Raw genomic sequence first — 56,195 nt, 5'->3', positions numbered from 1 at the left:
GGACGTGCGCGCCATCATCGCCGGCCATCTGCACTACTCGACGTTCGCCACGTTCGCGGGCGTCCCGGTGTCGGTGGCGTCCTCGACCTGTTATGCGCAGGACCTGACCGTCCCGGTCGGCGGCACCCGGCCGCAGGATGGCGCGCAGTCCTACAATCTGGTGCACGTCTACGACGAGACGGTCGTGCACGCGGTGGTCCCGGTGGACGCGCCGCAGGTTCTGGAGTACATCGACCCGGAGGAGTCGCGACGCCGGCTTGACGACGCGGGGGTCCGCCCTTTCAGCTCGCCGTCGCGCGGGTCGGCTCCGGCGCGCGGTGATGCCCTGACCCGGCGGTGACTTCACGTCGCTCCCACGGCGCCGGGATGGGGAACATCCCCTCCAGCGTCGCGCGGACCGTCTCGGCCCGGACCTCTTCCGGAACCTCGACTTCGCCGCCGTCATTCAGACAGAACATGTCCACTTCGTCGTGGCCGGCGAGGCGCTCCATGCGCCGCAGCCCGCTGAGCATGGTCGTCTGCACATAGCGTGTGCGTGGTCGGGTGGTCGGCACCGCGCGCCCCGTCATGAGGGCGTAGTAATGGTAGAGGCTGTTGGTCACCGAGATGTCCGTGGCCGACCGGAACCTCGAACCGGCCGTCCGGGCGAACTCCTCGGGGAAGGTCGCCTCGAGTTCGGCCATCACGCTGCGCCGCAACGGGGTCGCGCAGTGCTCGAGGTCGCGTGTGATCGTGCGGCCGAATCGCGCGCGCAGGAGTGCGCGGTTCACGCGCAGGCCGTTGTCGTGGCCGCTGCGGTCGGCGTTCGGCCCACCCGCCCCGATCCGCACTCCGCACTCCACGAACTTCGTCACGCCGGCCGGAGTGAAGAACATCTCCGGGTGCACCCGACGTCCGAAGAACATGTCGTCGTTCGAATAGAGGAAGTGCTCGGCCAGCCCGGGGATGCGGTGCAGCTGCGCCTCGACCGCGTGAGAGTTGTGCGTGGGCAATGTCGAGGGGTCGGCGAAGAACTCCTCGCTGCGCACGATGGTGACCTTCGGGTGCTCCCGCAGCCAGGAGGGCGCGGGGGAGTCCGTCGCGATGAAGATGCGGCGCACCCACGGGGCGTACATGTGGACGCTGCGCAACGCGTACCGGAGTTCGTCGACGTGCCGATACCGCGCCGGACCGTCGTCGCCGGCGCCGACGACGTAGCCGGCCATGCGCGCGGCGCGTTGCCGTTGGAAGTCGGTCGATGAGCCGTCGACCCACGAGAAGACGATGTCGACGTCGCCGGTGAACTCGTCGGGCTGCGGGTCGAACATCCCCTCCCACGTGCGCCAGGTTCGGCCCTCCCGCTCGACGGTGGACTCCACGAGGTCACCGGCCGGGGTGTGGCATCGGGAGAAGACATTGTCCGACGGCGCCTCGACGAGGTCGTCACCGAAGCGCCAGAACTGCACCCGCACACCCGTCGCGGCTCCGTAGCGCAACCCGCCGGTGCGGGTGATGCGCGGGCGGTGCACCCGGACGGTGGTCGGGGTGTCGGGCACGACGGGCGCGTCGACGGCGAGCACCGCTCGGCCGCGCTTGGGTTTGATGTGGACCGGCTCGTCGGCGCACGCATCGACGAGGGCGCGGTGGGCGGCCTCGCGATCGTCGAGGTCGACGACCAGCGCGGGCGTATGGCGATCGTGGCGGATGAGACGGACGCCGATACCCGCCGCTTCGAACAGGCCGGCCACGTAGATCAGGTCGCTCGTGCGCGCCTGGTCGGGGGTGAGCGAATCGTGCAGCAGGTGGAGGAGCCCTCGGTCGACGACGACGTCGTCGCGTCGCAGCAGCGCCGACCAGGGGTGCCGCTCGAGCGGCAGGGATGATACGACGTTCATGGTGCTTCCTTCTGACGGGGGCAGGGGCGCTCTCGCCGCCGGTGGCGCAACCCTACGAGGAAACTATTACAGCACTGTTTCCCGCGTGTTTGCGGGGATCTCGCGGATTGCCCGATCCGCGAGACAAATCACTTCGTCGCGACAAGCGGCCCACGTCGCCGCGGGCGCGCTAGCCTCGTTCCATGAGCGACCAGCCACGCTTTCGAGACGACGTCCCCGACCTGCACCGACCGTTCGCGGCGGCCTCCGAAAGGTACGACGGCGGACACTTCCGGCAGGTGGGCGGGTCCGGACTCCACCTCCCCGCGATCTCCCTCGGCCTGTGGTGGAACTTCGGCGACAACATCCCGCTCGACCGTCAGCGGGAGCTGCTGCGTCACGCCTTCGACCGGGGCATCACCCACTTCGACCTCGCCAACAACTACGGTCCGCCGTACGGGTCGGCCGAGAAGAACTTCGGACGGATCTTCGCCGAGGACTTCCGGCCGTACCGGGACGAACTGATCATCTCGTCGAAGGCCGGCTGGGACATGTGGCCGGGGCCCTACGGCGACTTCGGCTCGCGCAAGTACATCCTTGCCAGCGCCGAACAGTCGCTGCGGCGCATGGGGCTGGAATACGTCGACATCTTCTACTCCCACCGTGCCGACCCGCTGACCCCGGTCGCCGAGACCGTGGCCGCGCTGGACACCCTCGTCCGCCAGGGCAAGGCGCTGTACGTGGGCATCTCGTCGTACAGCGCCGAGCGCACCGCGGAGGCCGCAGCCGTGGCGCGTTCCCTGGGTACCCCGCTGGTGATCCATCAGCCGTCGTACTCGATGCTCAACCGTTGGGTCGAGGACGGGCTGACCCGCACCCTGACCGAAGAGGGCATGGGCGCGATCGCCTTCACCCCCCTCGCGCAGGGTCTGTTGACGGACAAGTACCTCGGCGACGGGCGGGCCGAGCGTGCACAGCAGCGTTCGTCGCTGCCGGCGCGGGGATTGTCGGAGTCCGGAGTCGTCACGCTGCGAGGTCTCGATGTCGTGGCCAAGGAACGAGGACAGACCCTGGCTCAGATGGCCCTGCAGTGGGTCCTGCGCGACCGGGTCGTCGCCTCCGCCCTGATCGGGGCATCACGGACCTCACAACTCGACGAGAACCTCGCGGCGCTCGACGGGCCGGCCTTCACGATGGAGGAGCTCGAGCGCATCGACTCCCTCGCGGGCGGCATCGAGGTCGACCTCTGGGCGGACTCGGCGAAGCTGTGACCGTCATGGCCGTCTCCGATCGCGTGCACGTGCGCGCACCGGGAAAGCTGAACCTCTTCTTCGAGGTCGGCCGCGCCCAGGACGACGGCTACCACGACGTCGCATCGGCGTATCAGGCGGTCTCGCTGTGGGAGGACGTCTATGCCCGACCGGCCGACGGCTTCTCCGTCGGGGTCAGCGGTTCGGTGGACCTGTCCGGAGTGCCCTCCGACGATCGCAACCTCGCGCTGCGGGCCGCCCGAATGGTCGCCCAGCGGTTGGGCCACGACGGCGGAGTGCATCTCGAGATCGTCAAGCAGGTCCCCGTCGCCGGCGGCATGGGTGGCGGCTCGGCCGACGCCGCCGCCGCGCTCGTCGCGTGCGACATGCTGTGGGGCGGCGAGCTCGGATCGTCGGAGCTGCAGCGCCTCGCCGGCCGGCTGGGGGCGGATGTGCCCTTCGCGTTGATGGGGGGCACGGCGGTGGGCACCGGGCGCGGCGACCAGTTGAGTCCGGCGTTGGCGAAGGGTCGCTTCGACTGGGTGGTCGTGACCGCGGAGGAGGGGCTGTCGACCCCGGACGTCTACGGGCGCCTCGACGAGCTTCGGCGTCGCCCCGACATCCGGCCGGCGGCCGCGTCGCCCGACGTGGATCCGGCGGTGCTCCACGCCCTGCGGGCCGGCAACGCCGTCGCGCTCGCGCAGCACGCACGAAACGACCTCCAGGTCGCCGCCCTCAGCCTCCGCCCGGACCTGCGTGACCTCCTCGAATCGGGCGAACAGGCCGGTGCGCTGGCCGGATTGGTCTCCGGCTCCGGACCGACCGTGGCCTTCCTCGCGGAGGGGCCGGAGGCGGCGCTGGATCTGCAGGTGACCCTCTCGGCGTCCGGGCATGCCGCCCTCCACGTCCACGGCCCGGTCCACGGCGCCCGCGTCGTGTGACGGTCCTTACCGTACGCGGACGTGTCGCGCAATCTTGTCGGCATCCCGCCCCGACGTCGCCGCCAGCCGCTACGGTGGGGGACACGCCCCTCCGGGAGGAATCATGAAGGCACGACTGAACGGCGTGGTGATCGCCGAAGCCGAGGAGAGCGACCTCGTCCGCATCGAGGGCAATTGGTACTGGCCGCCTGTGAGCGTGGCCGACGGAGTGCTCTCACCCAGCCCGACCGCCTACACGTGTCCGTGGAAGGGGCCCGCGCGCTATCACCATGTGACCGCCGCGGGGGAGACCCTCCACGACGGGGCGTGGGCCTACCCCGACCTGCGCCCCGGCGCCGTCGAGCGCGTCGGCACCGACTTCGCCGGATACATCGCCTTCGACCGGAGCATCGAGATCTCCTGACGCCGACGTCGGCCGCGTTCGCGGTCGTACCCCGGCTCACCGGCACGCACGACGCGCGCGACGCGACCGACGACAGAGAGCGACGATGGCCGAGACCACTCCCGCCGCATCCGGCGACGTACCCGGCGGAATCCACTTCCGCGACGTCACCAAGGTCTTCCCCGACGGCACACGCGCCGTGGGGGAGTTCACCTTGCACATCCCCCCACACCGGACGACCGTCCTGGTGGGGTCGTCGGGCTCGGGCAAGACCACGCTGTTGCGCATGATCAACCGCATGGTCGAGCCGTCCTCCGGCGCGATCACGATCGACGGCGAAGACATCGCCGAACGCGACCCGGTAGCCCTCCGGCGCAGCATCGGCTATGTCATGCAGAACTCGGGCCTGCTGCCGCATTTCACCGTCCTGGACAACATCACCACCGTCCCGGTCCTGCGCGGGACATCCCGCCGTGACGCCCGGTCCCGCGCACTCGAGCTCATGGACACCGTCGGGCTGGACCGGGCGATGGCCAAGCGGTACCCCAGTCAGCTCTCGGGCGGGCAGCAGCAGCGTGTCGGCGTCGCCCGAGGCCTGGCCGCCGATCCGAACATCCTGCTCATGGACGAGCCCTTCGGCGCGGTCGATCCGATCGTCCGCGCCGAGCTGCAGGAGGAGCTGCTGCGACTGCAGCGTGAGATCGGCAAGACCATCGTGTTCGTCACCCACGACATCGACGAGGCCTTCCTCCTCGGCGACCAGGTCGTCATCCTCGAAAAGGGTGCCGAGGTCGCGCAGATCGGCACGCCGAACGAGATCACCGAGAATCCCGCCGCCGCGTTCGTGGAGAGTTTCATCGGCGCCGACAAGGGCAAGCGCGCCCTCCACCTCAAGCACACCGACCACGGCACCGTCGTCGTCGACGGCGACGGTCGCGCCCAGGGCTCGCTCGTCGAGGGGGGCGGATGACGTGACCTGGGTCCTCGACAACCTCGACCTCATCGCCGAACTGACCCTCATCCACCTGCGGCAGAGCATCATTCCGATCCTGCTGGGGTTCGTGTTGTCCGTCCCACTCGGGTGGGTCGCGTGGCGCTACAAGCTCGTGCGTAGCAGCATCATCACCATCACCGGTCTGCTCTACACGATCCCGTCGCTCGCCCTGCTCATCCTGCTCCCCTCGCTGTTCGGCTACAACCTCTTCAGCGACACGAACCTCATCGTCGCCCTGACCATCTATGCGATCGCGTTGCTCGTGCGATCGGTCGCCGACGGACTCGACTCGGTGGACCCCGGGGTTCGGCAGGCCTCGACCGCGGTCGGGTACGGGGCGTTCCGGCGTTTCTTCGCCGTCGAGCTCCCGCTGGCCGGACCTGTCATCCTCTCGGGACTCCGGGTCGCCGCGGTCAGCACGATCTCGCTCGCGACGGTGGGGATCCTGGTGGGGGTGACCAACCTCGGCTACCTCTTCACGAACGGCTATCAGCGCGAGATCATCGCGGAGATCTTCGCCGGCGTGGTCGCGGTGATGATCATCGCCCTCGTCGTCGACGGACTCCTGGTGCTCGCCGGCCGCGCGCTGATGCCCTGGGTGCGGACCGGGTCGGGTGAGCGCGCGGTGCGGGTGGGCGTGCAGGAGGCGGCCGCATGAACCTCTTCGTCGATGCCATCGCATGGATCTTCTCCGGTGAGCCCGGGGCGGGCCTGGCGCCGATCGGCGTCGCGATCCTGGAGCACCTCTGGTTCACGTTCTTCTCGGTCGCCGTCGCGGCCGCCGTGGCGATCCCCATCGGATGGCTGATCGGCCACACCGGCAAGGGGCGCGAGGTCGCGGTGACCGTTTCGGGGGCGGCGCGCGCGATCCCGTCGTTCGGACTCATCCTGCTGCTCGTCCTCGTGTTCGGTGTGCTGCACAAGGCGGAGGCGGCGATCGCCTCGTTCGTGATCCTCGCCATCCCCTCGGTACTGGCGGGCGCCTACGCCGGCCTCGAAGCGGTCGACCGGAGGGTGATCGACGCCGGTCGCGCGACGGGCATGACCGGGTGGCAGATCCTCGGCAAGATCGAAGCGCCGCTGGGACTGCCGCTTCTGGTCGCGGGTCTGCGTGCCGGAACCCTCCAGGTGGTGGCGACCGTCACCATCGCGGCGTACATCGGCCTCGGCGGACTCGGGCAGTACATCATCACGGGCATCGCGTTGCGGCGCATCGAGATGGTGCTCGGGGGTGCCCTGCTGGTCGCGGCGCTCGCACTCATCCTCGACGGGATGTTCGCCCTGGTGCAGCACGCCGTCGTCCCGCGCGGCATCAAAGTCGCCTCCGGCGCTCGCGCAGCACGCCGGAAGCGCGCGGCCCCGGCCGCGTGAGGCACCCGCGCCGCTCCGCAACCCGACATCCGTTCCCACCACCGCAGGCACATCTTCACCACAGCAGAAGGAGACAGCAATGTTCACAGCACGCAGGTCCACTCTCGCGGCAGGGGCCGCTCTGACGGCGTCGGCCGCCCTGGTTCTGGCGGGTTGCTCGTCGAGCGACCCGCTCGACGACAGCGCAGACGCGGGCGGCGACACCACCGAATCCAGCACGATCGTCGTCGGCTCGCAGGCCTACTACTCGAACGAGATCATCGCGGAGATCTACGCGCAGGCACTCGAGGACGCCGGCTTCGACGTGGAGCGACAGTTCAGCATCGGCCAGCGCGACGCCTACATCCCCGCCCTGGAGGACGGCTCGGTCGACCTGTTCCCGGAGTACTCGGGGAACCTGCTGCAGTTCTTCGACCCCGAGACCGAGGCGCGCACGGCCGAGGACGTCTACGCCGCGTTGCCGGATGCCCTCCCGGAGACGCTGACCGTGCTCGACCAGTCCAGTGCGAGCGATCAGGACTCCTACACGGTCACGGCCGCCTTCGCCGAGGCGAACGGGCTGACGACCATCGCCGACCTCGCGGGTGTCGACGAGACGCTCACCCTGGGCGGCCCGCCCGAGCTCGCCGAGCGTCCCTACGGTCCCGAAGGCCTCGAGGAGACGTACGGCGTCACGGTGGAGTTCTCCGCCACCGGTGACACGACCGTGCAGGACCTCGTCGCCGGCACCGTGAACGTCGCGAACGTCTACACCGCCGACCCGCGTATCCAGACCCAGGATCTCGTCGTTCTGGAGGATCCCGAGGGCCTGTTCCTGGCGTCGAACGTTGTCCCGGTGGTCAACGTCGAGATCGCCGACGAGATCGCCGAGACGATCGACGCCGTCAGCGCCGCCCTCACCCCCCAGGCGCTCGTGGCCATGAACGTGCAGAGCACCGAGGATCAGATGTCCGCGTCCGACATCGCCGCCCAGTGGCTCTCGGAGAACGGCCTCAGCTGACCCGCACGACATCAAGGGGCCCCACCGTCACGGACGGCGGGGCCCCTTCGTCGTCTGCTCCTGCGCCGAGCCGCCCCGATCTTGCCTCGGTGTGAAAGGGGTGGCTCGGTGGGGCAGATCAGCGGAGGAAGGCGCTCCAGAAGCCCTTCTTCGCGGGCGTCTCGTGACCGGCGCACCGCTGGGCGCGGGGGACGCCGGCGAGCGCTTGCTCGACGTGCTGGCCGCAGCCGGCCCAGGTTGCTTTGCCGCAGGTCTTGCAGGTGACTTGTCTACACATGTCGTGCTCCTTTCCGGAGGTTCGGGGTCAGGCGAGCGTGAGGAAGAGTTTCTCGAGCTCGTCGACGGTCAGGCCCTCGGTGGCTTCGGCGCCGTCGGGGTCGACGACGCAGTCGCGCATCGCGGTGGACACGATCGCGAAGCCCGCCCGGTCCAGCGCGCTCGTGACGGCGGCCAGCTGGGTGACGACGTCGCGGCAACTGGCGTCGGATTCGACCGCGGTGATGACCGCGTTGAGCTGACCCTGTGCGCGCCGCAGACGGTTCACGATCTTCTTGCGGGCCGCGGCCTGCTCTTCGGCGGTACCGGTGATCATCATGCGAGGACTCCTTCGGTGACAAGGACGCGGTCGACGTCGGCGCCGAACCACTGTCGGAGGGTGCGGGTCCCGCCCGACAACGACGTGGAGTCGAAGCCGTGGGCGACGAGTACGCGGTGGGCGATGTTGGAGCGCACACCCGCCGCGCACAGCACGCGCACGGGCCGTCCGGCGGCCGCCTCGCGGACCTCGTCGATGCGCTCGCGCAACTCGGTGTGAGGGATGTTGAGGGCGCCGGGCAGATGACCGGTGGCGAACTCCGCGGGCGAGCGCACGTCGAGCACCAGCGCGTCGGCGCCGTCGGTGGCGTCCGCGGCGTGCCACAGACGGAGGCGGCCGTTGACGAGATTCTCGGCGACCATGCCCAGCATGTTCACGGCGTCCTTGGCCGAGCCGTAGGGCGGCGAGTAGCTCAGATCCAGGTCGATGAGATCCGGCGCGTGGAGTCCGCCGCGCATCGCGGTCGCGATGACGTCGATCCTCTTGTCGACGCCCTCGACGCCCGCAGCCTGGGCTCCGAGGATCCGCCCGTCGGTCGGGTCGATGTGGGCGAGCAGGTGTACCGGCGCTGCGCCGGGGAAGTAACCCGCGTGCTGGTTCGGGTGGAGATGGACCGTTTCGTACACGATCCCCGCATCGTCCAGGCTCCGTCGGTTCGCGCCGGTCATGGCGACGGTGAGGGCCCCGACGCGCACGATCGCGGTGCCGAGGGCCGGCGGGACCCGGCGGGCGGTGATGTCGCCGCCGAGGATGTCGTCGGCGATGAGTCGCCCGGCACGGTTGGCCGGGCCCGCCAGAGCGACCGGACGCGCGGCGCCGGTGACCGCGTCGACGCTGACGGTGGCGTCGCCGGCGGCCCACACATCGGGGAGGGAGGTCCGTCCGCGGTCGTCCACGATCATGGCCCCTCGCAGCGTTTCCACACCGGCCTCCGCGGCGAAGGCGGTGTCGGGGTGCACGCCCACGGAGAGCACGACGAGGTCTGCGGCGATGACCGTCCCGTCGGCGAGGTGGACGTGGTCGACCTCGCTCCCGGAGTCGATCGACTCCGCCGCGACGCCGGCGTGCATCGTGACGCCGAGCGCGGTGAGTTCGTCGTGGACGAGGGAGGCCAGCTCGCGTTCGAGCGGGGGGAGGGCGTGTGGGGCGAGTTCGACGACATCCACCGACAGGCCCGCTTCGCGCAGCGCCTCGGCGGCTTCGACGCCGATGAAGCCGGCGCCGAGCACCACCGCGCGGCGCGCCCCCGACGTGACCTGCTCGCGCAACGCGACGGCATCGCCGACGGTGCGGAGGGTGCGTACTCGCGCAGAGTCGAGGCCGGGTAGCGGCGGGCGCAGCGCGGCCGCGCCGGGCGTGAGGACGAGTGCGTCGTAGGTCATCTCGACCATGCCGTCCGGGGCGGCGGCGGTGATCGTCTTCGTCTCGGGGTCGATCCCGGTGACGTCGTGGTGGAGGCGCACGTCGAGATCGAGTGCGGCGCGGAGCGAGTCCGGCGTGTGCAGGAGCAGGTCGTCGGCCTCGGCGATCTCACCGCTCAGGTGGTAGGGCAGGCCGCAATTGGCGAAGGACACCTCCGAGCCGCGCTCGAGGACGATGATCTCGGCCGACTCGTCCAGGCGGCGGGCCCGCGCGGCCGCGCTCATGCCCGCGGCGACGCCTCCGACGACGATGATGCGCATGGTGCTCCTTTCGATACCCTGTGGGGTATGTGACACAGGCAACGCTAGCATACCCCAGGGGGTATCACGCGGATCGGTAGGAAGGGGTATGCCGAGGACCGCGTAGCCTGGAAGGTCTATGGCGCATCTGCTCGGGGCCGAGGCCCTCCACCTGGAATTCCCCACCCGCGTGGTCTTCGACTCCGTCTCGCTCGGGGTCGACGAGGGCGATCGCATCGGCATCGTCGGGCGCAACGGCGATGGGAAATCCAGTCTGATGGCGATGCTCGCCGGTCGACTCGAGCCCGATTCGGGCCGGGTCACCGTGCGCGGCGGGGTGCGGGTGGGCGTGCTCGACCAGGCGGACACGCTCGATGACGCCCTCACGATCGCCGAGGCCGTGGTCGGAGATCGTCCGGAGCACGAGTGGGCGGGTGACGCGCGTGTGCGCGACGTGATCGCCGGGCTGTTGGGCGCTCTGCCCTGGGAGGCTCCGGTGCGCGATCTGTCCGGCGGGCAGCGTCGCCGTGTCGCGCTGGCACGGCTCCTGTGCGAAGACCGCGACGTCCTGTTCCTGGATGAGCCGACCAACCATCTGGACGTCGAGGCGATCGCGTGGCTGGCCGACCACGTCAAGCGACGGTGGGCGCCCGGATCCGGCGCGCTCCTGGTGGTCACCCACGATCGGTGGTTCCTCGACGAGGTGTGCACCAAGACATGGGAGGTGCACGACCGCGTCGTCGAACCGTTCGAGGGTGGCTACGCCGCCTACATCCTCCAGCGCGTCGAACGCGACCGTCAGGCGGCGGCCATCGAGCAACGCCGACGTAACCTCGCCCGCAAGGAGCTCGCCTGGTTGCGGCGCGGAGCGCCGGCGCGCACCTCCAAGCCGAAATTCCGCATCGACGCGGCGAACGCGCTGATCGAGGATGTGCCCGAGATCCGGGACGGGGTGTCGCTGAGATCACTGGCCGTCTCCCGCCTCGGCAAGGACGTGGTGGATCTGCTGGATGCGTCGGTGACCTACCCCGACGCGCTCACGGGCCGGGAGCGCACGGTGCTGCATCCGGTGGAGTGGCGCATCGCACCGGGGGAGCGTACCGGGATCCTCGGTGTCAACGGCGCGGGGAAGTCCACGCTCCTCGGTTTGGTCTCCGGAGAGGTCGAGGCCACCTCGGGGCGGGTCAAGCGCGGGAAGACGGTGCAGGTGGCCACTCTCACCCAACGCCTGGACGAACTTGAGGAACACCTCGACGAACCGGTCCGGGTCGTCGTGGGCGGGCTCCGTACCACCTACACCTTCGGGTCGGGCTCCAAGGCCCAGGAACTCACGCCGGGGCAGCTACTCGAACGCATGGGGTTCGCAAGCGCCCAACTCTCCACACCGGTGAAGGATCTCTCGGGCGGGCAGAAGCGGCGGTTGCAGCTGCTGCTGATCCTCCTCGAGCAGCCCAACGTGTTGATCCTCGATGAGCCGACCAACGATCTCGACACCGACATGCTCGCGGCGATGGAAGACCTCCTGGACACGTGGCCGGGGACCCTCCTGGTCGTCTCGCATGATCGTTACTTCCTCGAGCGCGTGACCGACCAGCAGTACGCCATCCTCGGCGGACACCTGCGGCACCTTCCGGGAGGGGTCGACGAGTACCTCCGCCTGCGCGCACTCGAGGAGCGCGAGGGGGCCGGACCGGGGACGACCTCGTCGGAACCGGCCGCGACAGGTCTGTCGGGTGCAGAACGTCGATCCGCCCAGAAGGAGATGGCCTCGCTGGAGAGGCGCCTCGAGAAACTGGAACGTTCGATCGACTCCGCTCGTGCCGCGCTGGCCGACCACGACCAGTCGGACTACGTCGGACTCGGTGAGGAGATGGCCAAGATCACGGCCATGGAAGCCGAGCGGGACGAGATCGAGCAGCAGTGGTTCGCGCTCACGGAGCGTGTGGGCTGACGGGGGCGACGTCGAAGCCCAGGCTCAGCTTGCGCAACAGCGCGGCGAGGCGGTCGCGGTCGGTGCGGGAGAGCGCCTCCAGCAGGAGCGCCTCCGCATCGACGAGGCGGGTGATGGCGGCGTCGACCCGGGTCCTGCCGTCGTCGGTGAGGGTCACCAGCACGCTGCGGCCGTCGGCAGGGTCGGCTTCGCGCCGCACCAGACGGCGTCCGACGAGGCGGTCGATGCGGTTGGTCATCGTGCCGCTGGAGACCAGGGTCTGCGTGAGCAGCTGCTTGGGGCTGAGTTGGAACGGTTCGCCCGCGCGCCGCAGTGCGGACAGCACATCCCATTCCCACGGCTCCAGTTCGCTGCGCTGGAACGCCTCGCGTCGTGCGCGGTCGAGGTGCCGCGAGAGTCGATCGACACGGGAGAGCACCTCGAGGGGGGAGAAATCGAGGTCGGGTCGCTGCACGCCCCACGCGCCGACGATGCGGTCCACTTCGTCGGAGGGGATGCTCATCCCTTCATTATCGCGCGTTCCCCGTGTGGCCCCGGTGCCGTGTCATCCGTCGTCGCGCATGGTGGAGGGACGCGCGGTGCTCCCCCGCACGATCAGCTCGTACGGCGAGTCCTCTCGGCGCTGGATGAGGGGACGGTCGGTGTCGAGCTGGTCGAGGATGGCGGCGGCGGCGTGTTCACCCTGGCGGGCGGGGAACTGGTCCACTGTGGTCAGTTGGAAGAAGCCCCCGAGTTCGTGGCCGTCGATTCCGACGACCGACATGTCTTCGGGCACGCGGAAGCCGAGGTCGCGCGCGGCCAGGATGGCGCCGATGGCCATCTCGTCCGAGGCGGCGAAGATCGCGGTCGGACGCGCGCCGGGTCGTCCGAGGAGCTGCTTGGCGGCCTGGTAGTCACCCTCGACGGTGAAATCGGCGGGTTCATAGTGGGTCGGCGGCGGAGAGATCCCGGCATCGGCGAGGGCCTGCAGGAATCCCTGCCACCGACGAGTGGGGATGTGGAAATCCAGATCGAAATCGGGGTCGGCCCCGATATGCGCGAGGCGCTGGCTGCACGTCGAGGACGATGCGATCGTGTTCGTCCGAGAGCACCCGGACGAAAGCGTCCTTGTGCTCGCCGCGCGCGCAGAGGCACGGATCACGCTCGACGTCGCCGAGCTGTCCGATCCGCGCGGTGCGCGGACGGTGTTCGGCGATGCGCTCCTCGAGACGGATGCGCACGTCGTGGTGCTCCACGCGACGCATGCGACGTTCGGAGTGTGGTCTCTCCCGCCGGTCGTCGTGCCCGAGGCCGACAGGGGGTGACCGCCGCCGGGCGCGTGGTGCGGCGGAAGCACACCGGAAAGGCTGGCAGACTGGAGGGGCGGCCCCGCGGGGCCGCGGTCCGCCGTGGTGTAATGGCAGCACGACAGCCTTTGGAGCTGTGAGGTCTAGGTTCGAGTCCTGGCGGCGGAGCATGGTGAGCACCGACACGCAGTTGGCCGTCATCGTCCTGGCCGCGGGTCAGGGCACGCGGATGAAGTCCTCGACCCCGAAGGTGTTGCACCGCATCGGCGGGCGATCGCTCGTCGGCCATGTCCTGGCCACCGCCCGTTCCCTCCGACCGGCGCGCGTGGTCGCCGTGGTCCGTCACGAACGCGACCGGGTCGCCGCCGAGATCGCCGACGAAGCCCCCGAGGCGATCGTCGTCGACCAGGACGACATCCCCGGTACAGGCCGCGCGGTGGAGGTCGCCTTGGAGGCACTCGCCGATTTCGACGGCGATGTCGTCGTCCTCAGCGGCGATGTGCCGCTGCTGCAGGAAGACACCCTGTCGGCGCTGGTCGACGCCCACCGCGATCGCTCGGCGGGGGCCACCGTGATGAGCGCGCTCCTGGAGGACGCGACCGGGTACGGCCGCGTGATCCGCGACGCCTCCGGTGACGTGCTGCGCATCGTGGAGCAGAAGGACGCCTCCGAAGCGGAGCGAGGCGTGGGTGAGATCAACGCCGGCGTGTACGTGTTCCAGATCGACACTCTGCGCGTGCACCTGGCCGAGATCGGGACCGACAACGCGCAGGGGGAGAAATACCTCACCGACGTGATCGCCCTCGCCCGGGCTGCGCAGCGCCCGGTCGCGGCGGCCGTCGCGCCCGACAGCGCCGCGGCGCTCGGGGTGAACGACCGCGTGCAGCTGTCGGAGGCGGCGCGGACTCTGAACGCCCGAACCGTGCGCCGTTGGCAGCTCGAGGGCGTCACGGTGCTCGACCCCGCCACCACCTGGATCGACGTCACCGCCACGCTCGCCCCCGATGTCACCCTGCTGCCCGGCACGCAGGTGCTGCGCGCGACGACGGTCGGGGAGGGCGCGACCATCGGCCCCGACACCAGCCTGGTCGGCTGCGAGGTCGGCGCGCGCGCCACCGTGACGCGCACCGACGCCACCTTCGCCGTGATCGGCGACGGAGCCAGCGTCGGGCCTTTCGCCTATCTCCGTCCCGGGGCCGAGCTGGGGCCGCGTGGCAAGGTCGGCACCTTCGTCGAGGTGAAGAACTCCACCATCGGTGAGGGCAGCAAGGTGCCCCACCTGTCGTACATCGGCGACACCGAGATCGGTGACCGCGTGAACCTCGGCGCCGGTGCGATCACGGCGAACTACGACGACGTCGACAAGCACCGCACCGTCATCGGTGACGAGGTCCACAGCGGCTCGCACAACGTCTTCGTCGCCCCCGTTAGAATCGGTGATGGCGCGAAGACCGGCGCGGGTGCCGTCATTCGCAAGGATGTGCCCCCGGGTGCCCTGGCGTTGAGCGTCGCCCCTCAGCGCAATGTCGAGGGGTGGGTCGAAAAGAACAGATCGGGTACCGGAGCCGCAGAGGCGGCGGCGAGGGCCCGGTCGGCACAGAAGGCGGACGATGGCGCGTAAGAAGAAGACGGTCGAGTTGGATCGGGAGCACGAGGTCGCCCCCGGCCTGGTCGCCAAGACCAAGAAGCGCCTGGTGGTGGCATCCGGTCGATCGCATCACGCGCTCGCCGAGGACGTCGCCACGGCGTTGGGCACCCAACTGGTGCCCACCGAGTACCGCACGTTCGCTTCGGGTGAGATCCTCACCCGGTTCGAGGTCTCCATCCGGGGCTGCGACGTGTTCCTGGTCCAGTCGTTCGGTCCCCCGGTGAACGAGTGGATCATGGAGCTGCTCATCATGCTCGATGCCGCCAAGCGCGCATCCGCGAAGCGCATCACCGTCGTCGCGCCCTACTATCCGTATTCGCGCCAGGACAAGAAGGGGCGCGGGCGCGAGCCCATCAGCGGCCGCCTGGTCGCCGACCTGTTGAAAACCGCCGGTGCCGACCGGGTGATGAGCGTGGACCTCCACGCTGCGCAGATCCAGGGATTCTTCGACGGTCCCGTGGACCACCTGTTCGCCAAGCCGGTGTTGCTGGAGTACTTCGAGCAGAACCTCTCCGCCGCCGATCGGGAGCAGCTGACCGTCGTCTCGCCCGACACCGGTCGCGTGCGCGTGGCGGACACGTGGTCCGACAGCCTGGGGGCGCCGCTGGCGATCATCCACAAGCGACGCGATCCGAACGTGGCCAACCAGGTCACCGTCAACGAGATCGTCGGTGACGTCGAAGGTCGCGTCTGCCTCCTGGTCGACGACATGATCGACACCGGCGGCACGATCGTCAAGGCCGCCGAGGCGCTCAAGGCCAATGGCGCCCTCCGCGTGATCGTGGCCGCCACCCACGCCATCTTCAGCGACCCCGCCTCGCAGCGGCTGCAGAGCGAGGCGGTCGACGAGGTGGTCGTCACCGACACCGTCCCGGTCCCGGACGACAAGCGCTTCCCGTCCCTGACGGTGTTGCCGATCGCGCCGCTGCTGGCCCGCGCCATCCACGAGGTGTTCGAAGACGGCTCGGTCACGAGCATGTTCAACGGCGCCGCCTGATCGCGGTCGCACCCGTCGTCCCCACCATCGCGCGGGGCGGGACGGATACCGCTCGACCCGAGGAGACCTCATGACCGTCCGTGTCGTCACCCCCGTCCGCGTGACCGCCGCGGGCGTCGGCGTGCTCGGTGCCGCCCTCCTGGGTGGCTGTGCGACGGGAGATACGGGCACCGCGGACAGCGGGGGAGGCTCGCCCTCCCACGCCGACGGCTCGTACACCGCCGAAGGCTCATACGCCACTCCCGAGTCGGTGGAGACCGTGACGGTGACCGTGACGCTCGAGGGGGACATCGTCACCGCCGTCGAGGTGGTCGGAGAGCCCACCAACGCGGAGTCGCAGCGTTATCAGGCGGAGTTCATCGGCGGGATCGCGGCCGAGGTGGTCGGCAAGGACATCGACGAGGTGTCGGTCTCGCGCGTCGCCGGCTCCTCGCTCACCAGCGGCGGTTTTCGGCAGGCGCTGGACCAGATCAAGGCCGACTCGGCGGCGTGAGCGCATCGACCCCGCGTGCGGTGTGGGGGTTCGACGCGATCGGCGTGCCCTGGCGCATCGAGACCGGGGAGGAGACGGACGCCGCTTCCCGCGACCTGATCGGCACCATCGTCGCGGACTTCGACCGGTCCTGGTCGCGATTCCGGCCCGACTCGACGGTCTCCCGCCTCGCTGCGGGGGCCGGTGCCCTTCCCGCACCATCCGACGCGAGCGCGATGCTGGATGCCCTCGCCGCAGCCGCGGACGCCACCTCGGATGCGGTCACGCCGCTGGCCGGTGACGCTTTGGCCGCCATCGGATACGACGCGGCGCTCACCCTCCGCCCCGGACCCGCGCGGCCCGCAGAACGCTGGAGGGGCGTGTTGTCCTGGACGCCCGAGCGGATCGGACTCGCGCGCCCGGCCGTCATCGACGTGGGGGCGCTGGGCAAGGGGCGGCTGGTCGATCTCGTCTTCGATGCGTTGGCGGATCGGCCGGGGCCGCTCACCGTCGATGCCAGCGGCGACCTCCGCACGCGCGGGGCGGTCGAACGGGTCGGTCTCGAGCATCCCCACGACGCGCACCGCGTGATCGGCGTATGGGAGATCCAGGATGCCGCGCTGTGCGCCTCGGCGACGAACCGGCGCGCCTGGGGGAACGGGCTCCACCATGTGATCGACGGACGCACCGGTCGACCGGTGCAGACGATCGTCGCGACGTGGGCCGTCGCCGACGACGCGATGCACGCCGATGCGGTTGCGACCGCGCTGTTCTTCGAGGGCGGCCCGCGCCTCGCATGGGAGTGGGGCGTGGAGTGGGTGAGGATGACCTCCGACGGTCGCGCCGAGTACTCTCCCGGCTGCACCGCGCAGCTGTTCACCTCGTAGCCCCGTGCGGCGGGGGTCGGCGTCGTGCCGCGACGATCCTTTCACGGTGCGAGGGCGTCCCAGTGCGCTGCCGTCATGGCGGAGAAAGGTGTGACCCCGACCGGCATGACGCCGTCGACCGCCACCAGGGCTCGTCGTAGATCGCTTGCGGGAAGGGTGCCCTCCTCGTCCCACAGGCCGACGGACAGCACCACCCTGGCCGGATCGATGCCGCCCTCGGTCACGAGACCGTGGACCGCCGCCCCCTCGGCTGCCCATCGTGCCAAGGTGGCGCCCGCTGCGAGCTCGAGGCCGTCCGGGTGCGCCGCGATCCCGACGACCCGCATCCGGCGATGGGGTGGAGTCGAAGCGGCGGTTCGTGTGCCGACCAGTGCGACGCCGACGAGGACGACCGGCATCGCCAGGGTCGCGCTGTGCACGGCCGTCGCCATCGGATCCCCTGCTCTGTCGAGGATCGTCGATGACGATGTTCAGGAGAGCGAGGATCATGAGAGCGGTCGCGACCAGACACCCTCTTCGCGCGCGCTCGCAGTTCCTGTCGGCTCGACGCAGTGAACAGGTTCCCAGGACGATCGCCGCACAGGATGCGGCGACGACGGCATCGACGACGTGCATGATCGGCTCCCCAGAGGCTGCGGTGCCGAGCCCGAGCGGGTATTCCGTCCGGTCCACTCCCCAGTGTCGGCCCGCAGGGTGTCAGCATGCGCCCGGGCGGCGACCAAGGCAATAGGTCGAGCGCCGTACGAGCGGACCCTGCCTGATTCCTGCAAGGATCTGGCGCCGACGCTCGGGATCCTGTCGAGCGTCCGCGGGGACACCGTTAGCGTGGTGGGGTGATCGCGTCGTTGACCTCGTTCTCCAACCGCGTGTTCGCGGTGCTCGGCCGTATGTCGATGTACCGGGTGGTGTTCCTCGCCCTGGTCGGCTTGAGCGTCGTGGCGCTGCTCGTCTCGATGCTCGGTCTGGTCGCCCCCACCCCCGTCGAGCTGATCGTGACCCTGGCGGTGCTGGCGGTGGCGTGCGTGGTGACGGATGCGATCGCCCATCGGGTGGTGCGGCTGCCGCTTCGGCTGGAGTCCGCGCTGATCACGTCCTTCATCCTCGTGTTCGTCTTGCGCCCCACCCTCGAACCGGCCGCATTGGGCGGCATCGCGATCGCCGGTGTCGTCGCGTCCGCGTCGAAGTACCTGTTGGCATGGCGAGGGCGGCACATCTTCAACCCCGCGGCCGTCGGGGCGACCGTGCTCACCCTTCTCAGCGTCGCGGTGCCGGCCCTCGGTGCCTCGTCGTGGTGGGTGGGAACCCCCGTGCTGGCCGCCCCGGTGATCCTGTTCGGGCTCGCGGTGCTCTGGCGCACCGAGAAGGTGCGCGTGATCGCCCTGTTCCTCGTCGTCGCGGTCGGGGTGGGGGTGGTGCGCACCTCGGTGCAGTACCAGCAGGCGGGGATCGCGGTGGAGGGCGCCGATCTGGTGTGGCCGGTGCTGTGGTCTTCACCGTTCCTGTTCCTGGGTGCGTTCATGCTCTCCGAGCCGCTGACGCTCCCGCCACGTCGTTGGCAGCAGCTCATCGTGGCGGCTCTGGTCGGCGTGCTCGCGGGCTGGCCCATCGATGTCGGTGCCGTCGGTCTCGGGCAGGAACGCGCGCTGCTGATCGGCAACCTGCTCGCGTTCGCCTTCACCTTCCGCACGGCGATGCGGTTGACCCTCACGCGACGGCGCCACCTCACCCCGACGGTGCAGGAGCTCACCTTCCGGACGAAGCGGCCGTTGCGGTTCGCCCCGGGGCAGTTCCTCGAGCTCGACGTCCCGCACCGTCGGCCGGACGCACGCGGCACACGGCGTGAATTCAGCATCGTTTCGGCACCGGCCGACGCCCCCGATGTGCGGGTCGCGTTCCGCGACGCCGTCGGCGCAGGCGCGCCCCAGAGCAGCTACAAGAAGGCGCTCGCGGACGTGACGGAGGGCTCCTCGTTGGCGGTCACGGGGGTGTGGGGGGACTTCCTGCTTCCGACGAGCACGTCCAGCCCGGTACTCATGGTGGCGGCGGGCATCGGCGTCACCCCCTTCGTGTCGCAGCTGCGGCAGGCGCGGCTGACGGAGCAGGATCGCGATGTCGTCCTGGTCTACATCGCCTCCGAAGCCTCCGAGCTGGTGTACCGGGAGGAGATCGAGGCCTCCGGTGTGCCGGTGGTCGTCTTCACCCGTGACGAGCCGGCCGGCCTCGCGCCCCACTGGCGTTGGGCGCGAGGGGTCCGGCTCGATGCCGACGGGCTCATCAGGGTCGTTCCCGACATCGCCATGCGTCACGCATACATCTCCGGGCCGCCGAGATTGATCGCCGACCTGGCCCCCGCACTCGAGCGGGCGCGGTCGATCACGACCGACGCCTTCTCGGGCTACTGACGAGGCTCGTCCGCGTCGTCCGAGTCGGCCGCCGGCTCGGACGCCGACTCGATATCCGGCTCGAGTTCCGGCTCCGCCGGCGTGGCCGTCGGATCGGCCGGACGGGCGGGGATGCGGACTTCGAACACGGTGTCGCCCGGCTCGCTGCGCACGGTGATGCGGCCGCCGTGGGCGCCCACGATCGCCTTGGCGATCGACAGCCCCAGTCCGGTGCCGCCGCTCTTGCGTGCGCGGGACCGGTCGGCGCGTGAGAACCGTTCGAACAGCTCGTCGGCGATCGACGGGTCGACACCCGGACCGTCGTCGCGCACGCGGAGCACCGCATCGTCACCGTCGCGCACGACGCTGAGAGTCACCTTCGTGCCGGCCGGAGTGTGGGTGCGGGCATTGGCGAGAAGATTCGCCACGACCTGATGCAGCCGCGCGGAGTCCCCGGCGACGTGCAACGACTCGTCGGGCACCTCGAGCACCCATTCGTGATCCGGCCCTGCCGGTCGTGCGTCTGCGACGGCCTCGACCGCGATCTGGGTGAGGTCGATCGGGCTGTAGACCAGCTCCTGACCTTCGTCGAGCCGTGCCAGCAGGAGCAGGTCTTCGACGAGGTCGGTCATCCGCACCGACTGGGCCTGGATGCGCTCGAGCGACTGCTCGGTGGTTTCCGCGGCCTGTGGAGAGTCCGGGTGGGTGCGCAGCGCGCGAAGGGACAACTCGGAGAACCCTCGGATGGACGCCAGGGGGGTGCGCAACTCGTGGCTGGCGTCGGCGACGAACCGGCGCATCCGTTCTTCGTTGCGCTGGCGGGCATCCAGCGACGAATCCACGTGGTCGAGCAGCGTGTTCAGCGCATGACCGACGCGACCGATCTCGGTGTCCTCGTCGGTCTGATCCTCGGGGACCCGCTCGGTGATCGAGACATCTCCTTCGGCCAACGGCTGATTGGCGACCCGGGTGGCCGTCGTGGAGACCGCGCGAAGGGGAGCGAGGGAACGCCTCACGATCCACGCCACGATCGCGGCGAGGAGGATGAGCCCGCCCGTGGTCATGAGGACGACGGAGGTGATGATGGGGGTGACGGTCTCCTGGACGCCGGACTCGGGCATGCCGGCGTACGCGACATACCCGAGCGACTGGTACGGGAACATGCGGTAGTCGCCGAGCCCGTCGATGTCGACGGTGGTGTATTCCGGCCTCGTGACGCCGAGGAGGATGTCTTCGACCTGAATGTCGGTGAGGGTGACGATGTCGCCGGGGCCTGCGACGTACGCGCCGGTGGCCGTGCCCTCCCCGCCGCCGCGGAGCACCAAGACGGTGCCCTGGGGCTGATTGCCGGACTGCAACACCTCGGACGCGGTGACCTGCTGGCTCTCGCGCGGGATCTTCAAGTCGAGCAGTGTGCCTGCCGTCTGTTGCGCGGCGCTTTGCACCTGAGCGTTGAGGTTGTCCTGCAACACCCTCCCCAGGACCGCGCTGGTGGCGATCGCCACCATCACGAGGATCAGTGCGACGACGGCGACGATGGCGGTGATCAGACGCGCCTGCAGACTCCACCGTCGGGGTCCGCGAGAAGGCGCGGCTGAGGTCACTGCGGGGCCTTGATCATGTATCCGACGCCGCGGACGGTGTGGATGAGCGGGTCGCGGCCGGCGTCCAGCTTCTTGCGGAGGTAGGAGATGTACAGCTCGACGACGCTGGAACGGCCGCCGAAGTCGTAATTCCACACGCGATCGAGGATCTGGGCCTTGGAGACCACGCGTCGCTGATTGCGCATGAGGAAGCGCAGCAGCTCGAACTCCGTCGCGGTCAATTCGATCTCGTCGTCGCCGCGGATGACCTCGTGACTGTCCTCGTTCAGCGAGAGGTCGCCGACCCGCAGGATCGGCTCCGTCTCGGCCGACAGGGCTGTTCCGGCACGCCGCATGAGGCCGCGCAGACGTGCGACGACCTCTTCGAGGCTGAACGGCTTCGTGACGTAGTCGTCGCCACCGGCGGTCAGGCCGGCCACACGGTCCCCGACGGCGTCCTTGGCCGTGAGGAACAGCACCGGAACGTCGTTTCCCGACTGACGCAGGCGCTGCAGCACCGCCATGCCGTCGAGGTCGGGCATCATGATGTCGAGCACGAGGGCGTCCGGAGCGAACTCGCGTGTTTCCTGCAGCGCTTGGAGGCCGGACGCGGCCGTGCGCACATCCCACCCCTCCATCCGCAGAGCCATGGACAGCAGGTCGGTCAGCATCTGCTCGTCGTCCACGACGAGCACGCGCAGGGGGGAGCCGTCGGGTCGCGTCAGGGCGGCGGCGGGAGTCGGGGTGGTCATGTCTCCCATTGTGCGGATCGACCTATGTGATTCCTATGGTGCGCTCTATGTGAATCCTGTGAAGGTGGCGGGCGGGGTGCACAACGACCTCATAGGTGGTCCTGGGGATCGTCATCGGCGACGTTCGTAGCGTCGCTTCGACGGCCGGCATCGTGCCCGCCGAGAGGAGACCCATGTACGCAAGGTATCTGCGGCGGGAGCTGGCCGGCCGCAAGAAGCAGACCGTGATCGTGGCCTCGGGGCTCGCGATCGCGATCGCACTCGTGATGATCGTCAACTCCCTGGCCGCCGGGGTCCGGGATGCGCAGGCGCAGACGCTCGAGGCCGTGTACGGAGTCGGCACCGACCTGACGGTGACCGGAGCCCAGGCGGAGCCGGGCGAAGGTGGCCGCGGGCAGCAGTTCCAGTTCGATGAGGACGCGGGATCGACCGACGACGACGGCACCACCTCACTCGCGCAATCGCAGCTGACGACCGAGATCTTCCGGTCGACCCTCGACGCATCCGTGCTGGAGACCGTACGGGCGATCGACGAGGTCGCCGCGGCGACCGGAACCCTGAGCCTGACCAACACGACGTTCTCCGGCGAGCTTCCGGAGCGGCCCTCCACCGACGACGTGTCCGGCGACGCCGGCGCCGGCGGTCAATCGCCGCCCACCGGCGGTGACACGGGCGGCGGCTTCGGCGGCGGAGCCTTCGACCTCGACTCCTTCACCGTGATGGGCGTCGAATCGGACGCCGCAGCGCTCGGCCCGTTGTCGGCAGTGACCGTCAGCGAGGGTCGAGGACTCGATTCCGACGACAGCGGCCAGTTCGTCGCCGTCATCGACGCGACCTACGCGGCGACGGCGGAACTGGCCGTCGGAGACACGCTCGAGATCGCGGGGGAGGACTTCGAGGTGGTCGGCGTCGTCACCTCGACCTCCGACGAGGCGGACACCGCGTCGAACGTGTACATCCCGCTCGATGTCGCCCAGGATCTCTCGGGCGTCGGTGACGCGGTGTCCACCGTCTACGTGCAGGCGACATCGTCGGATGCCATCAGTGCCGTGCAGACGGAACTGGAGGAGGCGCTGCCCGAGGCCACGGTCAGTTCCCAATCCGATCTCGCCTCGACCGTGTCGGGATCGCTGTCCAGCGCATCGGCACTCATCACGAACCTCGGGACGTGGTTGTCGGTCATCGTTCTGATCGTCGCGCTCGCGTTGGCGGTGCTGTTCACCATCTCCGGTGTCAGCCGGCGCACCCGGGAGTTCGGCACGCTCAAGGCCATCGGGTGGTCCAACGGGCGCGTGGTCGGGCAGGTGGCCGGGGAATCGGTCGTGCAGAGCCTCATCGGCGGCGCGGCGGGGCTGATCATCGGGCTCATCGGCATCGGGATCATCAACGTGGTCTCACCGACGATCTCGACCGCCGCGGCCACGACGCCAGAGCAGACCGGTCCAGGCTCCGGCGGTCCCGGTTTCGGCGGGGGTCAGACCTTCGGTCAGGCCGCCACACAGACCGCGAGCGACATCGTGCTGCAGGCGCCGGTCACCCTGTGGGTCGTGGGAGCCGCCATCGGGCTCGCGATGCTCGGCGGACTGCTCGCCGGCGCGTTCGGCGGCTGGCGCGCCTCGCGACTGAGCCCGGCCGAAGCGCTGAGGTCGGTCGGATGACCCCCGTCACGTTCCGCGCACCCTCGACCCGCATCCTGGAAGGAGCACTCCGTTGACCTTGACCGACACCCACCACGGGAGCACACCCGAGGCGGTCCCCGCCCCCGCAGCCTTGTATCGGCTGTCGGGTGTGACCCGCACGTACCAGCAGAAGGGGCGCATCGTGAAGGCGCTCACCGGCGTGGACCTCGAGATCACGACGGGAGACTTCGTCACGATCCAGGGGCCGACAGGTGGAGGCAAGTCGACGCTGCTGCAGCTGCTGGGGGCGCTGGACAAGCCGTCCTCCGGACATGTGATGCTCGGCGACGTCGACATCGCCGCGGCATCGCGCGCCCACCTCGAAGGGCTGCGCGCCAGCGAGATCGGCTTCGTCTTCCAGGGGTTCAACCTGATCCCCACGCTGACGGCCGCGGAGAACGTCGACATGGCGCTCGAGCCGCTGTCGGTACCCAAGGCGGAGCGTGCCGAACGCGTCGCCGAGGCGTTGACCCAGGTCGGTCTGGCCGAACGCGCCGACCACCGTCCGTCGGAGCTGTCCGGTGGTCAGCAGCAGCGTGTCGCGATCGCGCGCGCGATCGTCAAGCGGCCCAAGGTGCTGCTGGCCGACGAGCCGACGGGGAACCTCGACGAGAGCATGCGGGATGAGATCCTCTCGCTCCTGGAGCGCCTGAACGCGGAAGGGCTGACGCTGATCGCCGTCACGCACGACTCGGCCGTCGCCCGTCGCGCGCGGCGCCGACTGCGCCTGGCGAAGGGGACGGTCACCGACATCACCCGGTGACGACGTTCTCCGCTCGGAAAACAGGTCAGGGGCGGGGAGCTCGTGCTCCCCGCCCCTGACCTGTCCGCCGTCATCGGCGCGTGGCCGATGGGCCTCAGTGGGTGTCTTCGGCCTCGATCTCGCTGCGGTCGCCCGACCACAGCGTGTGGAATGTGCCGTCCTTGTCGATGCGCTTGTAGGTGTGCGCGCCGAAGAAGTCACGCTGGCCCTGGATGAGGGCGGCCGGCAGGCGGTCCGCCCGCAGCCCGTCGTAGTAGGCCAGGGATGAGGAGAACGCCGGAGCCGGGATGCCCACGCGCGCCGAGGTGGCGACGACTTCGCGCCACGCCGCCTGCGCGCGCTGCAGCGCCTCGACGAAGTACGGTGCGGTCAGCAGCACCGGGAGCTCGGTCTCGGTGTCGTAGGCCTCGGCGATGCGGTTGAGGAACTGCGCGCGGATGATGCAACCGCCGCGCCAGATCTTCGACACCGCGCCGAGGTCGATCTTCCAGTCGTACTCGGCGGCACCCGCACGGATCTCGTCGAAGCCCTGCGAGTACGCCACGATCTTCGACGCGTACAGCGCCAACCGGATCTTCTCGATGAACGCCTCGGGGTCTTCCACCGTCCAGTTCGACTGTGCATCGTCGGCGGGACCGGGAAGCCCGCGGGAGACCTCCCGCTGCTCGGCGTGGCTCGACAGCGATCGCGCGAACGTCGCCTCGGCGATGCCGGAGACGGGGACGCCCAGGGACAGCGCCGTCTGAACCGTCCATGCGCCGGTGCCCTTGGCCCCGGCCTGGTCGAGGATCACATCGACCAGCGGCTTCTGCGTGTCGGCGTCGACCTGGCGGAGCACCTCCGCGGTGATCTCGATCAGGTACGACTCCAGTTCGCCGCGGTTCCACTCGGCGAACACGTCGGCGATCTGCGCCGGGGTCTTGCCCGTGCCACGCCGGATGAGGTCGTACGCCTCGGCGATGAGCTGCATGTCGGCGTACTCGATGCCGTTGTGCACCATCTTGACGAAGTGTCCGGCGCCGTTGTGCCCGACGTGGGTGACACACGGCTCGCCCTCGGCGACGGCCGCGATCGAGGTCAGGATCGGGCCGAGCGTGACCCAGGACTCGTCGGAGCCACCGGGCATGATCGACGGGCCGCGCAGTGCGCCCTCCTCGCCGCCGGAGACGCCCATGCCGACGAAGTTGATGCCGGTTTCACGCACCGCCTTCTCCCGGCGGATCGTGTCGGTGAACAGCGCGTTGCCGCCGTCCACGATGATGTCGCCGGGCTCGAAGACCTCGACGAGGGACTCGATGACCGCGTCGGTCGCGCGGCCGGCCTTGACCATGATCACCGCGGTGCGCGGCTTCTGCAGCGACGCGGCGAACTCCTCGTACGAGAAGGCGGGTACGAATCCCGCTTCGGGGTGCTCGGTGACCAGCTCGTCGGTCTTGGCCCGGGAGCGGTTGTACACCGCCACCGTGTTTCCTTCGCGGCTGGCGAGGTTGCGGGCCAGGTTCGAGCCCATCACCGCCAGACCGACCACGCCGATGTTCGCTGAGTTCTCGCTCACGCGCGCTCCTTCTTGATCCGCTCGTCGGGGTTCCCGGTCGCCGCGCGGCGATCCGGGCCGTTGTACAGCCTAGGGTGTGGCGGCCCGCGCGACCGTCTTCGCGGTCAGCCGGGTGATCCGGTCCCAGTCGCGCTCTGCGACCGCGGCGCGGGGAAGCATCCACGACCCCCCGACCGCCGCGACGCACGGTTCGGCGAGGTAGTCGCCGAACGTGTCTTCGCCGATGCCGCCGGTGGGGATGAAGGTGACGTCTCCGAACGGTGCGGACAGGGCACGCACGGCGGCGAGCCCGCCGGAGGTCTCGGCGGGGAAGAATTTGAGCGTGGAGAAGCCGTGTTCCCGTGCGCTCTGCACTTCGGTCGCCGTGGCCGCGCCCGGCACGAGGGGGATTCCCCGTTCCCGAGCGCGTTCGGCCACCGAGGTGCTCAGGCCCGGGGAGACGAGGAATCGGACCCCGATGTCGGCGGCGAGGTCGACCTGGTCGGGGGTCGTGACGGTGCCTGCTCCGACGATGAGGTCGTCGCGCTCGACGAGCGCGGCCATGACCGCTGTGGCGGCAGGCGTGCGGAAGGTCACCTCGGCTACGGGCAGACCGCCGGCCGCCAGCGCTGAGGCGATGCCGATGCCTTCTTCGACGCTCTCGGCGACGACGACGGGAACGATGCGGTGGGGGTGGAGGAGGTTGACGACGTTGTTCATTTCCGAGTCCGTTCGTGACACTATCGAATAAATCATACTATTGAGTGCGGGGCGACCGATGCCCCGCAAGTCACAGACGACGGACCTGGAACATGATCATTCTCGCGTTGGAATCAAGTACGACCTCGGCCAAGACGCTTCTGTTCGATTCCGAGTCCGGGAGTATCGCGGTGCGCAGCCGTCGATTCGAGGTGCCGGGCCCGGACACCTCCGTGCGGGACCCCGACGCGATCTACACGCAACTCATGGCACTCGGCCGTGAGGCGGCCGCCGGTGTCGCGGTCGACCTCATCGTGCTCAGCGGCACGTGGCACGGACTCACCCTGGTCGATGACGACCTGCGCGTGGTCACCCCCGTGCGGGAGTGGCCGGACACCAGCGCCCAGGATCTCTCCGCGCGCGAGCGTGCCGACGCCGAGTTCACCTGGTGGTTCTACGAGCGCACCGGATGCATGGTCAACGCGATCTATCCCGCGTTCAAACTCGCGTGGTTGCAGGAGCAGGGGTTGTCGCTCGGAGGGCGGCTCGCGCTCGATCAGGCGTCGCTCAACTTCGCGCGCATGACCGGGGATCCTTCCACCAATGTCTCGTTGGCATCAGGGTCGGGGTTGCTCGGTGCGGACAGTCTGGAGTGGGACGGGGAGGTCATGGACCGGCTCGGAATCTCCGATGTGCGACTGCCTGCGTTGCGGGAGGCCTCCCACACGGCCCCGCTCTCGTCCGATGCCGCGGTGTTGCTCGGCCTGACCGCGGGTATCCCCGTCCTCACGCCGGGCCCGGACGGCGGGCTCAGCCAGGTGGGTGACCGGGCCACCGAGCCGGGGGACATGACCTTTTCCATGGGGACCAGCGGCGCTCTGCGTTTCGCGACACGACACCCTTCGTTCTCCCCGGCGATGAGCACGTGGTCTTACCGGTCGCCGCTGGGTGCGCTCAGCGGTGCGGCGACTTCCGGATGCGGCAACTGCGTCGACTGGGCCAGGGAGAGGCTGTTCGGGCTGACGACCGATTACTCGGAGATCGAACCGTTGCTGTCGGCGGAGAAGTCGGAGTTGCCGGTGTTCCTGCCGTTCCTGTTCGGCGAGCGCAGCCCCGGCTGGCAGGACCAGCGTCGCGGGGGCTTTCTGGACCTCAAACCCAGCCATACCCGTGCCGACATGTACCAGGGCGTGCTCGAGGGGATCGTCTTCTCGCTGTACCACTGCTTCAAGGAACTCACCGCGCTCAACGGCATGCCCCGGCGGATCGTCCTCTCAGGCGGCGTGCTGTCCTCGCCGTTCTGGACGCAACTCGTCGCCGACGTGTTCGGCGCCGAGATGGAGATCTCCGCCTTGCAGCACAGTTCCGTCGTCGGAGCCGTGCGCATGGGATTGCTGGCGAGCGGCCTGCCCTCTGAACATCCCGCGTTCGACGACGCCCCGGCCGGCCGGGTGAAACCGCGAGAGGACAGGAAGGCGCACTACGACGGGGAGTTCGCCCGGTACCTCGACCACTACTCGCAGACGCGGCCGGGATCGGGGGTGGCGCGATGAGGGTCCTGGTCACGCCCACCTCCCTGTCTCGCACGCCGGACGCGCCGGCGCTGCAGACGCTGCGCGACGAGGTCGGGGAGGTCGTGCTCAATCCGTATGGTCGCCCGCTCACCGCGCGCGAACTCTCCGACATGCTCTCCGGCGTCGACGGGGTGATCGCGGGCCTGGATGACTATTCCGCCGAGGCGCTCGAGGCGGCCGACCGGCTCAAGGTGATCGCGCGCTACGGCGTCGGTGTCGACCGCGTCGACCTGGACGCGGCCGCGTCGCGGGGGATCGTGGTCACTCGCACCCCGGGGGCCAATGCGCTCTCGGTCGCCGAGCTCGCGATCGGACTGGCCTTCGCCGTCGCACGGGGGATCACCGTTGCCGATGCCGGGGTGCGTGCCGGGGGATGGCCGCGCATCGACGGCCGTGAACTGACGGGGGGTACCTTCGGGGTCGTCGGTTTCGGGGCGATCGGCCGCTTGGTCGCCGAGCGCGCGCGGGGGGTGGGGATGACGCCGGTCGCCTACGACCCCTTCCTTCCCGACGCGGTGTTCGGTGACGCCGGCGTGGAACGCCTCGACATCGACGATCTGTGCCGCCGGTCGGATGTGGTGAGCCTGCACGTTCCGTTCACCGACGGGACGCGGCACCTGATCGACGCGCGACGTCTGGGTCTCCTCCCCGCCGGAGCGATCGTCATCAACACCGCCCGGGGAGGGCTGCTGGACGAGACGGCCGTGCGTGACGCGCTCGATCGGGGGACGTTGTTCGGCGCTGCCGTGGACGCCTACGAGACCGAGCCGCCCTCCGCCTCACCCCTCGTCGGTCATCCGCGCGTGGTGTCGACGCCCCACAGCGGCGGTCACACGCGCGAGGCCGTACAGCGGATGACCGATCAATCGATCGCCGACCTGTTGGCGGTGTTGCGCGGGGACGGATCGCCGAACGCGGTCAGCCCGACTCGCCCCTGACCTCGCCCAGGACCGTGTCGACGTAACGACGGGTGTGATGCTCGGCTGCTTCGGCGTCGCCGCGCGCGATCGCCGCTGCGGTCTGCATGTGGTTGTGAAGTGCCTCGTGCTCGGGAATCGCGGGTGTGAGGCCGACGCGTGAGCGCCCGGCGATCACTTCGGCGATCGGCTGTTTCACCGCTGCGAGCATGAGGTTGCCACTGGCATCGAGGATGAGGTCGTGGAAGGCGATGTCGGCGGCGAGGTACTCCTCGCTGTCACCTCGGCCCTGTCGGCCCAACTCCTCCAGAAGAGCCGACAGGCGAAGGATCTCGGACCGTTGGAGGTCGGTGGCCCGTGATGCCGCCAGGCGCGCGGCGATCGGCTCGATCCCCGCGCGCAGCTCGGTGACCACGACCAGTTGCTGCGAACGTCGGGGCCCGGCCAGTTGCCACGCGATCAGGCGGGTGTCCAGGGCGCTCCATGCGGAGGCGGGTTGGACGGTGACCCCCACGCGCCGGCGCGAGGCCACCATGCCCATCGCCTCGAGGACGCGCACGGCTTCTCGGATGACCGTACGGGACACGCCGTACTCCTCCTCGAGCCCGGCCGCGGTGAGCACCTGACCGGGGGAGAGCTCACCGGAGGCGATCCTCACGCCCAGGTCGTCGAGCACGTTCGTGTGCGAGGCCTGTGCCACAGCGACTCCAATAAATACGATCTTCTGATAGAAAAAATACGATCTTTATGTAAAGATCGGATGTCCCCACGGTACGCCGCGGAGGACGCTCGCATAGTACACGCGGTCACCACGACGAGATCGTCGGTGCCCTCGGCATATCAATGGAGATTCACCGATGGAAGATTGGTCCCAGACCCTGGGGACGGCTCCGCTGCTGCTCATCGCAGCCGGCGCGATCGCCCTCATCCTGCTCCTGATCATCGTCTTCAAGGTCCACGCCTTCCTGACGCTGATCATCGTCTCGTTGCTCACGGCCTTCGCCGCCCAGATCCCGGTCAGCGCCATCGCGTCGACCTTGACCGGAGGGCTGGGGGGCACACTCGGCTCGGTCGCCCTCCTGGTCGCCCTCGGAGCGATGCTCGGACGCCTCATCGAGCACTCGGGAGGCGCCAAAGCGCTCGCCGATCGCTTCGTCGACATCTTCGGAGAAAAGCGCGCTCCCTTCGCCCTGGGCATCGCCTCGTTGATCCTCGGGTTCCCGATGTTCTTCGACGCCGGTCTCGTCATGATGCTCCCCATCGTCTTCGCCGTGGCGCGGCGCGTGTCGAAGAACAACGTGCTGCTGTTCGGGATCCCGACGGCGGCCGCCTTCTCGGTCATGCACGTGTTCTTGCCGCCGCACCCGGGTCCGGTGACCGCGACCGAGCTGTACGGCGCGAACCTCGGGATCGTGCTCATCGTCGGCCTCGTCATCGCGTTCCCGACCTGGTACCTCTCCGGCTATCTGTGGGGCAAGTTCGTTTCGACCCGCATCCAGCTGCCCGTCCCCGCGCTGTTCGGCGACATCGACGATGACCAGCCCGTCAACCCGCCCAAGCCCGGCACCATCGTGGCACTCCTTCTCCTGCCGATGGTCCTCATCTTCATGAACACCGGGCTCACCACGCTCGCCAGCGTCGGTGCCGTGTCTGCGGACGAACTGTGGGTGCAGGTGCTCGTGCTGCTGGGGACCTCCCCGGTCGCGTTGCTGATCACGGTGCTCGTGGCCATGGTCGTGCTCGGGACCCGTCGCGGCGAGAAGGGCACGGCGATCGAGAAGCTGCTCGACTCCGCGCTGGGTCCGGTGGCTTCGGTCATCCTCATCACCGGTGCCGGCGGCATGTTCGGCGCGGTGCTCCGCGCCTCGGGCATCGGCGAGGCCCTCGCCGACACGCTGAGCGACCTGGGTCTCCCGGTCATCGTCGCGGCGTACCTGATTGCCGTCGTCATCCGCCTGGCGCAGGGATCGGCCACCGTGGCGCTGGTCACGGCGGCCGGGCTGGCCGCTCCGGCCGTGCTCGCGGGGGACTTCAACCCGCTGCAGATCGCCGCGATCGTCCTGGCCACCGCCGCCGGTTCCGTCTTCGCCGGACACGTCAACGACTCCGGGTTCTGGCTCGTCGGTCGCCTCATGGGCATGGACGTCAAGACGACACTGAAGACCTGGACGGTGCAGCAGGCCATCGAGTCGGTCACCGCGTTCGTCTTCGTGCTCGCCGTTTTCGGCGTCGCGTCGATGGTCTGATCCGCACGCTGCAACCACCCCACCGATCGGAGGAACCCCATGCCCGACCTCTTCGACGTCTCAGACCGGCTCGCCCTGGTCACCGGCTCCACGCGCGGCCTCGGCCGGTCCCTGGCCGCCGGATTGGCTCGCGCCGGCGCGCGTATCATCGTGCACGGCCGTAGCGCCGAGGCAGCCGCGCGCACCGCGGCGGAGATCACCGAGGAGACGGGCGCGCCCGCCGTGTCGGTCGCGTTCGACGTGACCGACGCGGCGGGGGTCGAAGCCGGCATCACCGCGCTGATCGCCGAGCACGGGGTCCCGGACATCCTGGTCAACAACGCCGGGGTGCAGCGGCGGGCTCCGATCCAGGAGTTCTCGGTATCGGACTGGGACGACATCATCGCCGCGAACCTCAACGGCGTCTTCTACGTCTCGAGGTTCGTCGCGCCCGCCATGATCGAGCGAGGCTCGGGCAAGATCGTCAACGTCGCTTCGGTGCAGTCCTTCCTCGCGCGGCAAACGATCGCGCCGTACTCCGCCTCCAAGGGCGGCGTCGCGCAGTTGACCAAGGGGATGGCCGCCGACCTCGCACGTCACGGCATCCAGGTCAACGCGTTGTCACCGGGGTATTTCGCCACCGAGATGAACCGTGACCTCGTCGAGGACCCCGCGTTCAGCGGATGGCTCACCCAGCGCACGCCTGCGCAGCGCTGGGGCGACTTCTCGGAGCTCGACGGCGCCGTGCGATTCCTCGTGTCGGACGCGTCGAGCTTCGTGTCGGGGCAGAACATCTTCGTCGACGGCGGAATGACCGCGGTCGTCTGACTGCGAAGAAGGAGAGCCACATGCGCGCCGCGTTCATCGACAGCAAAGAGTCCATCCGCATCGCGGAGCTCGAGACGCCTCAGCCGACCCAGGACCAGGTGCGCGTGCGCATCGACTACGTGGGAATCTGCGGCAGTGATCTGCACTACTACTTCGAGGGGGCGAACGGCGCCTTCGTCGTCCGGGAACCCCTCATCCCCGGTCACGAGGTCTCGGGGCGGATCGACCACGACCCCACCGGGGAGTGGCCCGTCGGTACGCCGGTGACCGTGCACCCCGCCACCTTCGGCGAGCATCGCGACGACCTCGCCGACGCGCCCCACCTGTGGCCCGGCGGCGCGTACCTCGGGTCCGCCTCCACGTGGCCCCACACCCAGGGCGGACTCGCGGAACAGCTGCTGGTCGATCGCGAGATGGTGCGCCCCCTTCCGCCCACGTTGCCGGTGCGGCGCGCGGTGCTGGCCGAACCGCTCGCCGTCGCGTTGCACGGTCTCGGCAAGGCCGGGGACGTCGCCGGCAAGAAGGTGCTCGTCACCGGTGTCGGACCGATCGGGTTGCTCGCCGTCGCGGCAGCCGTCGCCGCCGGTGCGGCCGAGGTGACCGCCACCGACGTCTTCGACGAGCCGCTCGAGCGGGCGCTCGCCCTCGGTGCCTCCACCGCGCTGAACGTCACGCGCGACGAGGTACCTGCGAACACCTACGACGTCGTGCTCGAGTGTTCCGGGGTTGCCGCTTCGATCAACACGGCCCTCACCGCCGTGGCGATCGCCGGGACGGTCGTGCAGGTGGGCATGGTGCCCGACGTCGAACGACCGCTGAACATCGCCGCCTTCATCGCCAAAGAGGTCACATGGCGGGGCACATTCCGTTTCCACGATGAGATCGACGAGGCGATCGCCCTCCTGGACGCCAACCCTCGGATCGAGGACGTCATCACGCATGTGATCCCCGCAGACCGGCCCGTCGACGCGTTCACGGTGGCGCGGGACTCCCGCGCATCCGGCAAGGTGGTCGTGCAGGTGTGGCCCGAGGGTTGACCCCGAAGATGTGAGGAAGGCCCCGCCGAACGGCGGGGCCTTCCTCACATCCGGATGCGGACTCAGTCGTGGTAGCCCTGCCGGCCCATGCTGAAGACGGCGAGGACCACGCCCAGACCGCCGACGGCGGCGACGGCGCCCACCACCCAGAGAATGACGTGCGAGGCGAAGCCGTAGTCCATGAGAATTCCTCCGAAAGAGTGGGGTGGGGGTGCGTTCCTCATCGTACCGGCTGCGCTGGTAGACTCTCGGGTGAACTTCGGCGAGGGATCCGCGTGATGTTGCGGTATCCGTGATCGACGAGGGCGGACAGGCATTTCCTCACGCGCTCGCGTTCGAGTCGAAGACCCAGACCTCGCTCCACACGGAGCATCGAAACGGGCCTGTGCGCCCGCAAGGAGAATCCACCATGTCGACCGAAATCGATGCCAAGGTCCACGCCGAACTGCGCGAGAACTTCGGCAAGGGCTTCGCCCGCCGCCTGCGCGCCGCCGGCCAGATCCCCGCCGTCATCTACGGCCACGGCACCACCCCGGTGCACGTCGCCCTTCCGGGCCACCAGGTCTCGCTGCTCGTGCGCCGCGCCAACGCACTGCTCGAGCTGGACATCGACGGAAAGGACCACCTGACCCTGGTCAAGGACGTCCAGCGCGACCCGGTGCGTCAGATCATCGAGCACATCGACCTGCTCGTGGTCAAGAAGGGCGAGAAGATCCACGTGGACGTTCCCGTCACCGTCGTGGGGGAGCCCTTCGCGGGCACCATCGCCAACCTCGACGCTTCGACGGTCTCGCTCGAGGTGGAGGCCACCCACATCCCCGAGCACGTCGAGGTCGACGTCGAGGGCCTCGAAGACGGTGCGCACGTGACCGCCGGTGACCTGAAGCTCCCCAAGGGCGCCGCGCTCATCACCGAGCCGGAGACGCTCGTCGTGGCCATCTACGTGCCCACCGCCACGATCGCCGCGGACGACGAGATCGCCGAGGCCGACGCAGAGGTCGCGGCCGGACAGTCGGAAGAGTCCGCGGAGTAATCGCGATCAGTCACGAGGGGGATGCGCCGGTCGCATCCCCCTCGTGCTGTCTCGCCGGACCCCCGGACGGAGGGAGGAGCACATGGCACGCACCTGGCTCATCGTCGGACTGGGAAATCCCGGTCCGCGATACGAAGCGACCCGCCACAACGTCGGACAGCTCGTGATCGACGAACTTGCGTCCCGCCGGGGTGAGGGGTTCCGCACGCACAAGGCCGGGGCGCGGGTGGTCGAGACCTGGCTGCGTCCGGGCTCGGACAAGCTGATCCTCGCCAAGCCGAACTCGTTCATGAACGTCTCCGGGGGACCGGTGTCGTCGTTGGCGAAGTTCTATGGAGTCGATCCGGAACGCGTCGTGATCGTCCATGACGAGCTCGACATCCCGTTCGATTCGATCAAACTCAAATCCGGCGGCGGGCACGGCGGCCACAACGGCGTCCGCGACGTCGCCAAAGCGCTGGGGTCACCCGATTTCCCCCGCGTGCGCGTGGGGATCGGGCGCCCCCCGGGGCGCCAGGATCCGTCGGACTGGGTGCTCGACCCGTTCGGGGCGACACAGCGGCAGACGTTACCCCATCTGATCGGAGACGCCGCCGATGCGGTCGAGCAGCTCGTCGAGGAGGGGCTGGTCGCGGCGCAGCAACGCCATCACGCCCCCCGGGGCTGATCGGCGAAGTGGAGGTTCCGTCGAAGGGACGGGTCGTGCCGGTCAGGGTGTCGGAAGCGTCGCCATCGCCCCGGTCGCGAGGCCGATGAACAGCAGGACGTAGACGAGCGTGCCGTAGACGATCGGACCGAGCGCGGCGAGCACGATCGCCGCAATGGCCCATCCTCGCCCTCGTCCCGTGACGGCGGCGACGATGCCCTGAACGAGACCCCAGATCCCCAGGATCGTGCCGCTCCAGAAGGTGATCTCCGCGAACAGGATGAGCTCGCGCACCGGTGCGAGAAGTGCGAGATCGAAGTCCGAGTCGGCCGGCAGATCGCCGAGCTCCGCGCCCAGCCCTTCACCGATCGCGTACCCGGTGACTGCACCCAGCGTGGGGACGAGGAGGCCTGCGACGGCGGCCACGACGAACGCCACGATCCCGAGACCGGCCGCGCGCGCCGCATCGCCGCCGGGTTGCCATGCGGGTTGTCCGTACGCGGGTGGGGTGGCGAGGTGGCCGTATGGCGGAGCCGTGTTCGGGGCGGTGCCCGGGGTCGCCGCAGGCGGCGCCCAGGTGGGCTGAGGCGGCTGCTGCGGGTACCCGGCGGGCGGTGGCGTCCCGGCCCCGGCGGCGGACGCCGTCGCGGCGGGCGGCACGTAGGGCGGGGGAGGGCTCACGCGGGGCGTGCCCGCCGCCGGGGGCGAGGACGTCCGGTCGGCGCCGGGGGCGCCCTGCGGATCCGGGTCGCGGGGTTCTGCGGGCTCGCTCACGCGACTCATCCTAGGAGGGGTGATCGGCCCTCGTCGGTCCGAGGGTCGGCGGGGCGGATTAGACTCGTGCGGTGACAGTTCCCGGGATCGTGCGCGCCCTCGAACAGGATGAGTCGTTCGCGGACGCGGTCTCTTCGGCATCGCGCGACATCGACGTGTCCGCCCCGACCGGGTTGGACGCCCCCCTCCTGGCGGCGTTCCTGCGCCGTAGGACGGAGGCCGGCCATCCGCCCGTCCTCCTCGCCGTGGCGCCCACGGGGCGCCGTGCCGAGACTCTGGGCGCGGCGATCGAGGCGTTGATCCCGGACGTCGGGCTGCTCCATTTCCCGGCCTGGGAGACCCTTCCCCACGAGCGTCTGAGCCCGAGCCCCGAGACGGTCGGGCGCCGCCTGGACGTGCTGCGGCGGCTGGCCGACCACGACGGCAGGACCCCTCTCGTGGTCACCGCCTCCGTCCGCGGCGCCGTCCAGCCGCTTGCCGCGGGCCTGACCGCGGTGCCTCCGATCACGCTGGTGGCCGGCGACCGGGGCTATGAGCTCGATGACGTCGTGGTGGCGCTGGTGGAGCGGGCCTATCATCGCGTCGACATGGTCTCGCGTCGGGGCGAGTTCGCGGTGCGCGGTGGAATCCTCGACGTCTTCCCACCCGTGGCCGACCACCCGTTCCGTGTGGAGTTCTTCGGCGACGAGGTCGACCAGATCCGCGCGTTCTCGGTCGCCGATCAGCGCTCGCTCCCGGGCGGGATCGACCGTGTCACCCTCGTCCCCAGCCGAGAGCTGCTCCTGACGCCGGAGGTGCGCGAGCGCGCACGTGACCGGATGGAGGCGTTGCCCGGTGTGCGCGGGATGCTGGAGAAGATGGCGGAGGGGATCCCCGTGGAGGGCATGGAATCGCTCATGCCCGCTGTCGTGGACGACCTCGTCACCCTCGCCGACTATCTCCCGGAGGGGGCCGCGCTCGCCCTCGCCGATCCGGAACGCTCGGTGGCGCGAGCGGTGACGCTCAGCGAGACGAACCGGGAGTTCCTCGATGCGGCGTGGTCGGCGGCCACCGCCGGTGCCGACACCCCGGTCGATCTCGGCGCGGGCGACTTCGTCACCTTGCCCACCCTCCGCGAACGGATCACCGAGCGCGGTGGTGTCTGGTGGACGCTCAGCGGATTCGATTCCGGCGCCGCCGATGCCGCCGCCGAGGGGCTCGTCGACATCGACGCCGCGCTCGAGGCCGCCGCGACCGTGAAAGTCGCCGCGTCGCCGGTGCCGAGCTTCCAGGGCAACGTCGACGGTGCCACCGAGCACGTGCGCGCGCTGCTGGCGGACGGTTGGCGTGTGGTGGTGACCGCGTCGGGTGCGGGGTTGGTCGAACGCGCACGCGATGTGCTCGGTGACCGCGGGATCGCCGCGCAGATCGTCGAGGCGATCGACGGTGACGTCCCTGCGGGGACCGCCCACCTGACATGCGCCGTGCTCGAGCGCGGATTCCAGTCCGACGGTGCCAAATTCGCCGTGCTCACCGAGACGGAGTTCTACGGGCGCACCATCGGCGGCGACAACCGCGTCGTCAAGAAGCTCGCCTCCCGGCGCCGGAACGTCGTCGATCCGATGCAGCTCAAGCCGGGCGACTTCGTCGTGCACTCCACGCACGGCATCGGCAGATTCGTCGAACTCGTGCAGCGCGAGGTGTCATCGGGCGGGCGCAACGCGGTGAAGAGTCAGCGTGAGTACCTCGTGCTCGAGTACGCCCCCTCCAAGCGCGGCTACCCGGGGGACAAGCTGTTCGTGCCCACGGACCAGCTCGACCTGCTCTCCCGCTACGTCGGTGGAGAGGCGCCGACGCTGTCGAAGATGGGCGGCAGCGACTGGGCACAGGCGAAGGGCCGCGCGCGAAAAGCGGTCCGGGACATCGCCGTCGAGCTCGTCAAGCTCTACTCCGCGCGGATGGCGGCGAAAGGTTACGCCTTCGGGCCGGACACGCCGTGGCAACGTGAGCTGGAGGAGGCCTTCCCGTTCGCCGAGACGGCCGACCAGTTGCAGACCATCGACGAGATCAAGGCCGACATGGAGAAGCCGATCCCGATGGATCGGCTCCTGTCCGGCGACGTCGGCTTCGGTAAGACCGAGGTCGCGGTGCGTGCCGCGTTCAAGGCCATCCAAGACGGCAAACAGGTCGCGATGCTCGTGCCCACCACCCTGCTGGTCAAGCAGCACATCGAGACCTTCACCGAGCGGTTCGCGGGCTTCCCGGTCAAGGTGCGCTCGCTGTCGCGCTTCCAGAGCGATTCGGAAGCGAGACAGGTCGTCGCGGGCCTCGCGGACGGGTCGATCGACATGGTGATCGGTACGCACCGGATCCTCACCGAGAAGGTCGTGTTCAAGGATCTCGGTCTGATGATCATCGACGAGGAGCAGCGGTTCGGTGTGGAGCACAAGGATGCGCTGAAGAAGCTCAAGACGAACGTCGACATCCTGGCGATGAGCGCGACGCCCATCCCGCGCACCCTCGAGATGGCGGTCACGGGCATCCGGGAGATGTCCACGCTGGCGACGCCGCCGGAGGATCGCCACCCCATCCTGTCATTCGTCGGCCCCCGCAACGACAAACAGATCGCCGCCGCCATCCGGCGCGAGCTGTTGCGCGAGGGACAGGTCTTCTTCGTGCACAACCGCGTGCAGTCCATCCAGCGGATCGCAGCGGACCTCGCCGAGCTGGTGCCGGAGGCCCGCGTCGCGGTCGCGCACGGTCAGATGGGCGAGCATCAGCTCGAGGCGGTCGTCGATGATTTCTGGGAGCGCCGGGCGGACGTGCTGGTGTGCACGACGATCGTCGAGACGGGGTTGGACATCTCCAACGCGAACACGATCATCATCGACCGGGCCGACAAGTACGGGCTCAGCCAGTTGCATCAGCTCCGCGGCCGCGTGGGCCGTAGCCGGGAGCGCGCCTACGCCTATTTCCTCTACGACGAGTCGAAGCCGTTGTCGGAGACCGCCGCCGATCGACTCGAGACGATCGCGGTGAACAACGACCTGGGTTCGGGTATGCAGGTGGCGATGAAGGACCTCGAGCTCCGTGGTGCGGGGAACCTGTTGGGGGCGGAGCAGGCCGGGCACATCGCCGGTGTCGGATTCGACCTCTACCTGCGCATGATCGGGGAGGCCGTGTCGCAGTTCCGCGGGGAGGACACGGAGGGCCACACCGAGCTGCGGCTCGAGTTGCCGGTCCAGGCACGCATCCCCGAGGAGTACATCGACAGCGAGCGCCTCCGTCTCGAGGCCTACCAGAAGCTGTCGGCGGCCGCGTCGGCGACCGCATCGGCGGAGGCGATCGACCTGGTGCTCGAAGAGTTGACAGACCGATACGGCACGCCGCCCGAAGAGGTCGCCGGGCTTGTTTCGGTCGCGCGCCTGCGACGTCGCGCCGCGCAGGCCGGCCTGGCCGATGTCGTGGCGATGGGGCCGAACCTCCGGATCGCCCCCGCGCACCTGCCCGACTCGATGCGCGTGCGTCTGCAGCGGCTCCACCCCAAAGCGAAGCTGGTCTCGAACGGCGATGCACTGGTCGTTCCCCTGCCGGCGGCCGCGGGTGAGGGGCAGACCGACGCCGATCTTCTGAGGTGGGTCGGTCAGTTGCTGGACCAGCTGTGGCCGCAGAAGACAGGCGCGGAGAAGACGCCGGCCTGATGGCGCGTGGGCGTGGCTATTGATAGTAGCTTTTAGGCTATGTATATTAGCCACATGACGGATTTCACGATCGCCGACTCGACCCGGTTCCTGACTGTTCCCGGGGGGCGCATTGCTTTCGAGGTGTGCGGTGGCGGCCCGCTGGTGGTGCTCGTGCCGGGCATGGGCGAACTGCGTTCGTCGTATCGCCACCTCGCGCCGTTGCTCGTGCGGGCGGGGTACCGGGTCGTCCTGGTCGATCTTCGCGGGCACGGCGACAGTGACGCCGACTTCCCGGAGTACGGCGACACCGCCACCGCGCGCGACCTCATCGCACTGGTGCGTCACCTCGGGGAGCCGGCGACGATCGTCGGCAACTCGATGGGAGCAGGCGCCGCTGTCATCGCGGCGTCCGAGCACCCGGAACTCGTCGAAGGCCTTGTGCTGGTCGGACCCTTCGTGCGGAATGCGCCGACGAACCCGGTGATGACGCTGCTGTTCCGCGTGATGACCGCATCAGCGTGGGTCGTTCCGGTGTGGCGGGCGTACATGCCGAAGTTGTACGCAGGGGACAAGCCCACTGACTTCCAGGCCTACCGTGACAGCGTCACCGCCGCGATGAGGCGGCCCGGCCACGCACGCGCTTTCAGCCGCACCACCCGCACCGATCACGGGCCGGCCGAGCGGTGTCTGGGTTCTGTCGATGCGCCGGCACTCGTGATCATGGGCGAGCTCGATCCGGACTTCCCCGACCCGAAGGCGGAAGCCGACGATGTCGCCCGTGCGCTCGCCGCCCCCGTCGTGATGGTCCCGAATGCGGGGCACTACCCGCACGCCCAGCAGCCGGAGTCGACCGCATCGGCGATCGTCGGGTTCCTGGGAGGGGGCCGGCACCGTGCCTAGGGCGGGGCTGGATGCCGATGCCGTGATCGCGTGCGGTGCGCAGATCCTCGACGACCACGGCGACGCCGAGCTGAGTCTCGCGCTGGTGGCCTCGCGCCTGGGCGTGAAGGCACCGTCCCTGTACAAGCACGTCGAGGGTCTTCCCGGCCTGCGTCGGGGTATCGCGCTCCGGGCCAAGGGCGAACTCGAAGACGTGCTCGGCCGCGCCACCCGCGGCAGATCCGGCCCGGATGCGATCGTCGGGATCGCGACCGCCTACCGGTCGTGGGCGCGGGCGCACCCGGGCCGGTACGGGCTCACCGTCCGCGCGCCCGCCCCCGGCGACGCCGAGGACGAGGCCGTGTCGGCAGCGTTGGCGCACGTGGTCTACGACGCACTGTCGGCCTATGGGCTCGAGGGGGAAGACGCTGTGGATGCGACGCGGTTCCTTCGTTCGACCCTGCACGGCTTCGTCGCCCTGGAGGCCGCGGGTGCGTTCGCGCTGTCGGTCGACCTGGACCGGAGCTTCGAGCGGATGGTCGGGAACATCACCCGCGCATTGGCGGCGTGGCGGGCCTAGAGTCTCGCGCCACCCGCAGAGGCGGCGCCAGAGCTCATCGGTGTGACGACCCGCCCTCGCGCCGCAGCTGCCGCGCACGCACGAAGATCCCCGTCCAGAACACGGCGAGGATCGTCGAGACCACCGCGAGGAACAGTCGCCACCCGTCGGGGGCCAGCGCGAACGCCGTCACCCACACGACGGTCATCGCGACCCACACGATCATCTGCATCACCACGAGAGCGAACTGTCGGGTGGCGAGGGAGTGGACGAAGGCGTCCCACCAGTCGGACATCATCCGACCTTAACAGCCTTCGACGGGTCCTCCCCTGGGCAGCGGTGGCGCGTGTGGATACGCTGGCGCTGACCGCCGTCGATGAGGAGGCGCAATGCGATACGCACACCTGGGGGCGACTCCCCGCATCCACCCCGATGCGGTGGTGGCCCCCACCGCGGTGATCAGCGGCGACGTCGTCGTCGGCGCAGGCTGCCAGGTGCTGCACGGCGCGGTGATCACCGCCGAGGGGGGAGCGGTGACCCTCGCCGAGAACGTCATCGTGATGGAGAACGCTCTCGTGCGGGCCACGGTGACCGATCCGGTGCACATCGGCCCGCATGTGCTCGTGGGCCCTCTGGCGAGCGTCTCCGGCGCCCGGGTCGACGAGGAGGTGTTCCTCGCAACCGGGACCCGGGTCTTCAACGGCGCACACATCGGTGCCCGGAGCGAGGTGCGTATCAACGCGGTCGTGCACCTGCGCACCGTGCTCCCCCCGGAGACGGTGGTGCCCATCGGCTGGGTCGCGGTCGGTGAACCGCTGCGGATCCTCCCGCCCGAGCGCGCCGAGCAGATCGAGCAGGCGCAGCGCGAACTCGACTTCCCGGGATACGTGTTCGGCCTGGACCGGGAGACCCCCGACCTCATGGTGCAACTCACCGAGAGGTACGGGCGCTCCCTCGCCCGACACGCCGACGACCGCGAGGTCGATTGAGGGATCAGCCGGTGTTCTGCAGCCCCGCCGAGACGCCGTTGACCGACAGAAGCAGCAGACGCTGCTGGTCGGGGTCGAGGTCGCGTCCGTTCGCGGCGTCCTCGCGCAGGGTGCGCAGGGCACGCAACTGCAGAAGCGAGAGCGCGTCGACGTAGGGGCTGCGCAGCTTCACGGCGCGCTGCAGGACGGGCTTGTTCGCCAGCAGCTCGTCGCCGTCGGTCAACCGCACGACCCAGTCGCGGGTCAGTGCCATTTCGTCGCGCACCAGCGTCGCGAGTTCTTCGCGGTCCCCGAGATCGAGGTACCGCATCGCGATCCGGTCATCAGTCTTGGCCAGGCTCATCGCCACGTTGTCGATCAAGGTGCGGAACAGCGGCCACTGCTCGTAGGCGCGACGCAGCAGCGCCTCGTCACCGACCGCCTGCAGGGCTGTTCCCAGGCCGAACCATCCGGCGAGGTTGATACGGGCCTGCGACCATGCGAACACCCACGGGATGGCGCGGAGATCCGCCAGCGACTCCACCGACAGGCCGCGACGTGCCGGTCGTGAGCCCAGAGCCAGAAGTCCGATCTCCTCCATCGGCGTGACCTGCGCGAACCACGGTGCGAAGCCGGGCGCGTTCACCAGCGTGGCGAACCGCTCGCGGCTGGCGGTGTCCATCGCTTCGCCGATCGCGCGGAACTGCTCGGCGGCGTGGCGGTTGGTCCGCTCGACCGAGGGGGAGGAGGCCAGGAGCATGGCCGCGGCGACCTGATCGATGTGGCGCTTGGCGATCTCGGGTTCGCCGTAGCGGGCGAAGATGACCTCACCCTGCTCGGTGAGCTTGAAGCGACCGTCCACCGAGTGGGGCGGCTGGGCGAGGATGGCCGAGTTCGCCGGACCGCCGCCGCGGCCCAGAGCGCCCCCGCGCCCGTGGAAGAGGGTCAGTTCGATGCCGGATTCCTTCGCCCAGTCGGCGATCGCGGCCTGGGCTTCGTACAGGGCCAACGTCGCCGCGACCGGGCCGACGTCCTTCGAGGAGTCCGAGTAGCCGAGCATGACCTCGAGCTTGTTCCCGGTCTCCTCGAGGCGCGATGCGAAGGCCGGATGCCCCACGATCTCGCGCAGGATGGCGGGGGCCGCCTGCAGATCGGCGAAGGTCTCGAACAGCGGGATGACATCGAGCACCGGCGGCGTACCGCCCTCGCCCACGGCGTACCGGGCGAGCCGGTGCACGTTCGCCAGGTCCTCGGCGGACTGCGTGAACGACACGATGTATCGTCCCGCCGCGCGCGGGCCGTACCGGTCCTGCAGGAACTTCACGACGCGGAAGACCTCGAGCACCTCTTCGGTGAGCTCGGAGCGCTCGCCGCCGGCGTCGAGTTCATCGAGCACCTTGCGGTGCACGGCGGAGTGCTGGCGCACCTCGAGCTCGGCGAGGTGGAAGCCGAAGGTCTCGACCTGCCAGATCAACTGCTGAACCTGACCGTAGGCCTGACGCGGCGCGCCGGCCTGGATGAGCGAATCCTGCACGACACGCAGATCGGCCAGCAGCTCGTCCGGGTTCGCATAGGCCAGGTCGGCGTCGCGTGTGCGGGTCGCGGCGATCTTCCGGGTCGTCAGCAGCAGGATGCCGCGGTGCAGCTCGCCGGGGGAGCGCTTGGCGATGTCGCGCGCCGCCTCCTCGTCCGCCGCGCGCAGTCGATGCCACAGGCTCGTGGCCGCGTCACTGGGCGGCGTGGTGTCGGCGTCGAGGGTGAGCGTGCGTCCGATGCGCAGCGCGGCGCGCTCGAGTCCGAGCAACACGTGCTCGCCCGCGATCTTCGCGGCCTTGCGTGTGACGGAGGCGGTCACGAAAGGGTTGCCGTCCCGGTCGCCGCCGACCCACGAGCCGATGCGGACGAAGGGGCGTACCACCGGGGATCGACTCCCCGCGGCCGGTCCCTGCAGTGCGTCGTCCACGCGACGGTAGACCTCGGGGATCGAGGTGAACAGGGTGTCGTCGAACACCGCCATGACCGCGCGCACCTCGTCGGTGGGCGAGGGCTTCTCGGCGCGCAGGGGGCCGGTGCGCCACAGGGTGTCGATCTCCTCGAGCATCTGCCGTTCGGTGCGCGCCTGGTCCGCGCCGTTGCGCAGGGTGCTGTCGCGCTCCTCCAGCAGCTCGGCCAGGCGGCGGATGCCGGTGGAGATCGCCCGTCGACGCGCTTCGGTGGGGTGGGCGGTGAAGACGGGGTGGAATCGGAGGCCTTGCAGGCGCTCGAGTGCGGTGTCGTCGCCGATCTCTGCGGCGAGGCGTACGAACGCGGCGGCGACCGAGTCGGTGGCGTCCTCCCGGTCGGGTCGTCCGTCCCGCTGCCGGAGCACCCGCACGCGTTGGTGCTCTTCGGCGAGGTTCACCAGGTGGAAGTAGCAGGTGAACGCACGCGCCACCTCCTCGGCTCGGTCGATGCTGAACGAATCCGCGATGGCCTCCGCACGTGCGAAGGCTTCGGGCGTCGCGTCCGTGTAGGCCTGGATGGTCGCGGCCCGGAGACGTTCGACGTCTTCGAACAGGCCCGGGGAGCCGCTCTCACGCAGGACCCGACCGAGCAGACCGCCCAGCAGGCGCACGTCCGAGCGCATCGTGTCGGGGATCTCCTGGCCGGCTTCGTAGCGGCCGACGAGGTCGATCGCCTCGGTGTTCGTCAGTTCGCGCATACATCAACGCTAGCGGCGTCGCGCGCCCCCTCTTGACACGGACCTCCTCATCGGCTTCGCCGCGCGGAGGGGACGGGACCGCCCGGTAGAGTGGAGGCTTGGTGTGCCGGGAAGTCTGGTCGGCGTGGTTCAGCGCATCCCAGACGACGAAAGGACCGTATGTCCCAGTCCCCTCTGTCACTGTTCCGATCCGAGCGTTTCCCCGCGATCGTTCTCCTGGTGGCCGCGGCCGCAGGGCTCGCGGTGGCGAACTCGCCCGCGGGTACGGCCGTCGACGAGTTCATGCACCTCTACGTCGGCATCCCGGAGTTCTTCGAGCTGTCGGTGTCGCACTGGATCAAGGACGGGCTGCTCGCCCTGTTCTTCTTCGTGGTGGCGGTCGAGCTGCAGTTCGAGCTCACGAGCGGCCAGCTCAATTCCGCGAAGAAGGCGCTGCAACCGGCCATCGCGGCCGCCGGCGGCGTGATCGTGCCGATCATCTTCTACCTGGTCGTCGCGCACGGCTCGGATGCGGTCAACGGATGGCCCATCCCCACGGCCACCGACATCGCTTTCGCGCTCGGCGTGCTCGCCGTGTTCGGCAAGGGACTGCCCTCGGCCCTCCGGGTCTTCCTGCTGGCGTTGGCGATCCTCGACGACATCGTCGGCATCGTCTTCATCGCCGTGCTGTTCACCAGCGACGTCAACTACGGCATGCTTCTCGGCGCCGCCGGCCTGGTGGTCCTGTTCGGCATCCTCTCGCGCCGCGTCGACACCCGCGCACGGATCCCGATCACCATCGCGCTCATCGTCATCGGCGTGGTCACGTGGGCCTTGGTCTACAAGTCGGGGGTGCACGCGACCATCGCCGGTGTGGCGCTCGGCCTCGCGATGAGTCAGCAGCCCGCGCTGCACGCCCGCCATGTGCTCGAGCCCTGGGTCAACGCGATCGTGCTGCCCGTGTTCGCGTTCTCCGCCGCACTCGTGGTGATCCCCGAGGTGAGTCCGAGCGAGCTCTCGCCCGCCTTCTGGGGCGTGCTGGTCGCGTTGCCCGTCGGCAAGATCGTGGGCATCACGATCTTCGGGTGGGTCTCGTTGCGCGTCGGACACCGCGAGGGCCCGCCGGCGTTGACGTTCACCGACCTGCTCGCCGCCGGATCGCTCGGCGGGATCGGCTTCACCGTGTCGCTCCTGCTGTCCGAGCTGGCGTTCGCCGACAACGTCGAGATCCGCGACCAGGCCACGCTGGGTGTGCTGGGCGGATCGATGATCTCGCTCGTGTTCGCCGGTGTTCTCGTATCGTGGCGGGCATGGCACTACCGCCGACTCGAGAAGACGATCCCCGCGACGACCTGAGGGACCCGCTGCGCGACGCCGCCGACACGATGCGCGCGGTGAGGGACCGGTGCGTGTGGACACAGCGCATCGACCACCGGGCGCTCGTGCCGTACCTGGTCGAGGAGAGCGCCGAGCTGATCGACGCGATCGAGGCGGGCTCGCGCGCGGAGGTCAGGGAGGAACTCGGCGATCTGCTGTGGCAGGTGTTGTTCCACGCGGAGATCGCATCGCGCGATGCGGAGGACCCCTTCGGCATCGACGAGGTCGCGAGGGGGCTCACCGACAAGATGGTGCGACGCCACCCCCATGTGTTCGCGGGGGAGACGGCTCGCACTCCCGAGGAGGTGCTCGAGCTCTGGAACGCCGCGAAGGCCGAGGAGAAATCCGACCGCACCAGCGTGCTCGACGGGGTGAGCGAGAGGATGCCCGCGCTCGCGCTCGCGCAGAAGGTGTCGGGGAAGGCGCGTGGCGTCGGTGTCGAGGTGCCCGCCCCCGTGTCGATGCCGGACTCCGAGGAGGAGCTGGGTGAGCTGCTGTTGAGCCTCGCCGCCGAGGCGCGGCGGCGAGGATGGGATGCCGAGGGGGCGCTGCGCGCGCGGGTCCGTGGCCTCGGTGACCGGGTGCGGGCCGCGGAGGGCGGGGCGGGCCTCGCCGGCCTGGAACAATAGAGGCGTGCCCACCGTCAATCCGCCGCGCGGAATGCGCGACTTCCTGCCCGCCGACAAGGCCCGCCGCGAGCGGGTGCTCGCCGTCATCCGCGAGCGCTATCGCTCCCACGGATTCGATGAGATCGAAACGCCCGTCATGGAGGACCATGCACGGCTGCACGCGGGGATCGGCGGGGACAACGAGAAACTCGCCTACAACGTGCTCAAACGGGGACTGGACGCCGATGCGGTACGCGCGGCGGCCGACGACCCGGCGGCGCTCACCGATCTCGGCCTCCGCTACGACCTCACCGTTCCCCTCGCGCGTTTCTACGCCTCGAACCGCGCCGAGTTGCCCGCCGTCTTCCGGTCGGTGCAGATCGCGCCGGTGTGGCGCGCCGAGCGGCCGCAGAAGGGCCGCTACCGACAATTCATGCAGTGCGACATCGACATCATCGGCGACGCATCCACGCGGGCCGAGGTCGAACTGATCACCGCCACCTTGGACACCCTCGACGCGCTCGGTCTTCAGGGCGGGTCGGTCCGCATCAACGACCGTCGACTGCTGGACGCGATGCTGGAGTACTTCGGCTTCCCCGAGGCGGAACGCCCCGGTGTCCTCATCACGATCGACAAGCTCGACAAGATCGGGCCGGATGGTGTCGCCGCCGAGCTCCGGCAGCGTTCGAGCTCGCCCGCGGCCGTCGACGCGTTCGCCGGCTTCCTCGCGCGTGAGCGTCCGGCCGGCGCCGGGTTCGATGAGGCCCGGATCCGCGCGGCCCTGCCCGAGGGCCTCGACGGGGACGCGGTCGCCGCGCTCAGCGAGATCGGAGACGCCGTCGCCGCGGCGCGCGGAGCGCGGGTGCCGTTGGAGTTCGACCCCTTCCTCGTGCGGGGCATGGGCTATTACACCGGCACCATCTTCGAGGTCGCGCATCCCTCGGTGTCGTACTCCCTCGGGGGCGGCGGTCGTTACGACGGGATGATCGGTCGCTTCCTCGGTCAGCAGGTGCCCGCGGTGGGCTTCTCGATCGGCTTCGAGCGGATCGTCGACCTCGTCGCCGATCATGCCGGCGATGCCCGGGAGGCGGTCGTGCTCGTCCACGATCAGGATGTGCCCGTGGCGCAACTGGCCGCACTCAAGGCGGCCTTCGTGGCCCGCGGATGCCGGGTCCGTCTGGAACGGCGACCGAAGAACCTCAAGCCCCTGCTGGACCGCGCGACCGCGGACGGTTACTCCCACTTCGCCGCCGTCCGCGCCGGTATGGACGCAGATTCCCTCGAGCTGAAACCACTCGGCTGATCTGCGCCGGTGCTCGATCCGTTCACCAGTGCGTCAGGGACGGTTCAGCCGGGCCGGGTCGAATCGCGCGTATGAGCCGGACACGTCGCGCCGTCACCGTCGCTTCCACCGCGCTGGCCGCCGCGGTCGTGGCCACCGCGGCGGCACGTATGACGTTGGACCGTCAAGCCGCGCACGCGCGACGGGTCATCGGGAAGCCGCTGGGGGAGGACGCCCTGGAGGCCGATCGCGTCTGGCGACGCAAACTCGCCGGTGATCCGCTGGAGTTGCTCATCCTGGGCGATTCGATCGCGGCCGGGCTCGGGGCCACCCGTCGCAAGGAGACGCTCGGGGCCCGCATCGCCAAAGGGCTCGCGAAGAAGGCGCATCGACCGGTGCGGTTGCGCACCGTCGCGGTGGTCGGCTCGGAATCCTCGGCGCTGCGTGAACAGCTCGATGAGTTGTCGGACGAGTACGCCCCCGATGTCGCCGTGATCGTCGTCGGGGGCAACGACATCACCCATCGGGTGCCGGTGTCGACATCGGTGGCCCATCTGGTCGACGCGATCGCGCGGCTTCGCGCCCGTGGTGCCCAGGTGGTGGTCGGCACATGCCCGGACCTCGGGGCGTTGCGCCCTGTCCCGCAGCCGTTGCGTTCGCTCGGCTCGCGCATGTCGCGCCAGCTCGCGCAGGCGCAGGCGCAGGCGGCCGTCGCGGCGGGTGCCTACGCGGTCTCGCTTCGCCACGCGGTGGGTCCGTTCTTCATCTCCCAGCCGGAGGAGATGTTCAGCCTCGACAGGTTCCATCCGAGCGCGCTCGGCTACCGGCGCACCGCCGAGGCTCTGCTGCCGGCGGTCACCGGCTCGCTCGGCCTCGGGCGTACGAGCGCCGCGACGCACCATCCCCGCGGCGACGCGCCCGTCGCGGACCCCGTCGCCGCGGCGTTCGTCGACTGAGTGCTCGCACGTGCTCGATGACGGGTGCGATCACGCGGCGCCCCCCCTTTTGCGCATTGTTATAGGGTAACTATAATAGAGATGTGCTGATACGAATCGACCCCTCACGAGATGTGCCTCTGTGGGAGCAGGTGGCCGCTTCGGTGCGCACCGGCATCGCGGCGGGGCGCATGCGGGCGGGGGAGAGGTTGCCGTCGGCCCGGGAGGTCTCCGCCTCACTGGACCTCAACCTGCACACGGTGCTCCGGGCGTACCAGGAGCTGCGTGACGAGGGTCTCGTGGACATGCGGCGTGGTCGAGGCGCCGTGGTGACCGATGCCGCGGAAGGTCTGCGGCACCTCCGTGACGACATCGCCGCGCTCGCCGACCGCGCGAGAGGCCTCGGCCTCGCGCCGGGGGTGCTCGCCTCGCTGCTGGCCGATGTCGAGCCGGCCCACACGGGCGCACGCGCCCACCGAGAACAGGAGGATCGCTCATGACCGCAGCCGCTCCCGACCAGGATCGCGCGCGGGTCGCCCGCGCTCGCCGGGCGTTCGTGTGGTCCGGCATCGTGGTGCCCGCGGTGCTGACCGCGACCGCGGTCGTGATCCAGCTGGCGGTCATGGGTCAGGTGCCCGACCCCGTCGCCGTCCACTGGGGCGTCGGCGGTGAGCCCGACGGCTACGCCGCGGCGTGGAGCGTCCCGCTTCTGAGCGCCGGGCTGGGGGTCGGGATGACCGTCCTCCTCTCGGCGTTCGCACTCATCGGCGCCCGGGAGGGGGAGTGGGGGCCGACGATGCGGTTCCTCGGCTCGCTCACGCCGGCCGTCGTCGGGGGGATCCTCATGATCATCACGTGGACCTTCGTGGCCCAGGCCGGGCTGACCACCGCCACCGACGCCGACGGGATCGTCGAGCCCCTGGTGTGGGGCGGCGCGACGGCGATCGTCCTGGGCGTGGTCGCGTGGGTCTCCCAACCCCGGGTGGTCGTCAGTGGCGGGACCGTGCGTGCGACGACCGAGATTCCGTCCCTGGCGCCCGGCGAGCGCGCCGTGTGGGTGCGCACGACATCGCTCGGCAGCGCCGGGATGGTGGTCCTCGTGGGGGCGACGGTGATCCTGTTCGCCCTCGCGCTGTTCGACTTCGCCGCCGCCGGCGGCGTGTGGCCGGTCCTGCTGATCGTCGCGGGTGTCCTGGCGCTGGTGATCCTCGCGACGGTCATGTTCCGTGTCCGCGTCGACGCGGAGGGACTGAAAGTCGTCAGCCCGCTGGGGGTACCGAGGTTCGCGGTGCCGCTGGATCAGATCGTCGATGTCCGGGTGGTGTCGGTGAATCCGATGGCGGACTTCGGCGGCTGGGGCGTGCGCAAAGGCCTGGACGGGCGGACCGGCGTGGTGTTGCGGCGCGGCGACGCGGTGGAGGTCTCCCGCGCGTCGGGCAGCACGTTCGTGGTGACCGTCGATGATGCCACCACCGCGGCGGGGCTCCTGCTGGCCCTGCGTGATCGGGACGCGCGGGGTGGTGCCGCGTGACGCAGCGCGTGCCGGTGGTGCCGGTCGTCGTCTTCGTCGCCGTCTCCTTCGCCGGGGCGTGGCTGGTGGTGTCGCCGCTGTGGCTCGACCCGGCCGGCCTCTCCTCGCCGGTCGCCTCGCTGCTTGTGCCCCTGATGATGTTCACCCCGACGCTGGCGACGCTCGTGGTGGTCTTCGTGCTGCGAACTCCGCGGCAGCGCCGACGGGCGTTCCTCGGGATCTGGCCGCTCGGTCGGCTCGGTCGGTGGTTCGTCTTCCTCGGGGTCGGGCTCGTCGTCCCCATCGTCGTGGTCGTCGCCACCGTCTTCGTCGGTGCGGCTTTGGGCTGGGTCGACCTGGATCTGGCGACCCTGTCCGGATTCCGGGCCCAGCTGGACGCCGCCGTCCCCGCCGGCACGCCGCTGCCGCCCGTGCAGGTCCTCGTCGTGCTCCAGCTCGTGCAGCTCCCGCTCGGCGCGGTCCTCAACAGTGTCTTCGCCGCCGGTGAAGAGATCGGCTGGCGCGGCTGGCTGCAGCCGGCGCTCATGCCGTTGGGCGCGTGGCCGGCACTGGTGATCACCGGCGTGGTGTGGGGACTGTGGCACAGCCCGATCATCCTTCTCGGCTACAACTTCGACCGTGCCGACCTGTCGGGCGTGCTGTTCATGGTCGGGGGATGCGTCGCCTGGGGGCTGTTCCTGGGGTGGTTGCGGTTGCGCTCCGACTCGGTGTGGCCTGCTGTCCTCGCCCACGGCTCTTTGAACGCGGTCGGAGGATTCGTGCTGCTCCTGTCCGCGGCGGGTGCCACGGTGGACATGGCGCGGGTCGGACCGCTGGGGATCATCTCATGGGCGCTGGTGGCGATCGTGATGATCGTGATCGTCGGCCTGCGGAAGATGGGGCCCGCGCCTCGATGACGCGTGGCTTGCCGCGCGAGAGCCCGTATCCCGGAAGCGGGACCTGTTGACGTGCGACCCTCGACACGACTTGGCTGGAGGTATGCCCGAACCCACTCCGGACGCGTGGCGCCGCGTCGACCGCTACCTCACCGAGACCCTCGTCGGTCACGATCCCGTGCTCGAGTCCGCCGTCGCCGATCAGAACGCCGCCGGCCTGCCCGCGATCGAGGTCGCACCCGTGGGCGGCAAGTTCCTCCATCTGCTCGCGCGCATCGCCGGCGCGCGCCGCATCCTCGAGGTCGGCACCCTCGGCGGCTACTCGACGATCTGGCTGGCCCGCGCGCTGCCCGCGGACGGGCAGGTGGTGAGCATCGAGGCGGAGCCGGCCAACGCGCGGGTCGCGCGCGCGAATCTGCGGCGCGCGCAGGTCGACGAGCGCGTGGAGGTACATGAAGGGCGTGCCGCCGACGTGCTCCCCACCCTCGAGGGCGGCGAGCCGTTCGACCTGGTCTTCATCGACGCCGACAAGGAGTCCAACACGATCTACCTCGACTGGGCCGCACGGCTCGGCCGCGAGGGGACGGTCGTGGTCGTCGACAACGTCGGCCGTGCCGGAGAGGTCGCCAACCCGGCCACGATGGAATCCCACGTGATCGGCACGCAACGCGGCCTGGAGATGCTCGCCCGCGACCACCGCTTCGACGCCACGGCGTTGCAGACCCTCGATGCGAAGGGGTGGGACGGTGTGGCCCTCGCCGTCGTCGTCGAGGCGGGCCCCGCGCGTCACACCGGTGGCGCCGCGGCCGACGATCACTAGACTCGTGTTCGGACCGACGACGCTCCGAAGACCCACCCTCCATCTGACAAGGAGTCCTCAGTGGCACTTATCGAGGCTGTAGGCGCACGCGAGATCCTCGACTCGCGCGGAAACCCGACCGTCGAGGTGGAGGTTCTCCTCGACGACGGCATCGTCCAGCGGGCTGCCGTCCCGTCGGGCGCATCCACCGGCGCATTCGAAGCATACGAACTGCGGGACGGCGACAAGGGCCGATACAACGGCAAGGGCGTGCTCAAGGCCGTCGAGGCCGTCATCGACGAGCTCGGGCCCGCCATCGAGGGCGTCGAGGCGAGCGAACAGCGCATCGTCGACGAGATCCTCATCGAGACCGACGGCACCGACAACAAGGGACGCACGGGTGCGAACGCGATCCTGGGCGTGTCCCTCGCCGTCGCCAAGGCCGCCGCGGACTCGGCCGACCTGCCGCTGTTCCGCTACCTGGGCGGCCCGAACGCGCACATCCTGCCCGTTCCGCTGTTCAACGTGATCAACGGTGGCGAGCACGCCGACAACGGCATCGACATGCAGGAGTTCTTCCTCGCCCCGATCGGCGCGGCGAGCTTCTCCGAGTCGCTGCGGTGGGGGACCGAGGTCTACCACGTCCTCAAGGGGGAGCTGAAGGCCGCCGGCTTCGCCACCGGTCTCGGCGACGAGGGCGGATTCGCCCCCGATCTGCCCAGCAACCGCGAGGGCCTGGACTTCCTGGTCAAGGCGATCGAGAAGGCCGGGTTCACCCCCGGTGCAGACATCGCCCTCGGTCTCGACGTCGCCGCCACCGAGTTCTTCAACGACGGTGTGTACCGCCTGGAGAACAAGGACTGGACCGCCGCGGAGATCACCGACTACTACGTCGGGCTCGTCGAGGACTACCCGATCGTGACGATCGAGGACGCGCTGGCCGAAGACGACTGGGACGCCTGGAAGGCCCTGACCGACGTGCTGGGCACCAAGACGCAGCTCGTGGGCGACGACCTGTTCGTCACCAACCCGCAGCGCCTCGCCGACGGCATCTCCCGCGGCGTCGCCAACTCACTGCTGGTCAAGGTCAACCAGATCGGTACGCTCAGCGAGACGCTCGACGCGGTAGACATGGCCCACCGTGCCGGCTACACCGCGATGCTCTCGCACCGTTCCGGTGAGACCGAGGACACCACCATCGCCGACCTCGTGGTGGCCACCGGTGCCGGTCAGATCAAGAGCGGCGCGCCCGCACGCAGCGAGCGCGTGGCCAAATACAATCAGCTTCTGCGCATCGAAGAGGAGCTGGGCGACGCGGCGGAGTTCATCGGCCGCGCGGCCTTCCCGCGCTTCACCGGCTGACACGCCGCACGAACGACGAGAGGGGGAGCCGTGGGCAGGACGACGGCTCCCCCTCCCCGTTCCCGCACACGCCGGCCGGTCGATGTCCGCAGCTGGCTGGGCGGAATCCGCCTGTCCGGGTTCATGGTCATCATGCTCGGCCTCGTGGTGCTCGCCGCGTTCGTGCTCGTGCCCACCATCGGCACGTATGTCGAGCAGCGTCAACGCATCGCCGCCCTGGAGTCGGCTGTCGCGCTCGCGCAAGAGGACGTCGAGCGCCTCGAGGCTCAGCAGGATCGCTGGCGCGACCCCGCGTTCATCACGACGCAGGCGCGCGAGCGCCTCTACTACGTCAAGCCGGGCGAGGTGGTCTATCTCGTCGACAACGACCTCGCATCGGCGGATGTGCCGCAGGAACAGGCCCCGGTCAGCGAGGACGTCGAGCAGACCCGCACGGACTGGATGACCCAGATGGTGCGGTCGGTGACCGAGGCCGGCCTGGCGCAGACCGTCGTGCCGGCGTCGGAGGAGCCCGCACCGGAGACGCCGGTCGACGGGGACGACACCACGCCGACACCTTGAGCGCTTCGCGTCCTCTCCGGGATCCAGCGTCGACCCAGTCGCGGCCGGTAGATTGACGCGGGTGACCTCCACGCCGTACGCACCCGTGACCGACGCCGAACTCCGTGTGTTGCGCACCCAGCTCGGTCGCCCGGCGCGCGGCGCGGTGGGGATCGCCGCGCGGTGCGCGTGCGGCAACCCCACCGTCGTCGCCACCTCCCCCCGCCTCGGCGACGGCACGCCCTTCCCCACGTTCTATTACCTGACGCACCCGGCGGCGACCGCGGCGATGTCGGCGTTGGAGGCGACCCAGGTGATGGTGGAGTACAACGACCTCCTCGCCGAAGACGATGCGGTGGCGGCCGCGTACCGGCGCGCCCACGAGTCGTTCTTGGCCGACCGTGCCCCGTACGGTGATGTGCCCGAGATCGAGGGCGTCTCCTCCGGAGGCATGCCCACACGGGTGAAGTGCCTGCACGCGCTCGCCGCGCACAGTCTCGCGGCCGGGCCCGGTGTGAATCCGATCGGCGACCTGGCCCTGGAGCGCGGCGACTGGTCACCACGGGTGTGCGTGTGCGTCGACCCGGGAGCCGCGACGACATGAGACGTCTGGTCACCGCCGTCGCGGCCGCGCTGCTCGGCGCGACGTTCCTGACCGGAGCGACCGTCAGTCCCGATCCGGTCGAAGCCGACACCCCCGACGACCTGATCGACCCCGTCCGCGGGCTCGAGTATTGGCTCGACGACTACGGCATCTCGGAGGCATGGGAGACCACCCGCGGCGCCGGCGTGACGATCGCCGTGATCGACACCGGGATCGCGCGGGGACCGGTCGAACTCGACCCCGCGGTCATCGGGGGGACGGATGTCTCCGGCCTCGGATCGGCGGACGGGCGCACACCGGTGGGCGCGGTCGACGCCAGCCACGGCAGCTGGGTCGCCTCCCTCGCCGCCGCGCGCGGGACGGGCCCGGACTCCGGGATGATCGGGGTCGCGCCGGAGGCCGACCTGCTGTCGGTGTCGGTCGGTTTCGGCGCCTCAGCCGCCGTGCCGTTCGTGGAGCAGGTCGCCGAAGGGATCCGGTGGTCCGTGGACAACGGCGCCGACATCATCAACCTGTCGTTCACGACGAACACCACCGACTGGGACCCGAGTTGGGACAGCGCGTTCCAGTACGCGTTCGACAACGACGTCGTCGTCGTCGTCGCCGCCGGCAACCGGGGAAGCGGCACCTCGACCGTCGGCGCCCCCGCGACCATCCCCGGCGTGCTCACCGTCGCCGGTGTCGACCCCGACGGCACGGCGAGCGTCGAAGCATCCACCCAGGGAATCACCCTCGGCGTCTCGGCGCCCAGCGAAAAGCTCCTCGGGGTCTCCGCGGACGGGGCCGTGGTGCAGTGGGACGGCACCAGCGGTGCCGCGCCGATCGTCGCGGGTGTCGCCGCGCTGGTGCGTTCGGCCCACCCCGACCTCGATGCGAACAACGTCATCAACCGCGTCATCCAGACCGCCACCCCCGCCAAAGGCTCCAGCGTGTTGTACGGGTACGGACTCGTCGACGCCGAACGGGCCGTCAACGCCAGTGTGCCGATGGTGTCGAGCAATCCCATGGGCAGCCTGGAGGAGTGGATCCGGATCTACCGCCGAGCCGAAGCCGGCCCGGTCGCCCAGCCCAGCGCGGAACCTGTGGAGATCGAGGCCCTGCCGCCGGCGGCGTCCCTCACGCGCGATGATTCGCCTCTGCTGCCCACGCGTGAGACCCTGCTGTACGGGACGGTACCGCTCGTGATGGTCACCGGCGCCGCTATACTGGTGGCGCTCGGCGTCACCGCTGCTGTCCGACGCATCCGATCGGCGTCCCGAACGCCCAGCCGCTGACACAGGGAGTACCCCACTCGTGACCAACACCGTGCCCAAGATCCTCATCGTCGGTGGCGGCTACGCAGGCTTCTACACGGCCTGGAAGCTCGAGAAGACCCTGCGCAAGGGTGAAGCAGAGGTCACGATCGTCGACCCGCTTCCCTACATGACCTACCAGCCGTTCCTGCCGGAGGTCGCCGCCGGGTCGATCGAGGCACGCCACTCCGTGGTGTCGCTGCGCCGCCACCTCAAGCGCACCCGCATCCTGACCGGGAAGATCACCGGCATCGATCACGCGAACCGCTCCGCGACGGTCACCCCCGACGTCGGTGAGCCGTTCACCGAGACCTACGACCAGATCGTGGTGACCGCCGGTGCCGTGTCACGGACCTTCCCGATCCCGGGCATCGCCGACAACGCGATCGGCCTGAAGACCATCGAAGAGGCCGTCGCGATCCGCGACCAGCTGCTGGACAACTTCGACAAGGCGGCCATGCTGCCCGCCGGGCCCGAGCGCGACCGACTGCTGACCGTCGTCGTGGTCGGAGGCGGGTTCGCGGGCATC

Annotated in this window: 55 protein-coding genes and 1 tRNA gene (2 of these 56 only partly in view); 41 read left to right on the top strand and 15 right to left on the bottom strand. The window is 69.7% G+C overall.

The genetic code is table 11. From position 1 onward, the window contains the following. Positions 1 to 340: the final stretch of a phosphodiesterase gene (locus ABD204_RS13955; protein ID WP_194424317.1), read on the top strand. 587 nt of this gene lie to the left of the window's left edge; only the last 340 of its 927 coding nucleotides appear in the window; its start codon lies off the left edge, out of view; its stop codon occupies positions 338 to 340. Here the strand turns inward: ABD204_RS13955 and ABD204_RS13950 are convergent. Next, the gene (locus ABD204_RS13950) at positions 282 to 1,874 is read right to left on the bottom strand and encodes a stealth family protein (RefSeq protein ID WP_194424318.1); all 1,593 of its coding nucleotides are present in this window, start codon (positions 1,872 to 1,874) and stop codon (positions 282 to 284) included. The two genes, ABD204_RS13955 and ABD204_RS13950, sit on opposite strands and share 59 nt — an antisense overlap. A gap of 182 nt (positions 1,875 to 2,056) precedes the next feature. Between ABD204_RS13950 and ABD204_RS13945 the strand changes: the two genes are divergently transcribed. The 7 genes from ABD204_RS13945 to ABD204_RS13915 all read left to right on the top strand — a co-directional run bounded on the left by ABD204_RS13945 (position 2,057) and on the right by ABD204_RS13915 (position 7,791). Then, positions 2,057 to 3,124 carry an aldo/keto reductase gene (locus ABD204_RS13945; RefSeq protein WP_194424319.1) on the top strand — a complete coding sequence of 356 codons (1,068 nt, stop codon included), beginning with the start codon at positions 2,057 to 2,059 and terminating at the stop codon, positions 3,122 to 3,124. A gap of 5 nt (positions 3,125 to 3,129) precedes the next feature. Then, a complete protein-coding gene (locus ABD204_RS13940; RefSeq protein WP_194424320.1) occupies positions 3,130 to 4,044 on the top strand; it encodes a 4-(cytidine 5'-diphospho)-2-C-methyl-D-erythritol kinase in 915 nt (304 codons plus the stop codon). A gap of 103 nt (positions 4,045 to 4,147) precedes the next feature. Then, on the top strand, positions 4,148 to 4,447 hold the full coding sequence (locus ABD204_RS13935; RefSeq protein ID WP_194424321.1) for a DUF427 domain-containing protein: 300 nt from the start codon (positions 4,148 to 4,150) through the stop codon (positions 4,445 to 4,447). Positions 4,448 to 4,532: 85 nt separating this feature from the next. Beyond that, positions 4,533 to 5,396 carry an ABC transporter ATP-binding protein gene (locus ABD204_RS13930; protein WP_194424322.1) on the top strand — a complete coding sequence of 288 codons (864 nt, stop codon included), beginning with the start codon at positions 4,533 to 4,535 and terminating at the stop codon, positions 5,394 to 5,396. 1 nt (position 5,397) lies between these two features. Continuing rightward, the gene (locus ABD204_RS13925; RefSeq protein ID WP_194424323.1) at positions 5,398 to 6,078 is read left to right on the top strand and encodes an ABC transporter permease; all 681 of its coding nucleotides are present in this window, start codon (positions 5,398 to 5,400) and stop codon (positions 6,076 to 6,078) included. Then, positions 6,075 to 6,791: an ABC transporter permease gene (locus ABD204_RS13920; protein ID WP_194424324.1), complete on the top strand. Its 717-nt coding sequence runs from the start codon at positions 6,075 to 6,077 to the stop codon at positions 6,789 to 6,791. Before ABD204_RS13925 ends, ABD204_RS13920 begins: the two co-directional genes overlap by 4 nt. Before the next feature lie 79 nt (positions 6,792 to 6,870). Continuing rightward, positions 6,871 to 7,791 (top strand): ABC transporter substrate-binding protein, encoded by a 921-nt coding sequence (locus ABD204_RS13915; RefSeq protein WP_194424325.1) that lies wholly within the window; start codon positions 6,871 to 6,873, stop codon positions 7,789 to 7,791. Between the two features lie 118 nt (positions 7,792 to 7,909). On the opposite strand, the gene ABD204_RS13910 is transcribed toward ABD204_RS13915, so the two are convergent. Genes ABD204_RS13910 through ABD204_RS13900 form a run of 3 tightly spaced genes read right to left on the bottom strand, consistent with a single transcriptional unit; the run spans position 7,910 to position 10,068 of the window. Continuing rightward, positions 7,910 to 8,068 carry a hypothetical protein gene (locus ABD204_RS13910; RefSeq protein WP_194424326.1) on the bottom strand — a complete coding sequence of 53 codons (159 nt, stop codon included), beginning with the start codon at positions 8,066 to 8,068 and terminating at the stop codon, positions 7,910 to 7,912. 27 nt (positions 8,069 to 8,095) lie between these two features. Beyond that, positions 8,096 to 8,386: a metal-sensitive transcriptional regulator gene (locus ABD204_RS13905; protein ID WP_194424327.1), complete on the bottom strand. Its 291-nt coding sequence runs from the start codon at positions 8,384 to 8,386 to the stop codon at positions 8,096 to 8,098. Next, positions 8,383 to 10,068 (bottom strand): FAD-dependent oxidoreductase, encoded by a 1,686-nt coding sequence (locus tag ABD204_RS13900; RefSeq protein ID WP_194424328.1) that lies wholly within the window; start codon positions 10,066 to 10,068, stop codon positions 8,383 to 8,385. The genes ABD204_RS13905 and ABD204_RS13900 overlap by 4 nt, the downstream gene beginning before the upstream one ends. Positions 10,069 to 10,186: 118 nt before the next feature. Between ABD204_RS13900 and ABD204_RS13895 the strand changes: the two genes are divergently transcribed. Next, entirely contained in the window at positions 10,187 to 11,998 is a 1,812-nt protein-coding gene (locus ABD204_RS13895; protein ID WP_194424329.1) for an ABC-F family ATP-binding cassette domain-containing protein, read from the top strand. On the opposite strand, the gene ABD204_RS13890 is transcribed toward ABD204_RS13895, so the two are convergent. After that, positions 11,979 to 12,500, bottom strand: coding sequence for a MarR family winged helix-turn-helix transcriptional regulator (locus tag ABD204_RS13890; protein ID WP_194424330.1), 522 nt, complete (start codon positions 12,498 to 12,500; stop codon positions 11,979 to 11,981). The genes ABD204_RS13895 and ABD204_RS13890 overlap by 20 nt on opposite strands. A 42-nt stretch (positions 12,501 to 12,542) precedes the next feature. Next, positions 12,543 to 13,139 carry a LacI family DNA-binding transcriptional regulator gene (locus ABD204_RS13885; RefSeq protein ID WP_322597575.1) on the bottom strand — a complete coding sequence of 199 codons (597 nt, stop codon included), beginning with the start codon at positions 13,137 to 13,139 and terminating at the stop codon, positions 12,543 to 12,545. 241 nt (positions 13,140 to 13,380) lie between these two features. Here ABD204_RS13885 and ABD204_RS13880 point away from each other — a divergent pair. The 5 genes from ABD204_RS13880 (at position 13,381) to ABD204_RS13860 (ending at position 17,288) form a co-directional block, all read left to right on the top strand. Next, positions 13,381 to 13,452: transfer RNA gene (locus ABD204_RS13880), tRNA-Gln, on the top strand. Positions 13,453 to 13,456: 4 nt separating this feature from the next. After that, entirely contained in the window at positions 13,457 to 14,905 is a 1,449-nt protein-coding gene (gene glmU, locus ABD204_RS13875; protein WP_425561326.1) for a bifunctional UDP-N-acetylglucosamine diphosphorylase/glucosamine-1-phosphate N-acetyltransferase GlmU, read from the top strand. Next, positions 14,895 to 15,929 (top strand): ribose-phosphate diphosphokinase, encoded by a 1,035-nt coding sequence (locus ABD204_RS13870; RefSeq protein ID WP_194424332.1) that lies wholly within the window; start codon positions 14,895 to 14,897, stop codon positions 15,927 to 15,929. Before glmU ends, ABD204_RS13870 begins: the two co-directional genes overlap by 11 nt. 70 nt (positions 15,930 to 15,999) lie before the next feature. Beyond that, on the top strand, positions 16,000 to 16,422 hold the full coding sequence (locus ABD204_RS13865) for a hypothetical protein (RefSeq protein ID WP_194424333.1): 423 nt from the start codon (positions 16,000 to 16,002) through the stop codon (positions 16,420 to 16,422). After that, the gene (locus tag ABD204_RS13860; RefSeq protein ID WP_194424334.1) at positions 16,419 to 17,288 is read left to right on the top strand and encodes an FAD:protein FMN transferase; all 870 of its coding nucleotides are present in this window, start codon (positions 16,419 to 16,421) and stop codon (positions 17,286 to 17,288) included. The genes ABD204_RS13865 and ABD204_RS13860 overlap by 4 nt, the downstream gene beginning before the upstream one ends. A 41-nt stretch (positions 17,289 to 17,329) precedes the next feature. On the opposite strand, the gene ABD204_RS13855 is transcribed toward ABD204_RS13860, so the two are convergent. Next, the gene (locus tag ABD204_RS13855; protein ID WP_194424335.1) at positions 17,330 to 17,719 is read right to left on the bottom strand and encodes a hypothetical protein; all 390 of its coding nucleotides are present in this window, start codon (positions 17,717 to 17,719) and stop codon (positions 17,330 to 17,332) included. A gap of 402 nt (positions 17,720 to 18,121) precedes the next feature. Between ABD204_RS13855 and ABD204_RS13850 the strand changes: the two genes are divergently transcribed. Next, the gene (locus tag ABD204_RS13850) at positions 18,122 to 19,690 is read left to right on the top strand and encodes an FAD-dependent oxidoreductase (RefSeq protein ID WP_322597576.1); all 1,569 of its coding nucleotides are present in this window, start codon (positions 18,122 to 18,124) and stop codon (positions 19,688 to 19,690) included. Here the strand turns inward: ABD204_RS13850 and ABD204_RS13845 are convergent. Then, entirely contained in the window at positions 19,684 to 21,273 is a 1,590-nt protein-coding gene (locus ABD204_RS13845; RefSeq protein WP_322597577.1) for a sensor histidine kinase, read from the bottom strand. The two genes, ABD204_RS13850 and ABD204_RS13845, sit on opposite strands and share 7 nt — an antisense overlap. Further along, positions 21,270 to 22,004 carry a response regulator transcription factor gene (locus ABD204_RS13840; protein WP_241747978.1) on the bottom strand — a complete coding sequence of 245 codons (735 nt, stop codon included), beginning with the start codon at positions 22,002 to 22,004 and terminating at the stop codon, positions 21,270 to 21,272. Before ABD204_RS13840 ends, ABD204_RS13845 begins: the two co-directional genes overlap by 4 nt. Positions 22,005 to 22,177: 173 nt before the next feature. Here ABD204_RS13840 and ABD204_RS13835 point away from each other — a divergent pair, with 173 nt between their 5' ends. Together ABD204_RS13835 and ABD204_RS13830 are read left to right on the top strand one after the other, a co-directional pair. Continuing rightward, positions 22,178 to 23,662 (top strand): ABC transporter permease, encoded by a 1,485-nt coding sequence (locus ABD204_RS13835; protein ID WP_194424336.1) that lies wholly within the window; start codon positions 22,178 to 22,180, stop codon positions 23,660 to 23,662. 52 nt (positions 23,663 to 23,714) lie between these two features. Beyond that, a complete protein-coding gene (locus ABD204_RS13830) occupies positions 23,715 to 24,446 on the top strand; it encodes an ABC transporter ATP-binding protein (protein WP_409263990.1) in 732 nt (243 codons plus the stop codon). Between the two features lie 94 nt (positions 24,447 to 24,540). On the opposite strand, the gene gndA is transcribed toward ABD204_RS13830, so the two are convergent. After that, on the bottom strand, positions 24,541 to 26,001 hold the full coding sequence (gene gndA, locus ABD204_RS13825) for an NADP-dependent phosphogluconate dehydrogenase (protein WP_194424337.1): 1,461 nt from the start codon (positions 25,999 to 26,001) through the stop codon (positions 24,541 to 24,543). Between the two features lie 69 nt (positions 26,002 to 26,070). Further along, positions 26,071 to 26,700 (bottom strand): bifunctional 4-hydroxy-2-oxoglutarate aldolase/2-dehydro-3-deoxy-phosphogluconate aldolase, encoded by a 630-nt coding sequence (eda, locus tag ABD204_RS13820; protein ID WP_194424338.1) that lies wholly within the window; start codon positions 26,698 to 26,700, stop codon positions 26,071 to 26,073. 107 nt (positions 26,701 to 26,807) lie between these two features. Between eda and ABD204_RS13815 the strand changes: the two genes are divergently transcribed. Further along, a complete protein-coding gene (locus ABD204_RS13815; protein WP_344098593.1) occupies positions 26,808 to 28,232 on the top strand; it encodes a gluconokinase in 1,425 nt (474 codons plus the stop codon). Continuing rightward, positions 28,229 to 29,191, top strand: coding sequence for a phosphoglycerate dehydrogenase (locus ABD204_RS13810; protein WP_194424340.1), 963 nt, complete (start codon positions 28,229 to 28,231; stop codon positions 29,189 to 29,191). The genes ABD204_RS13815 and ABD204_RS13810 overlap by 4 nt, the downstream gene beginning before the upstream one ends. Here ABD204_RS13810 and ABD204_RS13805 read toward each other — a convergent pair. After that, the gene (locus tag ABD204_RS13805; RefSeq protein WP_194424341.1) at positions 29,172 to 29,870 is read right to left on the bottom strand and encodes a FadR/GntR family transcriptional regulator; all 699 of its coding nucleotides are present in this window, start codon (positions 29,868 to 29,870) and stop codon (positions 29,172 to 29,174) included. The genes ABD204_RS13810 and ABD204_RS13805 overlap by 20 nt on opposite strands. 157 nt (positions 29,871 to 30,027) lie before the next feature. Between ABD204_RS13805 and ABD204_RS13800 the strand changes: the two genes are divergently transcribed. From ABD204_RS13800 to pth, 5 genes are all read left to right on the top strand, one after another. Next, positions 30,028 to 31,416, top strand: coding sequence for a GntP family permease (locus ABD204_RS13800; RefSeq protein ID WP_194424342.1), 1,389 nt, complete (start codon positions 30,028 to 30,030; stop codon positions 31,414 to 31,416). 39 nt (positions 31,417 to 31,455) lie between these two features. Further along, on the top strand, positions 31,456 to 32,223 hold the full coding sequence (locus ABD204_RS13795; RefSeq protein WP_194424343.1) for an SDR family NAD(P)-dependent oxidoreductase: 768 nt from the start codon (positions 31,456 to 31,458) through the stop codon (positions 32,221 to 32,223). 20 nt (positions 32,224 to 32,243) lie between these two features. After that, positions 32,244 to 33,260, top strand: a complete 1,017-nt coding sequence (locus tag ABD204_RS13790) for a zinc-binding dehydrogenase (RefSeq protein ID WP_194424344.1) — start codon at positions 32,244 to 32,246, stop codon at positions 33,258 to 33,260. Positions 33,261 to 33,669: 409 nt separating this feature from the next. Beyond that, complete coding sequence (locus ABD204_RS13785) at positions 33,670 to 34,293, top strand: 50S ribosomal protein L25/general stress protein Ctc (RefSeq protein ID WP_194424345.1); 624 nt, start codon at positions 33,670 to 33,672, stop codon at positions 34,291 to 34,293. A gap of 82 nt (positions 34,294 to 34,375) precedes the next feature. Continuing rightward, complete coding sequence (gene pth, locus ABD204_RS13780; RefSeq protein ID WP_194424346.1) at positions 34,376 to 34,960, top strand: aminoacyl-tRNA hydrolase; 585 nt, start codon at positions 34,376 to 34,378, stop codon at positions 34,958 to 34,960. A 42-nt stretch (positions 34,961 to 35,002) separates the two neighbouring features. Here pth and ABD204_RS13775 read toward each other — a convergent pair whose 3' ends face one another. Continuing rightward, positions 35,003 to 35,713 carry a hypothetical protein gene (locus tag ABD204_RS13775; protein WP_206697356.1) on the bottom strand — a complete coding sequence of 237 codons (711 nt, stop codon included), beginning with the start codon at positions 35,711 to 35,713 and terminating at the stop codon, positions 35,003 to 35,005. A 71-nt stretch (positions 35,714 to 35,784) separates the two neighbouring features. Here ABD204_RS13775 and mfd point away from each other — a divergent pair, with 71 nt between their 5' ends. From mfd to ABD204_RS13760, 3 genes are read left to right on the top strand one after another with little or no spacing between them, the layout of a single operon-like run. After that, complete coding sequence (gene mfd, locus ABD204_RS13770) at positions 35,785 to 39,393, top strand: transcription-repair coupling factor (protein WP_194424347.1); 3,609 nt, start codon at positions 35,785 to 35,787, stop codon at positions 39,391 to 39,393. Positions 39,394 to 39,447: 54 nt separating this feature from the next. Then, on the top strand, positions 39,448 to 40,275 hold the full coding sequence (locus ABD204_RS13765; protein WP_194424348.1) for an alpha/beta fold hydrolase: 828 nt from the start codon (positions 39,448 to 39,450) through the stop codon (positions 40,273 to 40,275). Continuing rightward, the gene (locus ABD204_RS13760) at positions 40,268 to 40,834 is read left to right on the top strand and encodes a TetR/AcrR family transcriptional regulator (RefSeq protein WP_194424349.1); all 567 of its coding nucleotides are present in this window, start codon (positions 40,268 to 40,270) and stop codon (positions 40,832 to 40,834) included. Before ABD204_RS13765 ends, ABD204_RS13760 begins: the two co-directional genes overlap by 8 nt. Positions 40,835 to 40,868: 34 nt before the next feature. Here ABD204_RS13760 and ABD204_RS13755 read toward each other — a convergent pair whose 3' ends face one another. Beyond that, a complete protein-coding gene (locus ABD204_RS13755; RefSeq protein WP_194424350.1) occupies positions 40,869 to 41,108 on the bottom strand; it encodes a hypothetical protein in 240 nt (79 codons plus the stop codon). A gap of 94 nt (positions 41,109 to 41,202) precedes the next feature. On the opposite strand from ABD204_RS13755, the gene ABD204_RS13750 reads away from it, so the two are divergent. Continuing rightward, the gene (locus tag ABD204_RS13750) at positions 41,203 to 41,802 is read left to right on the top strand and encodes a gamma carbonic anhydrase family protein (RefSeq protein WP_194424351.1); all 600 of its coding nucleotides are present in this window, start codon (positions 41,203 to 41,205) and stop codon (positions 41,800 to 41,802) included. A gap of 4 nt (positions 41,803 to 41,806) precedes the next feature. Here ABD204_RS13750 and ABD204_RS13745 read toward each other — a convergent pair whose 3' ends face one another. Continuing rightward, a complete protein-coding gene (locus ABD204_RS13745; protein ID WP_194424352.1) occupies positions 41,807 to 44,482 on the bottom strand; it encodes a phosphoenolpyruvate carboxylase in 2,676 nt (891 codons plus the stop codon). Between the two features lie 159 nt (positions 44,483 to 44,641). On the opposite strand from ABD204_RS13745, the gene nhaA reads away from it, so the two are divergent. The 13 genes from nhaA to ABD204_RS13680 form a co-directional block, all read left to right on the top strand. Next, positions 44,642 to 45,817, top strand: coding sequence for a Na+/H+ antiporter NhaA (gene nhaA / locus ABD204_RS13740; RefSeq protein ID WP_322597578.1), 1,176 nt, complete (start codon positions 44,642 to 44,644; stop codon positions 45,815 to 45,817). Then, positions 45,772 to 46,467, top strand: coding sequence for a nucleoside triphosphate pyrophosphohydrolase (locus ABD204_RS13735; RefSeq protein WP_194424353.1), 696 nt, complete (start codon positions 45,772 to 45,774; stop codon positions 46,465 to 46,467). Before nhaA ends, ABD204_RS13735 begins: the two co-directional genes overlap by 46 nt. 31 nt (positions 46,468 to 46,498) lie before the next feature. Then, positions 46,499 to 47,749, top strand: a complete 1,251-nt coding sequence (hisS, locus tag ABD204_RS13730) for a histidine--tRNA ligase (protein WP_241747995.1) — start codon at positions 46,499 to 46,501, stop codon at positions 47,747 to 47,749. Between the two features lie 71 nt (positions 47,750 to 47,820). Next, on the top strand, positions 47,821 to 48,684 hold the full coding sequence (locus ABD204_RS13725; RefSeq protein WP_194424355.1) for an SGNH/GDSL hydrolase family protein: 864 nt from the start codon (positions 47,821 to 47,823) through the stop codon (positions 48,682 to 48,684). 83 nt (positions 48,685 to 48,767) lie between these two features. After that, positions 48,768 to 49,163: a GntR family transcriptional regulator gene (locus ABD204_RS13720; protein WP_194424356.1), complete on the top strand. Its 396-nt coding sequence runs from the start codon at positions 48,768 to 48,770 to the stop codon at positions 49,161 to 49,163. Beyond that, positions 49,160 to 50,194, top strand: a complete 1,035-nt coding sequence (locus ABD204_RS13715) for a DUF1648 domain-containing protein (RefSeq protein WP_194424357.1) — start codon at positions 49,160 to 49,162, stop codon at positions 50,192 to 50,194. Before ABD204_RS13720 ends, ABD204_RS13715 begins: the two co-directional genes overlap by 4 nt. After that, entirely contained in the window at positions 50,191 to 51,090 is a 900-nt protein-coding gene (locus tag ABD204_RS13710) for a CPBP family intramembrane glutamic endopeptidase (protein WP_194424358.1), read from the top strand. The genes ABD204_RS13715 and ABD204_RS13710 overlap by 4 nt, the downstream gene beginning before the upstream one ends. 82 nt (positions 51,091 to 51,172) lie before the next feature. Then, positions 51,173 to 51,889 (top strand): O-methyltransferase, encoded by a 717-nt coding sequence (locus ABD204_RS13705; protein ID WP_194424359.1) that lies wholly within the window; start codon positions 51,173 to 51,175, stop codon positions 51,887 to 51,889. 60 nt (positions 51,890 to 51,949) lie between these two features. Next, the gene (gene eno, locus ABD204_RS13700; RefSeq protein WP_194424360.1) at positions 51,950 to 53,230 is read left to right on the top strand and encodes a phosphopyruvate hydratase; all 1,281 of its coding nucleotides are present in this window, start codon (positions 51,950 to 51,952) and stop codon (positions 53,228 to 53,230) included. A 30-nt stretch (positions 53,231 to 53,260) separates the two neighbouring features. Continuing rightward, a complete protein-coding gene (locus ABD204_RS13695) occupies positions 53,261 to 53,791 on the top strand; it encodes an FtsB family cell division protein (protein WP_322597579.1) in 531 nt (176 codons plus the stop codon). A 61-nt stretch (positions 53,792 to 53,852) separates the two neighbouring features. After that, the gene (locus ABD204_RS13690) at positions 53,853 to 54,374 is read left to right on the top strand and encodes a DUF501 domain-containing protein (protein ID WP_194424361.1); all 522 of its coding nucleotides are present in this window, start codon (positions 53,853 to 53,855) and stop codon (positions 54,372 to 54,374) included. Beyond that, a complete protein-coding gene (locus ABD204_RS13685) occupies positions 54,371 to 55,648 on the top strand; it encodes a S8 family serine peptidase (RefSeq protein WP_194424362.1) in 1,278 nt (425 codons plus the stop codon). The genes ABD204_RS13690 and ABD204_RS13685 overlap by 4 nt, the downstream gene beginning before the upstream one ends. A gap of 31 nt (positions 55,649 to 55,679) precedes the next feature. Next, positions 55,680 to 56,195, top strand: the start of a protein-coding gene (locus tag ABD204_RS13680; RefSeq protein WP_194424984.1) for an NAD(P)/FAD-dependent oxidoreductase. Its footprint extends 858 nt past the window's final position; the window shows 516 of its 1,374 coding nt (coding positions 1-516); its start codon is at positions 55,680 to 55,682; its stop codon lies beyond the right edge, outside the window.

Source organism: Microbacterium aquimaris (assembly GCF_039531285.1).
GTDB classification, from domain to species: Bacteria; Actinomycetota; Actinomycetes; order Actinomycetales; family Microbacteriaceae; genus Microbacterium; species Microbacterium aquimaris.
Note: the sequence above shows the minus strand (reverse complement) of the source record. Positions and strands in the feature narration are given on the sequence as shown.

What these genes read in the sequence shown, in the direction of transcription:
- ABD204_RS13950 (WP_194424318.1), bottom strand. Translation starts at nt 1,874, where the DNA reads ATGAACGTCGTATCATCCCTGCCGCTCGAGCGGCACCCCTGGTCGGCG.
- ABD204_RS13945 (WP_194424319.1), top strand. Translation starts at nt 2,057, where the DNA reads ATGAGCGACCAGCCACGCTTTCGAGACGACGTCCCCGACCTGCACCGA.
- ABD204_RS13940 (WP_194424320.1), top strand. Translation starts at nt 3,130, where the DNA reads ATGGCCGTCTCCGATCGCGTGCACGTGCGCGCACCGGGAAAGCTGAAC.
- ABD204_RS13935 (WP_194424321.1), top strand. Translation starts at nt 4,148, where the DNA reads ATGAAGGCACGACTGAACGGCGTGGTGATCGCCGAAGCCGAGGAGAGC.
- ABD204_RS13930 (WP_194424322.1), top strand. Translation starts at nt 4,533, where the DNA reads ATGGCCGAGACCACTCCCGCCGCATCCGGCGACGTACCCGGCGGAATC.
- ABD204_RS13920 (WP_194424324.1), top strand. Translation starts at nt 6,075, where the DNA reads ATGAACCTCTTCGTCGATGCCATCGCATGGATCTTCTCCGGTGAGCCC.
- ABD204_RS13915 (WP_194424325.1), top strand. Translation starts at nt 6,871, where the DNA reads ATGTTCACAGCACGCAGGTCCACTCTCGCGGCAGGGGCCGCTCTGACG.
- ABD204_RS13910 (WP_194424326.1), bottom strand. Translation starts at nt 8,068, where the DNA reads ATGTGTAGACAAGTCACCTGCAAGACCTGCGGCAAAGCAACCTGGGCC.
- ABD204_RS13905 (WP_194424327.1), bottom strand. Translation starts at nt 8,386, where the DNA reads ATGATGATCACCGGTACCGCCGAAGAGCAGGCCGCGGCCCGCAAGAAG.
- ABD204_RS13900 (WP_194424328.1), bottom strand. Translation starts at nt 10,068, where the DNA reads ATGCGCATCATCGTCGTCGGAGGCGTCGCCGCGGGCATGAGCGCGGCC.
- ABD204_RS13895 (WP_194424329.1), top strand. Translation starts at nt 10,187, where the DNA reads ATGGCGCATCTGCTCGGGGCCGAGGCCCTCCACCTGGAATTCCCCACC.
- ABD204_RS13890 (WP_194424330.1), bottom strand. Translation starts at nt 12,500, where the DNA reads ATGAGCATCCCCTCCGACGAAGTGGACCGCATCGTCGGCGCGTGGGGC.
- ABD204_RS13870 (WP_194424332.1), top strand. Translation starts at nt 14,895, where the DNA reads ATGGCGCGTAAGAAGAAGACGGTCGAGTTGGATCGGGAGCACGAGGTC.
- ABD204_RS13865 (WP_194424333.1), top strand. Translation starts at nt 16,000, where the DNA reads ATGACCGTCCGTGTCGTCACCCCCGTCCGCGTGACCGCCGCGGGCGTC.
- ABD204_RS13855 (WP_194424335.1), bottom strand. Translation starts at nt 17,719, where the DNA reads ATGGCGACGGCCGTGCACAGCGCGACCCTGGCGATGCCGGTCGTCCTC.
- ABD204_RS13840 (WP_241747978.1), bottom strand. Translation starts at nt 22,004, where the DNA reads ATGACCACCCCGACTCCCGCCGCCGCCCTGACGCGACCCGACGGCTCC.
- ABD204_RS13835 (WP_194424336.1), top strand. Translation starts at nt 22,178, where the DNA reads ATGTACGCAAGGTATCTGCGGCGGGAGCTGGCCGGCCGCAAGAAGCAG.
- eda (WP_194424338.1), bottom strand. Translation starts at nt 26,700, where the DNA reads ATGAACAACGTCGTCAACCTCCTCCACCCCCACCGCATCGTTCCCGTC.
- ABD204_RS13810 (WP_194424340.1), top strand. Translation starts at nt 28,229, where the DNA reads ATGAGGGTCCTGGTCACGCCCACCTCCCTGTCTCGCACGCCGGACGCG.
- ABD204_RS13800 (WP_194424342.1), top strand. Translation starts at nt 30,028, where the DNA reads ATGGAAGATTGGTCCCAGACCCTGGGGACGGCTCCGCTGCTGCTCATC.
- ABD204_RS13795 (WP_194424343.1), top strand. Translation starts at nt 31,456, where the DNA reads ATGCCCGACCTCTTCGACGTCTCAGACCGGCTCGCCCTGGTCACCGGC.
- ABD204_RS13790 (WP_194424344.1), top strand. Translation starts at nt 32,244, where the DNA reads ATGCGCGCCGCGTTCATCGACAGCAAAGAGTCCATCCGCATCGCGGAG.
- ABD204_RS13785 (WP_194424345.1), top strand. Translation starts at nt 33,670, where the DNA reads ATGTCGACCGAAATCGATGCCAAGGTCCACGCCGAACTGCGCGAGAAC.
- pth (WP_194424346.1), top strand. Translation starts at nt 34,376, where the DNA reads ATGGCACGCACCTGGCTCATCGTCGGACTGGGAAATCCCGGTCCGCGA.
- ABD204_RS13765 (WP_194424348.1), top strand. Translation starts at nt 39,448, where the DNA reads ATGACGGATTTCACGATCGCCGACTCGACCCGGTTCCTGACTGTTCCC.
- ABD204_RS13755 (WP_194424350.1), bottom strand. Translation starts at nt 41,108, where the DNA reads ATGTCCGACTGGTGGGACGCCTTCGTCCACTCCCTCGCCACCCGACAG.
- ABD204_RS13750 (WP_194424351.1), top strand. Translation starts at nt 41,203, where the DNA reads ATGCGATACGCACACCTGGGGGCGACTCCCCGCATCCACCCCGATGCG.
- ABD204_RS13745 (WP_194424352.1), bottom strand. Translation starts at nt 44,482, where the DNA reads ATGCGCGAACTGACGAACACCGAGGCGATCGACCTCGTCGGCCGCTAC.
- nhaA (WP_322597578.1), top strand. Translation starts at nt 44,642, where the DNA reads ATGTCCCAGTCCCCTCTGTCACTGTTCCGATCCGAGCGTTTCCCCGCG.
- ABD204_RS13735 (WP_194424353.1), top strand. Translation starts at nt 45,772, where the DNA reads ATGGCACTACCGCCGACTCGAGAAGACGATCCCCGCGACGACCTGAGG.
- hisS (WP_241747995.1), top strand. Translation starts at nt 46,499, where the DNA reads ATGCGCGACTTCCTGCCCGCCGACAAGGCCCGCCGCGAGCGGGTGCTC.
- ABD204_RS13725 (WP_194424355.1), top strand. Translation starts at nt 47,821, where the DNA reads ATGAGCCGGACACGTCGCGCCGTCACCGTCGCTTCCACCGCGCTGGCC.
- ABD204_RS13715 (WP_194424357.1), top strand. Translation starts at nt 49,160, where the DNA reads ATGACCGCAGCCGCTCCCGACCAGGATCGCGCGCGGGTCGCCCGCGCT.
- ABD204_RS13705 (WP_194424359.1), top strand. Translation starts at nt 51,173, where the DNA reads ATGCCCGAACCCACTCCGGACGCGTGGCGCCGCGTCGACCGCTACCTC.
- ABD204_RS13685 (WP_194424362.1), top strand. Translation starts at nt 54,371, where the DNA reads ATGAGACGTCTGGTCACCGCCGTCGCGGCCGCGCTGCTCGGCGCGACG.